This window comes from Microlunatus sp. GCM10028923 (assembly GCF_042666975.1).
Classification (GTDB): domain Bacteria; phylum Actinomycetota; class Actinomycetes; order Propionibacteriales; family Propionibacteriaceae; genus Microlunatus.
In genome coordinates this window covers 394,432-451,390 of sequence record NZ_JBHTFF010000004.1, presented here as the reverse complement: position 1 = coordinate 451,390, position 56,959 = coordinate 394,432, and the positions used below count along the sequence as shown (strand labels likewise).

Annotated in this window: 53 protein-coding genes (2 of these 53 running past the window's edge); 35 read left to right on the top strand and 18 right to left on the bottom strand. The window is 69.7% G+C overall.

Annotated features, from left to right (window positions below; all coding sequences use genetic code 11):
• The 6 genes in view from ACFQU4_RS12355 to ACFQU4_RS12330 are tightly spaced (at most 50 nt apart) and all read left to right on the top strand, a layout consistent with a single transcriptional unit that may run on beyond the window.
• On the top strand, positions 1-1,664 hold the 3' portion of the coding sequence (locus ACFQU4_RS12355; RefSeq protein WP_377491796.1) for an ABC transporter substrate-binding protein. It extends 460 nt beyond the left edge of the window; 1,664 of the gene's 2,124 nt are visible here — the last part of the coding sequence; the start codon falls outside the window, past its left edge; the stop codon is at positions 1,662-1,664.
• A 50-nt stretch (positions 1,665-1,714) separates the two neighbouring features.
• On the top strand, positions 1,715-2,698 hold the full coding sequence (locus tag ACFQU4_RS12350) for an ABC transporter permease (RefSeq protein WP_377491793.1): 984 nt from the start codon (positions 1,715-1,717) through the stop codon (positions 2,696-2,698).
• A gap of 13 nt (positions 2,699-2,711) precedes the next feature.
• Positions 2,712-3,839, top strand: a complete 1,128-nt coding sequence (locus ACFQU4_RS12345; protein WP_377491790.1) for an ABC transporter permease — start codon at positions 2,712-2,714, stop codon at positions 3,837-3,839.
• A gap of 22 nt (positions 3,840-3,861) precedes the next feature.
• The gene (locus ACFQU4_RS12340) at positions 3,862-4,995 is read left to right on the top strand and encodes an ABC transporter ATP-binding protein (RefSeq protein ID WP_377491787.1); all 1,134 of its coding nucleotides are present in this window, start codon (positions 3,862-3,864) and stop codon (positions 4,993-4,995) included.
• Positions 4,992-6,095: an ABC transporter ATP-binding protein gene (locus ACFQU4_RS12335; RefSeq protein ID WP_377491785.1), complete on the top strand. Its 1,104-nt coding sequence runs from the start codon at positions 4,992-4,994 to the stop codon at positions 6,093-6,095. Before ACFQU4_RS12340 ends, ACFQU4_RS12335 begins: the two co-directional genes overlap by 4 nt.
• A gap of 14 nt (positions 6,096-6,109) precedes the next feature.
• A complete protein-coding gene (locus ACFQU4_RS12330; RefSeq protein ID WP_377491782.1) occupies positions 6,110-6,670 on the top strand; it encodes a hypothetical protein in 561 nt (186 codons plus the stop codon).
• A 160-nt stretch (positions 6,671-6,830) separates the two neighbouring features.
• On the opposite strand, the gene ACFQU4_RS12325 is transcribed toward ACFQU4_RS12330, so the two are convergent.
• Both ACFQU4_RS12325 and ACFQU4_RS12320 read right to left on the bottom strand, forming a co-directional pair.
• A complete protein-coding gene (locus ACFQU4_RS12325; protein ID WP_377491779.1) occupies positions 6,831-7,535 on the bottom strand; it encodes a phosphonatase-like hydrolase in 705 nt (234 codons plus the stop codon).
• A 13-nt stretch (positions 7,536-7,548) separates the two neighbouring features.
• Positions 7,549-8,334: a GntR family transcriptional regulator gene (locus ACFQU4_RS12320; protein ID WP_377491776.1), complete on the bottom strand. Its 786-nt coding sequence runs from the start codon at positions 8,332-8,334 to the stop codon at positions 7,549-7,551.
• A gap of 145 nt (positions 8,335-8,479) precedes the next feature.
• On the opposite strand from ACFQU4_RS12320, the gene ACFQU4_RS12315 reads away from it, so the two are divergent.
• The 4 genes from ACFQU4_RS12315 to phnE are packed head-to-tail and all read left to right on the top strand — an operon-like array spanning position 8,480 to position 12,210.
• Positions 8,480-9,604, top strand: a complete 1,125-nt coding sequence (locus ACFQU4_RS12315; RefSeq protein WP_377491773.1) for a TIGR03364 family FAD-dependent oxidoreductase — start codon at positions 8,480-8,482, stop codon at positions 9,602-9,604.
• A gap of 18 nt (positions 9,605-9,622) precedes the next feature.
• Positions 9,623-10,594, top strand: coding sequence for a phosphate/phosphite/phosphonate ABC transporter substrate-binding protein (locus ACFQU4_RS12310; RefSeq protein WP_377491770.1), 972 nt, complete (start codon positions 9,623-9,625; stop codon positions 10,592-10,594).
• A gap of 3 nt (positions 10,595-10,597) precedes the next feature.
• The gene (locus ACFQU4_RS12305) at positions 10,598-11,368 is read left to right on the top strand and encodes a phosphonate ABC transporter ATP-binding protein (RefSeq protein WP_377491768.1); all 771 of its coding nucleotides are present in this window, start codon (positions 10,598-10,600) and stop codon (positions 11,366-11,368) included.
• Positions 11,365-12,210, top strand: a complete 846-nt coding sequence (gene phnE, locus ACFQU4_RS12300) for a phosphonate ABC transporter, permease protein PhnE (RefSeq protein ID WP_377491765.1) — start codon at positions 11,365-11,367, stop codon at positions 12,208-12,210. The genes ACFQU4_RS12305 and phnE overlap by 4 nt, the downstream gene beginning before the upstream one ends.
• A 9-nt stretch (positions 12,211-12,219) precedes the next feature.
• Here phnE and ACFQU4_RS12295 read toward each other — a convergent pair whose 3' ends face one another.
• Positions 12,220-13,515: an MFS transporter gene (locus ACFQU4_RS12295; RefSeq protein ID WP_377491762.1), complete on the bottom strand. Its 1,296-nt coding sequence runs from the start codon at positions 13,513-13,515 to the stop codon at positions 12,220-12,222.
• Positions 13,516-13,648: 133 nt separating this feature from the next.
• Between ACFQU4_RS12295 and ACFQU4_RS12290 the strand changes: the two genes are divergently transcribed.
• From ACFQU4_RS12290 to ACFQU4_RS12270, 5 genes are all read left to right on the top strand, one after another.
• A complete protein-coding gene (locus ACFQU4_RS12290) occupies positions 13,649-14,521 on the top strand; it encodes a phosphodiesterase (protein ID WP_377491759.1) in 873 nt (290 codons plus the stop codon).
• A 40-nt stretch (positions 14,522-14,561) separates the two neighbouring features.
• The gene (locus tag ACFQU4_RS12285) at positions 14,562-15,119 is read left to right on the top strand and encodes a Uma2 family endonuclease (protein WP_377491756.1); all 558 of its coding nucleotides are present in this window, start codon (positions 14,562-14,564) and stop codon (positions 15,117-15,119) included.
• Between the two features lie 70 nt (positions 15,120-15,189).
• Positions 15,190-16,770 carry a signal recognition particle protein gene (ffh, locus tag ACFQU4_RS12280; RefSeq protein WP_377491753.1) on the top strand — a complete coding sequence of 527 codons (1,581 nt, stop codon included), beginning with the start codon at positions 15,190-15,192 and terminating at the stop codon, positions 16,768-16,770.
• 5 nt (positions 16,771-16,775) lie between these two features.
• The gene (locus tag ACFQU4_RS12275) at positions 16,776-17,861 is read left to right on the top strand and encodes an amidohydrolase family protein (protein WP_377491750.1); all 1,086 of its coding nucleotides are present in this window, start codon (positions 16,776-16,778) and stop codon (positions 17,859-17,861) included.
• Positions 17,854-20,463 carry an alpha/beta fold hydrolase gene (locus ACFQU4_RS12270; RefSeq protein WP_377491747.1) on the top strand — a complete coding sequence of 870 codons (2,610 nt, stop codon included), beginning with the start codon at positions 17,854-17,856 and terminating at the stop codon, positions 20,461-20,463. Before ACFQU4_RS12275 ends, ACFQU4_RS12270 begins: the two co-directional genes overlap by 8 nt.
• A 17-nt stretch (positions 20,464-20,480) precedes the next feature.
• Here ACFQU4_RS12270 and ACFQU4_RS12265 read toward each other — a convergent pair whose 3' ends face one another.
• Both ACFQU4_RS12265 and ACFQU4_RS12260 read right to left on the bottom strand, forming a co-directional pair.
• Positions 20,481-21,251: a phytanoyl-CoA dioxygenase family protein gene (locus ACFQU4_RS12265; RefSeq protein WP_377491744.1), complete on the bottom strand. Its 771-nt coding sequence runs from the start codon at positions 21,249-21,251 to the stop codon at positions 20,481-20,483.
• A gap of 303 nt (positions 21,252-21,554) precedes the next feature.
• Positions 21,555-23,189 (bottom strand): extracellular solute-binding protein, encoded by a 1,635-nt coding sequence (locus ACFQU4_RS12260; protein WP_377491741.1) that lies wholly within the window; start codon positions 23,187-23,189, stop codon positions 21,555-21,557.
• Between the two features lie 119 nt (positions 23,190-23,308).
• On the opposite strand from ACFQU4_RS12260, the gene ACFQU4_RS12255 reads away from it, so the two are divergent.
• The 6 genes from ACFQU4_RS12255 to ACFQU4_RS12230 all read left to right on the top strand — a co-directional run bounded on the left by ACFQU4_RS12255 (position 23,309) and on the right by ACFQU4_RS12230 (position 28,872).
• Positions 23,309-24,121, top strand: coding sequence for a helix-turn-helix transcriptional regulator (locus ACFQU4_RS12255; RefSeq protein ID WP_377491738.1), 813 nt, complete (start codon positions 23,309-23,311; stop codon positions 24,119-24,121).
• Between the two features lie 271 nt (positions 24,122-24,392).
• Positions 24,393-25,448 carry an ABC transporter permease gene (locus ACFQU4_RS12250; protein WP_377491735.1) on the top strand — a complete coding sequence of 352 codons (1,056 nt, stop codon included), beginning with the start codon at positions 24,393-24,395 and terminating at the stop codon, positions 25,446-25,448.
• A gap of 3 nt (positions 25,449-25,451) precedes the next feature.
• Positions 25,452-26,417 carry a carbohydrate ABC transporter permease gene (locus ACFQU4_RS12245; RefSeq protein WP_377491732.1) on the top strand — a complete coding sequence of 322 codons (966 nt, stop codon included), beginning with the start codon at positions 25,452-25,454 and terminating at the stop codon, positions 26,415-26,417.
• A 78-nt stretch (positions 26,418-26,495) separates the two neighbouring features.
• Positions 26,496-27,533 (top strand): Gfo/Idh/MocA family protein, encoded by a 1,038-nt coding sequence (locus tag ACFQU4_RS12240; protein WP_377491729.1) that lies wholly within the window; start codon positions 26,496-26,498, stop codon positions 27,531-27,533.
• Between the two features lie 37 nt (positions 27,534-27,570).
• Complete coding sequence (locus ACFQU4_RS12235; RefSeq protein WP_377491726.1) at positions 27,571-28,419, top strand: Gfo/Idh/MocA family protein; 849 nt, start codon at positions 27,571-27,573, stop codon at positions 28,417-28,419.
• Between the two features lie 213 nt (positions 28,420-28,632).
• Positions 28,633-28,872, top strand: a complete 240-nt coding sequence (locus ACFQU4_RS12230) for a hypothetical protein (RefSeq protein WP_377491723.1) — start codon at positions 28,633-28,635, stop codon at positions 28,870-28,872.
• Here ACFQU4_RS12230 and ACFQU4_RS12225 read toward each other — a convergent pair.
• On the bottom strand, positions 28,836-29,801 hold the full coding sequence (locus ACFQU4_RS12225) for an LLM class flavin-dependent oxidoreductase (protein WP_377491720.1): 966 nt from the start codon (positions 29,799-29,801) through the stop codon (positions 28,836-28,838). The genes ACFQU4_RS12230 and ACFQU4_RS12225 overlap by 37 nt on opposite strands.
• Before the next feature lie 3 nt (positions 29,802-29,804).
• The gene (locus ACFQU4_RS12220; RefSeq protein WP_377491717.1) at positions 29,805-30,725 is read right to left on the bottom strand and encodes an alpha/beta hydrolase; all 921 of its coding nucleotides are present in this window, start codon (positions 30,723-30,725) and stop codon (positions 29,805-29,807) included.
• Between the two features lie 76 nt (positions 30,726-30,801).
• Here ACFQU4_RS12220 and ACFQU4_RS12215 point away from each other — a divergent pair, with 76 nt between their 5' ends.
• On the top strand, positions 30,802-31,407 hold the full coding sequence (locus tag ACFQU4_RS12215; protein ID WP_377491714.1) for a TetR/AcrR family transcriptional regulator: 606 nt from the start codon (positions 30,802-30,804) through the stop codon (positions 31,405-31,407).
• On the opposite strand, the gene ACFQU4_RS12210 is transcribed toward ACFQU4_RS12215, so the two are convergent.
• The 8 genes from ACFQU4_RS12210 to ACFQU4_RS12175 all read right to left on the bottom strand — a co-directional run bounded on the left by ACFQU4_RS12210 (position 31,396) and on the right by ACFQU4_RS12175 (position 41,025).
• Complete coding sequence (locus tag ACFQU4_RS12210) at positions 31,396-33,009, bottom strand: amidohydrolase family protein (RefSeq protein WP_377491711.1); 1,614 nt, start codon at positions 33,007-33,009, stop codon at positions 31,396-31,398. The two genes, ACFQU4_RS12215 and ACFQU4_RS12210, sit on opposite strands and share 12 nt — an antisense overlap.
• Positions 33,010-33,011: 2 nt before the next feature.
• Positions 33,012-33,638, bottom strand: coding sequence for an acyltransferase (locus ACFQU4_RS12205; RefSeq protein WP_377491708.1), 627 nt, complete (start codon positions 33,636-33,638; stop codon positions 33,012-33,014).
• Entirely contained in the window at positions 33,635-34,993 is a 1,359-nt protein-coding gene (locus ACFQU4_RS12200; RefSeq protein WP_377491705.1) for a hypothetical protein, read from the bottom strand. Before ACFQU4_RS12200 ends, ACFQU4_RS12205 begins: the two co-directional genes overlap by 4 nt.
• Before the next feature lies 1 nt (position 34,994).
• Complete coding sequence (locus ACFQU4_RS12195; RefSeq protein WP_377491702.1) at positions 34,995-36,626, bottom strand: hypothetical protein; 1,632 nt, start codon at positions 36,624-36,626, stop codon at positions 34,995-34,997.
• Positions 36,627-36,631: 5 nt separating this feature from the next.
• Positions 36,632-37,978 (bottom strand): hypothetical protein, encoded by a 1,347-nt coding sequence (locus ACFQU4_RS12190; protein ID WP_377491699.1) that lies wholly within the window; start codon positions 37,976-37,978, stop codon positions 36,632-36,634.
• A gap of 13 nt (positions 37,979-37,991) precedes the next feature.
• Entirely contained in the window at positions 37,992-39,044 is a 1,053-nt protein-coding gene (locus ACFQU4_RS12185; RefSeq protein ID WP_377491696.1) for a Gfo/Idh/MocA family protein, read from the bottom strand.
• Positions 39,045-39,172: 128 nt separating this feature from the next.
• Entirely contained in the window at positions 39,173-40,078 is a 906-nt protein-coding gene (locus ACFQU4_RS12180) for a helix-turn-helix domain-containing protein (protein ID WP_377491693.1), read from the bottom strand.
• 110 nt (positions 40,079-40,188) lie between these two features.
• Positions 40,189-41,025, bottom strand: coding sequence for a PIG-L deacetylase family protein (locus ACFQU4_RS12175; protein WP_377492257.1), 837 nt, complete (start codon positions 41,023-41,025; stop codon positions 40,189-40,191).
• Positions 41,026-41,064: 39 nt separating this feature from the next.
• Between ACFQU4_RS12175 and ACFQU4_RS12170 the strand changes: the two genes are divergently transcribed.
• The gene (locus ACFQU4_RS12170) at positions 41,065-42,348 is read left to right on the top strand and encodes a mandelate racemase/muconate lactonizing enzyme family protein (protein WP_377491690.1); all 1,284 of its coding nucleotides are present in this window, start codon (positions 41,065-41,067) and stop codon (positions 42,346-42,348) included.
• 3 nt (positions 42,349-42,351) lie between these two features.
• Here ACFQU4_RS12170 and ACFQU4_RS12165 read toward each other — a convergent pair whose 3' ends face one another.
• Both ACFQU4_RS12165 and ACFQU4_RS12160 read right to left on the bottom strand, forming a co-directional pair.
• Positions 42,352-43,074: a DinB family protein gene (locus ACFQU4_RS12165; protein ID WP_377491687.1), complete on the bottom strand. Its 723-nt coding sequence runs from the start codon at positions 43,072-43,074 to the stop codon at positions 42,352-42,354.
• 42 nt (positions 43,075-43,116) lie between these two features.
• A complete protein-coding gene (locus ACFQU4_RS12160; RefSeq protein ID WP_377491684.1) occupies positions 43,117-44,430 on the bottom strand; it encodes an aspartate aminotransferase family protein in 1,314 nt (437 codons plus the stop codon).
• Between the two features lie 202 nt (positions 44,431-44,632).
• On the opposite strand from ACFQU4_RS12160, the gene ACFQU4_RS12155 reads away from it, so the two are divergent.
• From ACFQU4_RS12155 to ACFQU4_RS12105, 11 genes are read left to right on the top strand one after another with little or no spacing between them, the layout of a single operon-like run.
• Positions 44,633-46,261 (top strand): ABC transporter substrate-binding protein, encoded by a 1,629-nt coding sequence (locus tag ACFQU4_RS12155; protein WP_377491681.1) that lies wholly within the window; start codon positions 44,633-44,635, stop codon positions 46,259-46,261.
• 36 nt (positions 46,262-46,297) lie between these two features.
• The gene (locus ACFQU4_RS12150) at positions 46,298-47,254 is read left to right on the top strand and encodes an ABC transporter permease (RefSeq protein ID WP_377491678.1); all 957 of its coding nucleotides are present in this window, start codon (positions 46,298-46,300) and stop codon (positions 47,252-47,254) included.
• A complete protein-coding gene (opp4C, locus tag ACFQU4_RS12145) occupies positions 47,251-48,165 on the top strand; it encodes an oligopeptide ABC transporter permease (protein WP_377491675.1) in 915 nt (304 codons plus the stop codon). The genes ACFQU4_RS12150 and opp4C overlap by 4 nt, the downstream gene beginning before the upstream one ends.
• Positions 48,162-49,253 (top strand): ABC transporter ATP-binding protein, encoded by a 1,092-nt coding sequence (locus tag ACFQU4_RS12140; RefSeq protein ID WP_377491672.1) that lies wholly within the window; start codon positions 48,162-48,164, stop codon positions 49,251-49,253. The genes opp4C and ACFQU4_RS12140 overlap by 4 nt, the downstream gene beginning before the upstream one ends.
• Entirely contained in the window at positions 49,250-50,242 is a 993-nt protein-coding gene (locus ACFQU4_RS12135) for an ABC transporter ATP-binding protein (protein ID WP_377491669.1), read from the top strand. The genes ACFQU4_RS12140 and ACFQU4_RS12135 overlap by 4 nt, the downstream gene beginning before the upstream one ends.
• 43 nt (positions 50,243-50,285) lie before the next feature.
• Positions 50,286-51,137 carry an IclR family transcriptional regulator gene (locus tag ACFQU4_RS12130; RefSeq protein WP_377491666.1) on the top strand — a complete coding sequence of 284 codons (852 nt, stop codon included), beginning with the start codon at positions 50,286-50,288 and terminating at the stop codon, positions 51,135-51,137.
• Positions 51,138-51,173: 36 nt separating this feature from the next.
• Positions 51,174-52,007 carry an amidohydrolase family protein gene (locus ACFQU4_RS12125; protein WP_377491663.1) on the top strand — a complete coding sequence of 278 codons (834 nt, stop codon included), beginning with the start codon at positions 51,174-51,176 and terminating at the stop codon, positions 52,005-52,007.
• Between the two features lie 2 nt (positions 52,008-52,009).
• Positions 52,010-53,023, top strand: a complete 1,014-nt coding sequence (locus ACFQU4_RS12120) for a Gfo/Idh/MocA family protein (protein ID WP_377491660.1) — start codon at positions 52,010-52,012, stop codon at positions 53,021-53,023.
• On the top strand, positions 53,020-53,556 hold the full coding sequence (locus ACFQU4_RS12115) for a hypothetical protein (protein ID WP_377491657.1): 537 nt from the start codon (positions 53,020-53,022) through the stop codon (positions 53,554-53,556). Before ACFQU4_RS12120 ends, ACFQU4_RS12115 begins: the two co-directional genes overlap by 4 nt.
• Positions 53,557-53,558: 2 nt before the next feature.
• Positions 53,559-54,425 carry a fumarylacetoacetate hydrolase family protein gene (locus tag ACFQU4_RS12110; RefSeq protein ID WP_377491654.1) on the top strand — a complete coding sequence of 289 codons (867 nt, stop codon included), beginning with the start codon at positions 53,559-53,561 and terminating at the stop codon, positions 54,423-54,425.
• A gap of 7 nt (positions 54,426-54,432) precedes the next feature.
• The gene (locus ACFQU4_RS12105) at positions 54,433-56,001 is read left to right on the top strand and encodes an amidohydrolase family protein (protein WP_377491651.1); all 1,569 of its coding nucleotides are present in this window, start codon (positions 54,433-54,435) and stop codon (positions 55,999-56,001) included.
• On the opposite strand, the gene ACFQU4_RS12100 is transcribed toward ACFQU4_RS12105, so the two are convergent.
• Positions 55,985-56,275, bottom strand: a complete 291-nt coding sequence (locus tag ACFQU4_RS12100) for a GNAT family N-acetyltransferase (protein ID WP_377491648.1) — start codon at positions 56,273-56,275, stop codon at positions 55,985-55,987. The genes ACFQU4_RS12105 and ACFQU4_RS12100 overlap by 17 nt on opposite strands.
• Before the next feature lie 43 nt (positions 56,276-56,318).
• Between ACFQU4_RS12100 and ACFQU4_RS12095 the strand changes: the two genes are divergently transcribed.
• Positions 56,319-56,959 carry the 5' portion of a hypothetical protein gene (locus ACFQU4_RS12095; protein ID WP_377491645.1) on the top strand. It continues 88 nt past the right edge of the window, so the window shows 641 of its 729 coding nt (coding positions 1-641); it begins with the start codon at positions 56,319-56,321; its stop codon lies off the right edge, out of view.

Below are 56,959 nucleotides of genomic sequence, written 5' to 3'. Positions count from 1 at the left end.
CGTTCTTCTTCCGCAAGGGCCTGAAGTGGTCCGACGGCGAGCCGTTCACGATCGACGACATCCTGTTCTGGTGGAACGAGTTCGTCATCGAGCAGAAGATGGCGCAGACCCCGCCCGACGAGGCCCGCTCCGGCAAGGGCACGCTGGCGAAGTTCACCAAGGTCGACGACACCACGCTGAAGATGACCTTCGACGCCCCGGCGCCGCTGACGGCGGACCGGATGGCGATGTGGGTGAACGGCAACATCGGCAAGAACGGGCCGATCTGGATCATGCCGTTCCACTACCTGAAGCAGTTCCACCCCAAGTACGGCAAGAACATCCCGGAGAACTGGGACACCGTGGGTGGCCTGATGGAGTCCAAGGGCGACTGGCACCGGAACCCGGACTGCCCGACCCTGGTCGGCTACAAGTGCAAGTCGTTCGACAACGCCAAGGGCGTCGTGCTGGAGCGGAACCCGTACTACTGGGCCGTGATGCCCAACGGTGACCAGCTGCCGTACCTCGACGAGATTCAGATCAACGCCGTCACCGACCCGGAGGCCGGCAAGCTCCAGGTGCAGCAGGGTGCGGTCGACTTCTGCAACGGCAACTACAACCAGATCGCGCTGAACGACGTTCAGGGCATCCGGGACTCCGCCGAGCGGGCGAACACCGAGATCATCCTCTGGGACAGCGGTTCGGGCACCGGCTCGATCTTCTTCCTCAACTACGACTACCACGAGAAGGATCTCCGCGAGGTGATCCGGATGCCGAAGTTCCGGCAGGCCATCTCGCACGCGTTCAACCGCGAAGCGGTCCGGAAGTCGGTCTACTTCAACACCGGCGAGCCGACCACCGGCACGCTCAGCCCGAAGGCGATCGAGTATTCGATCAACGACACGGGCAAGAAGGCCTACACCGACTGGCGGGACGCGTACGTCACGTACGACCCGGACAAGGCCAAGGCCTTGCTGGAGGAGATCGGGATCAAGGATTCCAACGGTGACGGCATGCGCGAGTTGCCGAACGGCAAGAAGCTCACGCTGCGGCTGGACACCACGGCCGACTCCTCCCAGGAGCACAAGACCAAGGACAACCAGCTGGTGTCCGACCTGAAGGCCATCGGGATCGAGATGCAGATCAACCCGATCGCCCCGCAGACGTACGACGACCGGTGGAAGACCGGCAAGCTGATGGGCCACAGCAACTGGGAGGTCGGGGACGGGCCGAACCACCTGGTGTACCCGCAGTGGCTGGTCCCGCTCGAGTACACGCGCTGGGCGCCCCTGGAGGGTCAGTGGTACCAGCAGCTCGGCACCAAGACCGCCGGCACCGAGTTGGACAAGGATCCGTGGGAGCGGACGCCGCCGCGGATGGAGCCGGAGGCCGACGGCCCGATCAAGAAGCTCTGGGATCTGTACGACCAGAGCAAGGTCGAGCCGGACGAGACCAAGCGGCACCAGTTGGTCTGGGACATGATCAAGATCCACATCTCCGACGGTCCGTTCATGATCGGATCCGTGGCGAACTACCCGCAGGTCATGATCGTCAAGAAGGACCTGCGGAACGTGCCCAAGCGTGAGAACCTGGCCCAGGGCGGCGCGGTCAACCCGTGGATCCATCCGACGCCGGCCGTCTACGACCCGGAGACCTGGTACTGGGAGGACCCGACCCAGCACTGATCTGAGCCGATGATCATGACCGGACGAGCCTGACTGGGGAGGGCATCGAAGTGTTCATCTTCGTTCTCAGGCGGCTGCTGTACGCGATATTCACGCTTGCCGTGATTTCGCTGGTCGCCTTCTTCATCATCGAGTTGGCACCGGGGTCGGCGATCACCGACGAGATCTCCCGGCTGCGAGCCCAAGGCAACAACGTCTCCGACCAAATGGTGCAAGCCATGGAGGAGCAGTACGGCCTCAACGACCCGTTCTTCGTGAAGTACGGGAAGTGGGCGCAGGGCTTCTTCACCGGGGACTTCGGCCAGTCGTTCGCGTTCCGGCAACCGGTGAGCGAACTGATCTGGAGTCGGCTGGGTCTGTCGGTGGCGCTGTCGGTCGGCGCGCTCATCGTCGCCTGGGTGATCGCGATCCCGGTGGGCGTCTACTCGGCGACCCACCGGTACAACCTGCCGGACAACGTCATCACCGTGATCCAGTTCATCGGCGTCGCGGTGCCCGAGTTCCTGCTGGCCTTGGGGGTGATGAGCGTGGCCAGCGCATCGGGCATGGAAGTCGGTGGGCTCAACTCCAACGAGTACCGCAACGCCCCGTTCAGCGGGGCGAAGTTCCTCGACATGTTGGCGCACATGTGGATGCCACTGGTCGTGATCGCGGTGGCCAGTACGGCCTGGCTGTCCCGCGTGATGCGGGCCAACCTGTTCGACGTGCTCGGCCAGCAGTACGTGCAGACGGCCCGGGCCAAGGGCGTCGCCGAACGCCTGGTGATCTGGAAGCACGCCGTACGCAACGCGCTGCACCCGCTGGTGATGACGTTCGGCACGACGCTGTCGGCGTTGATCTCCGGCGAGGCGATCATCTCGATCGTCTTCGGCCTGCCGACGACCGGCCAGGCGCTGCTGCAGTCCTTGATCGTCAAGGACACCTACGTCGCGGCGACGCTGCTGGTGCTGCTGTCGGGGCTGCTGGTGGTCGGCAACCTGATCTCCGACATCGCGCTCACGATCATTGACCCGCGGGTCAAGGCGACGGACTGAGGGGGAGCGAACCATGACGGGAACACTTCAGGTCGCCGAGTCCGAAACCGAGGACACCGGGGGACGTTCGATCTCGCCGGAGAGCAAGGTCGGCGAGATTCCGCAGTGGCGGTTGATGGTGCGCCGGTTCCGGCGCAGCAAGCTGGCCGTCGTCAGCGTGATCATCCTGCTGTTCATGTATCTGGTGGCGGCGTTCGCCCCCTTCCTCTCGCCGAACGATCCGCAGGCGGTCAACCCGGACTTCAAGTACGCGGCGCCCAGCGCGTTCACGCTCAACGGCGGTCCGGGAATCTGCCGGGTCACCCAGGAGATCGACCCGGTCAACATCTCCACCACCTATGTCACGGACTGCAACAACCCGATCCGGGTGCAGATCTTCGGCCAGGGGTGGGAATACAAGCTGTTCGGCCTGATCCAGACGGATCGGCACCTGTTCACCGTCTCGGAGGGCCGGGTGCTGGTGTTCGGGGCCGACGGCAACGGCCGGGACGTGTTCAGCCGGACCCTGCACGGATCCCAGATCTCGATGACGATCGGCCTGCTCGGCGTTGCGATCGCGACGGTGCTGGGGTCGGTGATCGGGACGATCTCCGGCTATGCCGGCGGGCTGACCGACAACATCATCCAGCGGATCATCGAGATCATCATGTCGATCCCGACACTGCCGCTGTGGGCCACCATGGCCGCGGTGCTACCGCTGGACATGCCGGTCACCCAGCGCTACTTCATGATGACGATCATCCTGTCCCTGGTGGCGTGGACCGGCCTGGCCCGGCAGGTCCGCGGCAAGGTGATGGGGTACGCCCACGCCGACTACGTCGCGGCGGCCCGCTCGGCGGGATCGTCGGGGCTGCGCATCGTCGGGACGCACCTGATGCCGAACGCGACCAGCCACATCGTCGCCGTGGCCATGCTGTCCATCCCGGCCACGATCCTGGCCGAGACCTCGCTGTCGTTCATCGGCATCGGGATGCTCGAGCCGGCGATCAGCTGGGGCGTACTGCTCAAGGACGCGTCCCGGATCGACGTCCTGCAACAGTTCCCGTGGCTGCTCGTCCCGGGTCTCGCGGTGATCATCGTGATCACCTGTTTCCAACTCCTCGGTGACGGAGTCCGTGACGCCGTCGATCCGTACAGCTGACCGAGAGAAGGCAGGAGCCAACGTGACTTCAACGGAGAACGGCAACAGCGACACGATCATCTCGGTCCGCGACCTTCGGGTGCAGTTTCCGACCACGCTCGGCGTCGTCAACGCCCTCAACGGCGTCACCTTCGACATCCCGCGCGGCAAGGTCGTCGGCATCGTGGGCGAGAGCGGCAGTGGCAAGAGCGTGACCGCGCGAGCGATCATGCAGATCCTCGAACCGCCGGGCAAGATCACGGAGGGTTCGATCGACTTCCGCCGGAGTGCCGGCGGGGAGAAGGTCTCGCAGCTGCTGGTCGGCGAGGAAGTCGACCTCGGATCGGCGGAGACGTCGTCCGGCGGGATCGAGATCACCAAGCTGCCGCCGCGCAGCTCGGCGATGCGAGCACTGCGCGGCGCCGAGATCGCGATGATCTTCCAGGAGCCGATGACCTCGCTGAACCCGGTGTACACCGTCGGGTCGCAGATCGAGGAGGCCATCCTGCTGCACCAGACGCCGGACAAGCAGGTGGCCAAGGAGCAGGCGATCGAGATGCTGCGCCAGGTCGGCATGCCGAACCCGGAGCGGATCGCGAAGTCCTATCCGCACGAGCTGTCCGGCGGCATGCGGCAGCGGGCCATGATCGCGATGGCACTGTCCTGCCATCCGTCGCTGCTGATCGCGGACGAGCCGACGACGGCGCTGGACGTGACCACCGAGGCCCAGATCCTGTCGCTGATGCGCAAGCTCAAGTCCGAGATCGGGATGTCGATCATGTTCATCACGCACAGCATGGGCGTGGTGGCCCAGCTCTGCGACGAGGTGATCGTCATGTATCTGGGCCGGGTGGTCGAACGGGCCCCGGTGGACGAGATCTTCTACAACCCGAAGCATCCGTACACCAAGGCGTTGCTGCGGTCGATCCCGCGGATCGGGTCGGCCGAGCACCAGCCGCTCGAGGTGATCAAGGGGTCCATCCCGGACCCGTACACGACCGTGTCCGGTTGTGCGTTCCATCCTCGCTGTCCGGCCTTCATCGGCGATGTCTGTACCAACGTCATCCCGGAGGAGACTCTGCTCGCCGGGCCGACCACGCATGCCGTGCGCTGCCATCTCTATTCCGACCAGGCGGCCGACACTCCCGAGCCCGCGAGCACCGGAGGTGCCCGATGACCGAAGCGGCGACCGAGCCCGCACCGGCGACCGTCGAGCCCCTGCTCGAGGTCGTCGATCTCAAGAAACACTTCCCGATCAAGGGCGGCCTGCTGCGCCGCACCATCGGCGAGGTCAAGGCCGTCGACGGGGTGAACCTGACCGTCAACCGGGGCGAGACCCTGGCCGTGGTCGGCGAGTCCGGCTGCGGCAAGAGCACCACCGGCCGGGCCATCATGCGGCTGGAGCAGCCGACCGGCGGCGAGGTGATCTTCCACGACAAGGAACTCGGCGCGGTCAACGTGGAGAGCGCCGACCGCCGCACCATGGAGCGGATCCGGCCGAAGATGCAGTTCATCTTCCAGGACCCGTTCGCCTCGCTCGACTCGCGGATGACGGTCGGCCGGGTGATCGCCGAGCCGCTGGTGATCAACAAGGTGCTGGCCGGTCAGGCGTTGCGCGACCGGGTGGCCGAACTGCTCAAGGTGGTCGGCCTGCGACCGGAGCACGCCAGCCGGTATCCGCACGCGTTCTCCGGCGGCCAGCGGCAGCGGATCGGGATCGCCCGGGCGATTGCGCTGAACCCGGAGTTGATCATCTGCGACGAGCCCGTCTCGGCGCTCGACGTGTCGGTCCAGGCGCAGGTGATCAATCTGCTGGAGGACCTGCAGGACCGGCTCAAGCTGACCTACATGTTCATCTCGCACGACCTGTCCGTGGTGGAGCACATCTCGGACCGGGTCGCGGTGATGTACGTGGGCCGGGTGGTCGAGACCGGCACCACCCGGGAGCTGTTCTACCGGCCCAAGCACCCGTACACGGAGGCGCTGCTGTCGGCGCTGCCGCAGCCGGATCCGCGGAACCGGACCGAGGCGGTGCCGCTGACCGGCGACGTGCCGAGTCCGGCCAACCCGCCGTCGGGCTGCTACTTCCACACCCGCTGCCCGTACGCGCAGGAGATCTGCTCGACCGAGACGCCGCCGCTGCGCGACATCCCGGACGAGACGGCAGGCCCGGGCGTCACCCGCCAGGCCGCCTGCCATTTCGCCGAGCAGCTCGACCTGAAGGGCGCACTGGTACCGTCGGCGGAGGCCGCCGGCGGACCCGTCGAGGCACGATGAAGGAGCACGATGTGATGACGGGTGAGTCCAAGATCAGGACCGGGCGGCCGCAGTTCACCGGGATCACCACGTACGAGGACCCCACGGGCCGGTTCGCCTTCCGGCATCCGTGGGGCTGGCACCGGTCCGAGCTGGACGGCCGGGACGGCGTGATCGTGCACCCCGAGGAAGCCGAACAGGAAACCTACTTCGCGGTGGCGGTCGCCGAGCTGGAGGTCAGCGTCGTGGCCGACGACCTGCCGGCGCTCCGGGAGGGGTTCGAAGCCGGGCTGGCCGAGTTCGCCGACCTCGAGATCGAGTCCGCGGACGACCAGAACTACAACGACATCGTCAAGATCGAACGCACCTTCACCTTCACCGAGGACGGGCAGCGGCGGAAGCGCCGGGTCTGGGCCCTGCACGCCGACAAGTGGCAGTTCCTGGTCGCCTACCAGGGCTCGACGGTGGAGGAGTTCCAGTACTGGCTGCCGATGGGCAACTACTGCTTCACCGGGTTCACCCTGCCGCAGGCGCTGTGGTACGCCACCGATCCCGAACTCCGGGGCGGCCCGCCCGAGGACACCAGCAGCAGCTAGGAGGGCGGTGTCAAACGGTGGCGGCAGCGAGCGACGCCCAGGCACGCACTGGACTGCGTTGTCGTCGGTCGACGTAGAACACCGCTACGCCTCCCTCCTCCGCCTTGTCCAGCACGCACCTGGACGCCGCTCGCCACCACCACCGTTTGACACCACCCTCCTAGGACCCGATCCCGAGCAGGGCCGGCAGGTCGGCGACGCCGGGCAGCAGGTGGGTGTGCCGGTGCCGGCCCAGCTCGGCGGCGTCGTACTCGCCGGTCAGGACGCCGATCACCAGGGCGGCCCGGGCATTGCTGCCGGCGCCGAGGTCGTTCGGGGTGTCCCCGGCCACGGCGACCTCGGCCAGATCCCGGACCCCGGTCGCCTCCATCGCCCGGAAGATCAGGTACGGCGCCGGTCGGCTGACCGGGACCTGATCACTGGTGATCACCGCATCGACCTCCTCGCCGATCCGCCAGCCGATGCCGGCCAGGATCGTCTCGGCGATCTTGGCCGAGTAGCCGGTCTGCAACGCGATCTTGACCCCGGCCTCGCGCAGCCGGGTGAGCGCCTCGGGCACCCCGGGCAGCGGCACCGGCGGCGTCTCCTGGTAGGTGGTCAGCAGTTGATCATGGAACTCGCCGTACAGCCGATCCAGCTCGGGCCGGTCCACCGGGGCGCCGAGATCGGCCAGCAGCCCGGCCAGCGCGGCCCGCTTGTCGGTTCCGGTCCAGCGGACCATGATCCGGTCCGGCGGCTGCGCGCCGACGCGTTGCGCCACCGTGTTGCGCAGCGCCGCGTACACCGCACCGCCGTCGTCGACGGTGGTCCCGGCCATGTCCAGCGCGGCCAACGTGATCATGAAGACGTGGTTCCTTTCGGTCAAGGGGGCGACCCCCTCAAGATCCGCCGACGGCTCCGCGAACGGATTCGGCGTTCTTGATCATCCGGAGGTCGGCACCGGCGCCGTTCTGGGCCGGGCGCTCGTTGTCGATGGTGAAGGTCACGCGGTCCGGCCGGTAGCGGTCGTCCGCGGACTCCAGGGGAGTGCCGTGGCTGTCGCGGGCGCAGCGGCGCTCGCGCAGCAGCGGGGCCCCGACCGGCACGTCGAGCAGTTCGGCGTCGGTCTCGTCGGCGGCGATGGCGTCGATCGTGTGGCGGGCGCGGCGCAGGTCAACGCCCTGATCGGACAGGTGGGCATAGATGGAGCCGCTGTCGGGATCCCAGTCGAACAGCAGCCGGCCGACCGGCTCGACGAAGCTGCTCCGCTCGAGCAGCGCCGGCTCGCCGTCCATGGTCCGCTGCCGGAGCACCTCCACCACGGGCGTCCCCGGCTCGAGGCCGAGGACGTCGGCGGTGATCGCGTCGGCGCCGCGGCGGGCGATCTCGATGGTGCGCTGGCCGGGTGTCCGGCCGAGTTGCCGGGCCCACGCGGTGAACGACATGAGGGTCTCGAACGGCTGGCCCAGGGCGGGTGACCGGACCACCGGCTGCTTGCCCTGGCCGCCGCCGATCATGCCCTCGTGCCGCAAGGCGCCGAGCGCCTGCCGCACGGTGCCGCGGGAGGCCCCGAACAGCTCGCAGAGCTGGGCCTCCGACGGCAGCGGCGTGCCGACCGGATAGCTGCCCCGGCTGATCCGGAGCCGCAGCTCCTCGGCCACGCGGAGATGGAGGGGTTGACTCACGCATCTGACTATACAAGTGCGTCGCCGCGTGCCGAGATCTTGCCGATGAACAGTGCAGAAAGCCTGGTTAATAGCGAGTTAACTTGTATAGACAAGAGGCTGGAATCGATTGACTCGGGCCGCCGGAACGGGCACGTTGGCTGCCATGGAGAGCAACGAGTACGGATCGGGCCACAGCGACCTGCTGATCGTCGGAGCGGGCATCGTCGGCCTCGCCCACGCTGTCGAGGGTCTCGCCCGGGGCCTCCGGGTGACCGTGCTGGAGCGCGACGACCGGGCCGTCGGCGCGTCGATCCGCAACTTCGGCCACATCTGCCTGACCGCCCAGACGGGCCGGGCCCTCGACTACGGCCAGGCCGCCCGGCAGCGGTGGATCGACCTGGCCGCACAGGCCGGGTTCTGGCTCCGCGAGTGCGGCACCGTCGTCGTCGCCCGGACCGAGGACGAGTTCGCGGTCCTGGAAGAGTTCGCCCACGTCCGTGGCGGTGATCAGGTACGGCTGCTGGACCGCGCCGAGGTCGCCGGCCGGCTCCCGCTGCTGGACCCGGCAACGGTCGGTGGCGCCTGGCTGCCGCTGGACCTCCGGGTGGACCCGCGGCAGGCCGTACCGGCCATCGCCGGCTGGCTGGCCGGCCAGGGCGTCCGGTTCCGCTGGGGTGCCCAGGTGCAGCAGGTCGCCGGCGGCGAGGTGATCAGCACCGTGGGCCGGTTCACCGCCGACCGGGTGATCATCGCCGTCGGTCATGACGTGGACCGGCTGGCTCCGGCTGCCGCGGCCGAGGTCGAGTTGCGCCGGTGCCTGCTGCAGATGCTCGAGGTCAGCCCGGACACCCCGGTGCCGGTCGAGCCCGCCGTGCTCAGCGGACTGTCCATGCTCCGGTACTCCGGCCTGGCCGGCTGTGCGGCGGCGACCGCCGTCCGGCAACGGTTCCAGGAGCAGCGGCCGGAGCTGCTCGACCACGCGGTGAACCTGATGTACACCCAGCGTCCCGACGGGAACCTGGTGATCGGCGACACCCATGCCTACGCCCGGACCCACCTCCCGTTCGACGACGAGAGCACCGCGGAGTTGATCATCGCCGAAGCCGGCCGGCTGCTCGGCACCGATCGGCTGACGGTACGTCGTCGCTGGCGCGGCGTCTATGCGTCCTCCGACCACACCGACTTCTTGATCACCGACCTCGATCCGGCCACCCGGGTCGTCTCGGTGACCTCCGGCATCGGCATGACGACGGCCTTCGGGCTGGCGGCCGATGCCCTCACGACCTAGCCACCCAGGGAGAAACTCATGATCACCACGACCCGCCCACGATCCCATCCCAGACAGCGATCCCATCCCAGACCGCGATCCCACCCGCGCCCGCTGTCCAAGATCATCGCCGCCGGAGCCCTCGTCCTCGGCCTGATGGCGACCGGCGCCTGCTCCGGCAACGCCTCGTCCGCCGGCGAGTCGCCGACCTGTCCGGGAGGCAAGATCAGGTTCGGTGTCGAGCCCTTCGAGGACCCGGCCAAGCTCGTTCCGGCCTACCAGGTGCTGGCCGGAGCCCTCGGTGAGAAGCTGAACTGCCCGGTCGAGCTCCAGGTGGTGCAGGACTACTCGGCCGAGGTGCTGGCGATGCAGAACGGCAACCTGGAACTGGCCCAGTTCGGCCCGCTCGGCTACGTCTTCGCCAGCAAGCGGGCCAAGGCCGAGCCGGTCGCCTCCTTCGCGGACGCGTCGGGCGCCCTGAGCACGTACCAGGCCGGCATCTGGGTGCCGAAGGACTCGGCGATCACGGACGTCGCCGGACTGGCCGGGCACAGCCTGGCCCTGTCCGATCCGGGCTCCACCTCCGGGGACGCGCTGCCCCGGCAGGCGCTGGCCGAGGCGGGCGTCGTCGACCAGGTGAAGGTCGACTACGCCGGCGGTCATCCGGAGGCGCTGCTGGCCTTGATCAACGGGAAGGTGGATGCCGCGGAGATCAACTCCCAGCAGCTCGCCACGGCGACCGAGGAGGGCACCTTCGACCAGTCGGCGTACCGCCGGATCTGGACCTCCGCGCCGATCCCGAACGACCCGATCACCGTCGCCGGTGATCTCGACCCGGCCTTCAAGGACGCGGTCCGGACGGCCCTGCTGGAACTGCCGCCGGACAAGGTGGCCGAGGTCGGTGCGTTCCTGGATGTGGAGCCCGGCCCGATGGTCGAGGTGACCCAGGAGACCTACCGGCCGCTGTTCGAGCTCGCCGAGACGCTCGGCCTGACCGAATCGGACGTCTGAACCATGATCGCGACGAAGGAACAGGCTCCGGTCCGGGAGCCGGCCGCGGAGCCGCCGGTGCTGCTGGTCCGCCAGCTGTACAAGACGTTCGGCGGCCGCACGGTGCTGGCCGGGTTCGACCTGGACGTCGCGGCCGGTGAGCTGGTCGCCCTGCTCGGCGCGAACGGCAGCGGCAAGTCGACCGCGTTGCGCTGCGTCGCCGGGCTGGTGAGTCCGGACGACGGTCTGATCGAGGTACGGCGACCGGACGGCGCCGCCGGGGTCGCCATGGTGTTCCAGCAGTTCCATCTGGTCCGCCGGCGCAGCGCGCTGGCCAACGTCTGCGCGGGCGCCCTCGGCCGGCTGCCGCTGCGCCGGTCCTGGGGCGTCCGGGCCTTCCCGGCCCGGATCAAGGAGGAGGCGATGGCCTGCCTGGACCGGGTCGGGCTGGCCGACCGGGCGCACACCCCGGCCGGCCGGTTGTCCGGCGGGCAGCAGCAGCGGGTCGCGATCGCCCGGGCCCTGTGCCAGCGGGCCCCGGTGCTGCTGGCCGACGAGCCGGTGTCCGCGCTCGACCCGGCCGCGGCCGAGCAGGTGATGGCGCTGCTGGGATCGCTGGCCCACGACGACCGGATGGCGGTCGCCGCGGTACTGCATCAGCCGGACCTCGCCGAACGCCATGCCGACCGGGTGATCGGCCTGCGCGGCGGCGTGATCACCTTCGACGTGCCGGCCGACCGGCTCGACCGCGGCCGGGTCGCCGGCCTCTACCTCCCGGACGGAGCCCTGTCATGACCAGCACCGTGCTGCCGCAACCGCAGACTCCCGGACCGGCCCGGCTGCCCGTACCGCCGCGGCCCCATGCCTCCGCGACCATGATCATCGGGCTGGCCGTCACGGTGGTCGTCGTCGCCGCGCACGTCCTGGCCTGGATCGACACCGAGGTCTCGATCACCGCCCTGGCCGAGGGCGGCGACGGCATGATCAGGTTCCTGGCCGAGGCGATGCCGCCCGACCTGGACTGGGCGAAGGTGGTGCTGCCGGGGTTCCAGGCCTGCCTGACCACCCTTTACATCGGGCTCCTCGGCACCACGCTGTCGATCCCGTTCGCCCTGCTGCTGGCCGTCCTCGGCTCCCGGACGACGAACCGGAACCCGGTCGTCTACCAGCTGGCCCGCGGGATCATGTCGCTGCTCCGGGCGGTGCCCGATGTCGTGTTCGCGTTGATCTTCGTCACCGCGGTCGGCCTCGGCCCGTTCCCGGGCGTGCTCGCGCTGATCGTGCACAACGCCGGCGTGATGGGCAAGCTGTGGTCGGAGGCGATGGAGGAAGCCGATCAAGGTCCGGTCGAGGCGCTCCGGGTCGCCGGCGCCGGCAGCGCCCAGATCGCCTTGCACGCGGTGCTTCCGACCGTGGTCCCGCAGTGTGTCGGGCTGCTGCTCTACCGGTTCGACGTCAACGTGCGGTCCTCGCTCGTGCTGGGCCTGGTCGGTGCCGGCGGCATCGGCTTCCTGATCAACCAGTCGATCCAGCTGTTCCAGTTCGACGCCATGTTCACCTACATCCTGCAGGTGCTGGTGTTGATCATCGTGGTCGACCTGATCAGCATCGCGGTCCGGCGCCGGTTGGCCGTCTAGCCGACGAGGTCAGGGCTGCGGGTTCTGGGCGTCGTAGGCGAGGAACCGGCGCTGCACGGCGAGCACGACCCCGAGCACGACGACGCAGGTCAGGCCGCCGATCACGGCCGCCCAGTGTTCGCCGAACCAGTTCGCCTCGGCGCCCAGGACCAGCTCGCCGAGCCGCGGCCCACCGGCCACCACCACGATGAACACGCCCTGCAGCCGGCCGCGCATCGAGTCCGGTGTCGCCGACTGCAGGATGGTCTGCCGGAACACCGAGCTGACCGCGTCGGCGGCGCCGGCCAGCGCGAGGAACCCGGCTGCGGCCAGCAGGGCCCCGACCAGCAGGCTGCCCGGCGAGGTCGGGCCGATGATCACCAGCACCACACCGAAGCCGGTCACGGCCAGCCCGAATGCGCCGATCGCCGCGCCGATCACGCGGCCCTGGTGCCGGATCCGTACCAGCGAGCCGGAGAAGATCCCGGCCAGCACGGCGCCCACCGCGAACGCGGCGGCGAGGATGCCGGTGGTGGTCGCGCCGCCGCCGAGGAAGATCACGCCGACCGCCGGATAGAGCACCCGCGGCATCGCGAAGATCATCGCGATCAGGTCGACGACGAAGGTCATCCGGACGTTCGGCCAGGTGGCCAGATAGCGCAGCCCGTCCAGCACCATGGCGATGCCGCGCCGGCCCCGGCCGACGTCGGGCAGGTCGCCGGCGCCGACGGTCGGCGGCAGGTCGGGCAGCCGCCAGAGCGCCCAGAGTGAGGCGGTGAACAGCACCGCGTCGATGGTGTAGACCTCGGCGAAGTCCCAGGTCGCGACCAGGAACGCGCCGAGCAGCGGACCGACGGTCAGGGCGATGTTCCAGAAGACGGTCTGCAGCACGTTCGCGGCCGGCAGCAGCCGCCGGTCGACCAGCCGGGGGATGATCGCCGTCCGGGCCGGGTTGTTGATCGCGAAGCCGGCCGACTGCAGGGCGACCAGCGCATACAGCAGCGGTACGGAATCCAGCTGCAGCCAGGCCTGACCGGCGAGCAGGATGACCACCAGCCAGAGCGCGAACGACGAGGCCAGGGCCACCTTGCGCCGGTCGTAGCTGTCCACCAGTGCGCCGCCGTACAGGCCGAGCACGACCAGCGGCACCAGGGCACAGATCCCGAGCACGCCGACCGCGAGCGTCGAGCCGGTGATCGCGTACACCTGCAGGCCGACCGCGGCCACCGTGAGCTGGGTGCCGAAGTTGGAGATTCCGAGCCCCCACCACAACCGCCGGAATGCCCGTGAGGTCCGCAGCGGGGTGAGGTCGAGAACCCACCCCACGACGTAGCCCTCCTCCGCTTCGCTCCCCCGAACTACGCCGCGGGGACCCCGGACGTCAGGACATGCTGACCCGAAATCTATGACACCGGTTTCCCGGGCCGTCACCCAGGATCCATGTCGCCCCGGTAGACCGATGATCATGACCGAGTACGGCAGCCAGTACCCGAGCCCCGACTACACCCTGCTGCACCTCAGCGACACCCACTTCGTCGGCGACGGCGAACTGCTCCACGACAAGATCGACTGCGATGCGCAGCTGGCCCGGCTGCTGGACCGGGTCCGGGCGTCGGCGATCAAGCCGGACGCGATCCTCCTCACCGGCGACCTGGCCGACACCGGCCGGCCCGACGCCTACCGGCGGCTGCGCGCGATGGTCGAACCGTTCGCGGCCGAGCTGGCCGCCGAACTGGTCTGGGTGATGGGCAACCACGACCGGCGGCCCACCTTCCGGGCCGGGCTGCTGGACCTGGAGCCGACCGAGGAGCCGTACGACCGGGTGCACCTGGTCGGCGGCCTGCGGATCGTCGTACTGGACTCGACCGTGCCCGGCGAGCACCACGGCGACCTGACCGACGACCAGCTGGTCTGGCTGCGGGACACCCTGTCCCGGCCGGCGCCCGACGGCACCCTGCTCGCCCTGCACCATCCGCCGATCCCCAGCCCGGTCGCCGTCGCCGGCACCATCGAGCTGCGCGAGGAGGGCTGGCTGGCCGCGCTGCTGGCGGGCACCGACGTCCGCGGCATCCTGGCCGGTCACCTGCACTATTCGACGACCAGCCTGTTCGCCGGCATCCCGATCTCGGTCGCCTCGGCCACCTGCTACACCCAGGATCTTGGCGTGGCCCGGCCGGCCGCGCGGGGCCAGGACGGTGCGCAGGCGTACAACCTGATCCACGTGTACGGCGACCGCGTGGTGCACTCCGTGGTACCGATCGAGGCGTACCCGACGGTGTCGGAATGGTTGCCCGAGCTCGAGCAGCGGGAGGGCGTCAGCGCCGCCGTCTAGTCTCCCCGCATGCTGAGGGGGAGGAATTAGCATGAGTGCCATGACGGCTCATGCGCAGGCGACCTGGCCGCTACCGGGCCGACCCATGACGTTTGCGGATCTCGATGAGTTGCCCGACGACGGCCGACGGTACGAGCTCATCGATGGGGTGCTCGTCGTGAGCCCGTCGCCGTCGTGGTTGCACCAGCGGGCCGCGTTCCGCCTCGCGCGGGTGCTCGACGACGTCTGTCCCGAAGATTTCGAAGTGTTCCCGGCTCCGTTGGATGTCGATGTCACCGACGACACGAGATTGCAGCCTGACATCCTTGTCATCCGCCGGGACCTGCTCGGTGAGCGAAAGCTGGCCGGAATGCCCGACCTGGCCGTGGAGGTGTTGTCCCCGAGCACGAGGCGATTCGACCTCGTTCTCAAGCGTTCGCGCTACGAGGCGGCCGGCTGTTTGAACTACTGGGTGTACGACCCCGATGAGCCGTCCGTCGTCGCCTGGCAGCTGACCGGTGGGAGGTACGAGGAAGTCGGCCGAGCCGAAGGCGACGAGGAATTGTCGTTGACTCGGCCGTACCCGGTGACGCTGAATCCGGCCAGGCTGACGGACTGAACTCCGCAGCGGATTGGCCGCACCGTTAGGCTGGCACGGATAGGCACCCCACCACCCTGCTAGGAAGCCCGTGTTCGACACACTGCAAGACCGACTCGCCGCGACGTTCAAGAACCTGCGCGGCAAGGGCCGGATCACCGACGCCGACATCGACACCACCGCGCGGGAGATCCGCCGGGCGCTGCTCGAGGCCGACGTGGCGCTGGCCGTGGTCAAGGACTTCATCAGCGCCATCCGGGAGCGGGCCCGGACCGCTGAACTGAGCGGTGCGCTGAACCCGGGCCAGCAGATCATCAAGATCGTCAACGAGGAACTGATCAATGTCCTCGGCGGCGAGACCAGGACGATCCGGTTCGCCAAGCGACCGCCGACCGTGATCCTGCTGGCCGGCCTGCAGGGCGCCGGCAAGACCACGCTGGCCGGCAAGCTGGCGTACTGGTTGAAGGAGCAGGGGCACTCGCCGCTCCTGGTCGCCGCCGACCTGCAGCGGCCGAACGCGGTGGACCAGCTTCAGGTGGTCGGCCAGCGGGCCGGCGTCCAGGTCTACGCGCCGGAGCCCGGTAGCGGCGTCGGGGATCCGGTCAAGGTGGCCCGGGACTCGATCGGCGAGGCGGAACGCAAGCTCTACGACGTGGTGATCGTCGACACCGCGGGCCGGCTCGGCGTCGACGCCGAGCTGATGCAGCAGGCCTCGGCGATCCGGGACGCGGTCAACCCGGACGAGACCCTGTTCGTCGTCAACGCGATGATCGGCCAGGACGCGGTCAACACGGCCAACGCGTTCGCCGACGGCGTGGGCTTCGACGGCGTCGTGCTCACCCAGCTCGACGGCGACGCCCGCGGCGGTGCGGCCCTGTCGATCGCCAAGGCCACCGGCAAGCCGATCATGTTCGCCTCCAACGGGGAGAAGGTCGGCGACTTCGACCTCTTCCACCCGGACCGGATGGCCAGCCGGATCCTCGGCATGGGCGACATGCTCACCCTGATCGAGCAGGCCGAGAAGACGTTCGACGCCGAGCAGTCGGCGAAGGCCGCGGCCAAGCTGACCAGCAAGGGCGGCGGCGAGTTCGGGCTGTCCGACTTCCTGCAGCAAATGCAGATGGTGCGCAAGATGGGCCCGCTCTCCAAGATCTTCGGCATGCTGCCGGGGATGGGCGACATGAAGGACCAGATCGCCGGGATCGACGAGCGGGAGGTCGATCGGATCGAGGCGATCATCCACTCGATGACGCCCGCCGAGCGGGACAACCCCAAGATCATCGACGGCTCGCGGCGGGCCCGGATCGCGCGCGGCTCCGGCGTCGAGGTGTCCGCCGTGAACAGCCTGGTCACCCGGTTCTTCGAGGCCCGCAAGGTGATGTCGCAGCTGGCGAACGGCAAGGGCATGCCCGGGATGCCCGGCATGCCGGGGATGCCCGGCGCCGCGAAGCGCCCGGCGGCCAAGCAGGGTAAGAAGGGCAAGAAGGGCAAGAAGGTCTCCGGCAACCCGGCCAAGCGGGCGGCCGCGGCCAAGGGACAAGATCAGCAGCAGGCGGTCGACCCGGCCGCCGCGTTCGGCGCCGGGATGGACCAGGAGCAGCTGGAACAGGCGATCAAGGACTTCCAGCTGCCGCCCGGCCTCGGCAAGATGATCAACAACCAGGGCAAGTAGGGTCCGTGCCGGATCGGCTGCATCTCACCGGCACGCTGCTCCCGTCGGAGGAGGCGTGCGAACTCTGGGTGGTCGACGGGAAGATCAGTGACGAGCCGGTCGCCGGCGCGGTCACGATCATGACCGGCGGCTGGATCCTGCCCGGCCTGGTCGATGCACATTGCCACGTCGGCCTGGATTCCGGCGGCGCCGTGGACCGGGCCACCGCCGAGGCCCAGGCGACCGCGGACCGCGACGCCGGTGCGATGCTGATCCGGGACGCCGGCTCGCCGTCGGACACCCGGTGGATCGACGACCGGGACGACCTGCCCATGATCATCCGCGCCGGCCGGCACCTGGCCCGGCCCAAGCGCTACCTGCGCGACTTCGCCGAGGAGATCGAGCCGGCCGACCTGGTCGCCGCGGTCGAGCGGCAGGCCGCGGCCGGCGACGGGTGGGTCAAGCTGGTCGGGGACTGGATCGACCGCGACCTCGGTGATCTTGCCCCGCTGTGGCCGGTCGACCTGGCGACGGCCGCCATCGCCCGGGCCCATGAGCTCGGCGTCCGGGTCACGGCGCACGTGTTCGGCGAGCAGGCGACCGCGGAGTTGATCACCGCCGGGGTGGACGGCATCGAGCACGGCACCGGCCTCACCGCGGACGGGATCGCGATCATGGCCGAGCGTCGGATCGCCCTGGTGCCGACGGTGATCCAGGTCGGCCTGTTCGAGCGGTTCGCGGCACAGGGCGAACCGAAGTTCCCCGCGTACGCGAAGCACATGCGGGCCCTGCAGGCGGGACATCGCGGCATCCTGGCCGACGCCCGGGACGCCGGGGTGCCGATCTATGCCGGCACCGACGCCGGCGGCTATCAGCGGCACGGACTGATCGGGACCGAGATCGCCCGGATGGCTGAGGTCTGCGGTGCACCGGACGCCCTGGCCGCCGGCTCCTGGGCGGCGCGGAGCTGGCTCGGCCGCCCGGACCGCCTGGTGCCGGGGGAGCGGGCCGAACTGGTCGGCTACCCGGCGGATCCGCGGGCGGACCTGACCGTGCTGACCGGCCCGCGCCACGTCGTCCTCGGCCGTACCCACTCCTTCCTCCATGGCTGATCACCGTCCACGTCGCGGGGCCGCGACCAGGATCCTGCTGGCGCTGCTGCTGACCTGCGGTCTGCTCTCCGTACCCACGGCGGCCCGGGCCGACGAGGTCGCGGAGACGCCGGTACGGATCGCCGGCACCCCCGAGCCGGCGAGCGAGCCGGCCGGGACCGACGGCGGGCCGGTCGAGCTGGACGCCTCCGTGTTCACGGCCCGGCCGGGCGAGCCGCAGCCGGCGGTCGTGCTCAGCCACGGGTTCAACGGCCACAAGGGCGACAGCGCGGAGACCGCGCGCCGGCTCGCCGCCAACGGCTACACCGTGATCACCTACACGGCCCGCGGCTTCGGCGACTCCGGCGGTCTGATCCACCTTGATCATCCGGACTTCGAGGTGGCCGACCTGACCAAGATCATCGACTACGCGGCGACGCTGCCCGAGGTCCGGAAGACCGGCGACAACGACCCGGTGATCGGTCTGGCCGGCGTCTCGTACGGCGGCGCGGTGACCCTGTTCGGCGGCGTCGATCCGCGGGTGGACGCGATCGCGCCGGCGTTCACCTGGAACAGCCTGCCGCACGCCCTGTTCCCGCAGTACGCGAGCTCCGGCACCCAGACCGCGCCGGGCCAGGTCGACCCGGTCGACGCGGCCGGGGTGTTCAAGGCCCGCTGGGCCAGCCTGTTCTTCCTCGACACCAGCCGGCCGGCCGATCCGAACATGCCGGCCGACCGGTCCCTCTGCGGCCGGTTCTCGCTCGACCTGTGCCGGGCCTACCTGGAGACCGCGCAGACCGGCCGGCCGAACGCGAAGCTGCTGGAGCTGCTCGCCGGGTCCAGCCCGCAGTCCGCCCTGGGCCGGATCAACGCGCCGACCATGATCATCGCCGGCGAGCAGGACACGCTGTTCCCGCTCGACCACGCCGACGCGAACCTGCGCGGGCTGCCCGCCGGGACACCGGCCCGGATGGTCTGGGTGGACGGCGGCCACGACGGCACCATCGCGCTCGACCCGATGACGGCGGAACTGGAGTCCTGGTTCGGCCGCCACCTGAAGGGGGAGCAGACCGACCCCGGCCCGGCGTTCGCCGTGGACATTCCGACCGGCCGGGCGAACGGGGCCGACCGGCCGACGGACCGGCTGACCGGCGCCTCCTATCCGGGCCGCGGCGCTCCGGCGATGGTGACCGGCTCGCTGACCCTGGACGGCGACGCGCAGCGGATGATCGCACCGCCCGGCGGGGTGCCGGCGGCGCTGACCAGCCTGCCCGGGCTGGGCCCACAGATCGCCGCGTTGACCGGCACCGAGGCGTACCGGATCGGGGTGTTGCCCGGCCAGTCGGTCACCTTCACCAGCGCCCCGCTGACCGAGCCGCTCACCATGGTCGGCAGCGCACGGGCCCGGATCCGGATCACCCCGTCGACCACGTCGGCGACCCTGTTCGCCTCGCTCTGGGACCTCGGCCCGGACAGCACGAGTACGGGCGCGCCGGCCCCGTCCAGCGCGGTCCTGCCCGGGCTCGCCGTCGCCCCGATCCGGCTGGAGGGTCTGAAGCCGGGCGTGCCGAGCGACGTCATGATCAACCTGCCGCCGATTGCGCACCGGTACCCGGTCAACCACCGGGCCCAGCTGGTGATCTCGAGCACCGACCAGGCCTACGCGCTGCCGGACGAGGCCGCCGACTACGAACTCGAACTGCTGGACCGGTCCCTGGTGCTGCCGACGCTGACGCCGGTCGAGGTGGAGCCGGAGCGGCGGTTCTCGGTGCCGGCCTGGCTGCCGATCGCCGTCGGGGTGCTCGCCCTGGCGGCCGCGGCGGCGATCGGGATCGGCCGGCTCCGCGGCCTGCTGCTGGCCCGCGCCGACGCCGAACGGACCGACCTGCGGAACACCCCGCTCGCCGTCGAGGGACTGACCAAGAGCTATCGGGACCGGCTGACCAAGGAGCGGGTGCTGGCCGTCCACGACGTGTCGTTCACCGCGGAGCCGGGCCAGGTGGTCGGGCTGCTCGGGCCGAACGGGGCCGGCAAGACGACCACGATCCGGATGATGATGGGACTGATCCGGCCCGACTCCGGCCGCGCGTACGTGCTCGGCCGCTCGGTCCGCCCCGGCGCTCCGGTGCTGCGGTCGGTCGGCGCCCTGGTCGAGGGCCCTGGCTTCCTGCCGCACCTGTCCGGCGAGGAGAACCTCCGCGCCTACTGGGCCGCGACCGGCCGCCCGGACGAGGAGGCCCACCTGGCCGAGGTGCTCCGGATCGCCGACCTCGGCTCCGCCGCGAAGCGCCGGGTCCGCGGCTACAGCCAGGGCATGCGGCAGCGCCTCGGGATCGCCCAGGCGATGCTCGGGCTGCCCCAGTTGTTGATCTTGGACGAACCGGTGAACGGCCTCGACCCGCCGCAGATCAAGGCGATGCGCGCCGTCCTCGCCGACTACGCCGCCGCCGGCCGCACCGTCCTGCTGTCCAGCCACCTGCTCGGCGAGGTCGAGCTGACCTGCAGCCACGTGGTGATGATGAACCGGGGCCGCGTCGTGCTCGCCGGTTCCGTCACCGAACTGACCGAACGCCACGACCACCCGCTCGAAGAGGTCTTCCTCCGCCTGATCACGCCCCACTGACCGGTGCGCGGCGCCGATCAGCGGAAGTGGAGCTGGGGATCCTGGGCGAGCCGGGAGCCGAACGCGTACCGCCGGTAGTGCTGGTAGTGGGCCTGGTAGAGGTCGCCCGACGCCGCCGGGCTGTAGGTCAGGTACAGCTGGGTCCGGCTGACGTCGGCCTGGTTCGGCCCGCTGCGGTGCGGCACCAGGGATCCGAAGATGATCACGTCGCCGGGTTGCGTCTCGACCAGTTCGGAGCCGGTGGTGTCCACACCGGCGATCTCCTCGGCGTTCATGTTGCGGAGTTCGCCCGGCGTGGTCCGCAGCCGGTGATGCTGACCGGGAAAGAGTTCCAGGCCGCCGTTCTCGGCCGTGGCCGCGTCGATGGCCACCATCACCGAGATCAGCGACTCGTACGGGAAGCCCTGCCAGAATCCGGCGTCCTGGTGCATGCCGTAGCCGGGCTGGTTCGGCAGCTTGAAGATCAACTTGTCCTTGAACAGCTTCGGCTCGTCCAGGAAGATGTCGCGCAGCGGGCTGAGGATCCGCTCGTCCTGGACCAGGTCGGTCAGCACCGGGGAGACGTCGTGGACCGGGTCGAGCTTCTCCAGCCGCAGCTCGCCGTCGACCTTCCGGTGGGCCGACCGGATGTTGTTCGGATCGACCAGCTGCGGCGTGGCCTGGAGCCGTTCGACCTCGGCCTTGAGCACCACGATCTCGGCCCGGTCCAGCACCCCGCGCAGGACCAGGTAGCCCTTCGCGTGGAAGCCGGCGAGCTCGGCATCGTCCATGACACTGACGGTGGACATGAGGTTCCTTTCGGAGTCGGCGGAGCGGACGCCGCCGAAGTTGATGTTGGACTTCACGCGAGTGTCGTGAGTCAGTAGTGCGGCACCGATATTCGGGCCCAGAAGCGGCGATCTGCTGCGTTGTCGTCGGTCGACGTATTCCCGATACGCCTCTCTCCTCCGTCTTGCAGCTCACCACTTCTGACCCCGACTATCGGCACCGCACTACTGACTCACGACACTAGGCACCGCCACCCTGATCGGCCATGCCGCTGACCCTCGTCGACCTGCACTTTTCTGCGACCGGTCCCGGCGCGAAGTCGATCACTCGACAGCGAGCGCGGCTTCCAGCTCGGACCGGATCTGATCACCGCCGCCGGACCGCCAGGCCCGTACCGAATCGGCCCAGTCGCTGATCTTCTTGCGGCCCTGGATGATGTCGTTGAAGTCGCTGTCCATCCGCCGGGTCAACTCGACGCCCTTGTGTGATTCGGTGACCGAGTACCGGTAGAGGGCCGGATTCTGGATCGCGTTGTTGTCCGCCATCGCCAGCATGTGCGCGTAGCACTTCTCCGTCACCGAGGCGTCGTTCGGGTAGTACACGGCGGCTGGGGCGGCGACCAGCGGCGTCAGCAGCAACTGCTCGCGCATGCCCCGCACGGTCTGCACCGGGTCGGAACCCTCGAGCCGGTAGTCCTCGCCCTCCTTGCCGTACACCGCGGTCAGGAACTCGGCACTGCCGAACGGGGCGGCGAGGTAGTTCCAGACCTTGAGCAGGGTCTCGACCCGGTTCTCGTTCCCCTTCGAAATGGCGCCGACGGAGTAGGCCGGCTTGTTCAGATGAAAGACGCCCTTGCCGCCGGTGAAGCCGGGCAGCGGGAGCGCGTCGAGATCGAACGGCGCGTCCGGTTGGCTCTCCCGATGGAAGCGGGACCAGGCCTGGTAGCTGCCGTTGCACAGAAGCACCCGGCCGCTGAGGAAGTGCTGACGGACCTGCTCACCGTTCAGCGCGAACGCATCCGGATGGACGACGCCCGCCTTCCAGAGCTTGATCGACGCGTTGAGGACCTCCTCCTGCTCCGGTACCTCGTAGGCGCGGGTCAGCGCCCCGCCGTCCAGGCGCCACACGTTCGGCAGGCCGAGCATCTGGCCGACGTAGCCGTACGGCACGGTCGCCAGCGCCCAGACCGAATTCCTGCTGTCGGTGACCTCTTGGCAGAACGTGAACAGCTCATCGAAGCTCCCGATCTCTCCGGCGTCGAGACCCCTTTCCTTGATCAGGTCGTTGCGCTGGAACTGCACCATGGACTGCCAGATCCCGCGCGCGGTGGGGATTCCGTAGATCGCGTTGTCGAAGACTCCCGCCCGCCAGGCCTCCGGCGGCAGGTTCGCGAGATTCGGATACTGCTTGACCGCATCGCCGGACAGGTGCTCGGTGAGGTCGACGAACTTCGCCTTCATCAGCTCGGGCAGGCGCGCGACGTTGGCCACCTCGAGCATCGCCGGAAGATCATTTCCGGCGACCATGGTGGCGAACCGGGCCACGTAGTCGACCGACGGAACCTGCTGGATCTCCAGCTCGCTGCCGAGGCTCGCATTGAGGTGCTGCCAGGCCGCGTTCTCGGCGACCGGCGGCCAGGACGGGTAGAAGATCGACAGGATCGCGCTGATCGGGGCACCGTCGCCGGGCGGCTCGGTGACGGTCGTCGGTGGGTCCGCCGGGTAGTGCCGGTAGGCATCGGCGGATCCGTTCTTTCCCTCCAGATCGGGCGTGGTGCCGCGGTACGGGAGGTGGGTCGGCAACGGGACTCGTTCGGCCACCGGTATCGGTCCTTCGGCGGTGCCGCGGGTGGTGCAGCCGGCCAGGCTCCCGCCGCCCGCGGCGAGGGCTGCCGCGGACAGGCCGAAGGTGAGTGCGGAGCGACGGCTGAACGGGGAGGAGATCACTTCGTTGTGCATGAACCATCCATTCTTCGAGGGCGACCAGGGGACGCCGCGCCCACGCTAGGCCGTAGGATCAGCCCGCTGCCATACCCAAGAACGTCATCCACCTGCACTTTTCTGCGAAGAGGTGTCCGATGCCAGATCGGGGCCCGCAGGAGGCCGTCGTGCTCCGGCGCTACGACCTGACGCCGGTACGTGATCACTTCATGTACCCGACCGATCGCTATCCCCGCTGGGTCCTGCTGGCCCCGGTCTCGGGCCGCTTCTCGTACGCGCTGTCGGCCGAGACGGACCAGTCCCGAAGCCGGCCCTTCGGCGCCGCCACCGGTCGGTGCGCCAGCGGCGAACTGATCTTGTGCCCGCCCGGTGTCAGGATCGACCGGGAGCTCCTCGAACCGTCCCGCTTCTGGTTCGCCGAGTTCGATCTGGCCGGGGGACTGGAGCCCTGGTGGCCCGCCGGAAAGGTGTCCGTCGGTGATCGACAGCGGCTGCGGGCGAACTTCCGGCTGCTCGACGAGAGCAGTGCCTGGCGGGATCCCCGCCGCCACCACACCCGCACCCACGTCCTCACCGACGTGCTGCTCACCATCGGCCGGGAACACCAGGCGTCGGCGCGTCCCGCCGACACCGTCGCCGTTCAGGGCGCGGCCCGGCTCGAGCAACTCGTGGCCGATCCCGACAGCTCCGTACAGGCCGTCGCCGACGCGCTCAACCTCAGTGCCACCCAGTTCACCCGCCGCTTCCGCGAGGCGTACGGCGTCCCGCCGATCCGCTACCTCACGGAGCTCCGGCTGGCCAAGGCCCAGCGGCTCCTGCTCGACACCGATCACACCGTCACCGCCATCGCGGAACTATGCGGCTACCGAAGCCCTTTCTATTTCTCCCGCGCCTTCAGCAAGGCCACCGGAGAGTCTCCGGCGAAGTTCCGAGCCTCCCGACGGGTCTAGCCGCAGGCCTCGCGCCTCGGTGGTCACGGGTCCAGCGGGCCGCGGCGTAACAGATCATTTACGTGGCCCACCCTTGCTATTTGCAATCGGTTGCAATAGCGTGCTGGACGAGACCTGGCGAGGCTCGCCACTTGATTTCATTCACCGGAATCACCGTGTTGACAGTCGAATCTCACCGGGGGGACACTCGGGGCCACCACCCCGCGCGGCGAGCGGGTGGAACCCGGGGCAGTGATGCCAGGGGTAGACGCTCAGGGAAGAGGGAGGTGGCATGAGCTCGCAGAGGGCCGACGCTGCAATCGGCGCCGGAAACGAAGAGCCGACCGACGCTGAGCTGCAAGCTCGCGACACGGTCGCCAGCGGCCGCGGCAAGCCCGGCGGCCGGAAGTCGGGGACCCCGCCGGAGCGGCGACTCTCCCTGTTCACCCGATTCTGGCGCGACAAGCCTTTGTTGCTGCTGGCGGTGCCGGGGGTCGTGTTGGTGGTGTTGTTCCACTACATCCCGTTGCTCGGCAATGTGATTGCGTTCAAGGATTATCAGCCGTATCTGGGGATCTGGGAGGCCCCGTGGGTGGGGCTGGAGAATTTCGAGATCATCTTCAACGGGGATCCGTACTTCCTGAACGCGTTGAAGAACACGTTGATCATCTCGCTGGTGCAGATCGTGTTCGTGTTCCCGGTGCCGATCGCGTTGGCGCTGCTGTTGAACTCGTTGCTGGGTGAGAAGATCAAGCGGGTCGTGCAGTCGATCTTGTATCTGCCGCACTTCATGTCCTGGGTGATCGTGGTCGCGATCTTCCAGCACATGCTGGGCAATGCGGGTCTGTATAACACGTGGGCCCGGCAGAATGACTTCTTCACGATGAACATCATCGGTGAGCCGTCGTTGTTCATTCCGTTGATCACGTCGCAGATCATCTGGAAGGACGCGGGGTGGGGGACGATCATCTTCCTGGCGGCGATCTCGCGGGTCGATCTGGATCTGTATGAGGCGGTCGCGGTCGACGGCGGCGGCCGGCTCCGGCAGTTGTGGCATGTGACGTTGCCGGCGATCCGTGGCGTGATCATCTTGTTGCTGATCTTGCGGTTGGGTGATGCGTTGACGGTCGGGTTCGAGCAGATCTTCCTGCAGCAGGGACCGGTCGGGCTGGAGGCGTCCGAGGTCTTGGACACCTACGTCTACAACCGGGGCATCGTCGGCGGTAACTGGGGTGCCTCAGCCGCGGTCGGATTGGTGAAGGGCCTGGTCGGCACGGCATTGGTGCTGGGTGCGAACAAGATCGCCCACATCTTCGGTGAACGCGGCGTCTACTCGACGAAGGACTGAACCATGGCTACCACAAAGTCCACCACGACGTCGTCGCCGCGGAAGCGGCGGAAGCCGGTCACGATCCCGGGCATGTCGCAGAGCGACCGGCTGCGGGCGATCAACGGGGCGAAGCCGCCGAGTATCCCGGTCCGGGCCCTGAAGGGGGTCGTGCTGCTGATCGCGTCGCTGTTGGTGATCATGCCGTTCGTGGCGGTGATCTCGACCAGCCTGGCCGATCAGGAGCAGATCAACGCCGCCGGCGGTTATGTGTTGTTCCCGACCAATCCGACCTTCGCCGCGTACGAGGCGATCTTCAGGGGCGGGGTGGTGACGCGGGCGACGATCGTGTCGATCCTGATCACGGTGGTCGGCTCCGCGTTGTCGGTGACGGTCGTGACGATGCTGGCCTACGCGCTGTCGCGGCCGGGTACGTTCGCGCACCGGCCGATCCTGCTGATGGTGCTGTTCACCATGCTGTTCTCCGCCGGCATGATCCCGAACTACCTGCTGGTGAAGCAGCTCGGTCTGATCGATTCGTACTGGGCGTTGATCCTGCCGACCATGGTGTCGGGCTTCCAGGTGATCTTGATGCGTGGCTTCTTCCTCGAGGTGCCGAAGGAGATCATCGAGGCGGCGAGGATCGATGGTGCCGGCGAGTTCCGGATCCTGACCACGATCATGGTGCCGTTGTCGAAGGCGGCGCTGGCGGTGATCGCGTTGTTCAATGCGGTGTCGTACTGGAACGCGTTCTTCAACGCCGTCCTCTACATCAACTCGACCGAGAAGTGGCCGCTGCAGCTGGTCCTGCGTACCTATGTGGTGGACAACTCCTCGATCGGGGTCGACCTGCCCGGTGATTACATCCCGCCGCAGCAGTCGCTGCAGATGGCGATCCTCGTGGTCAGCCTGGTCCCGATCTGCCTGGTCTACCCGTTCCTGCAGAAGCACTTCGCCAAGGGCGTGATCATCGGAGCCGTCAAGGGCTGATCACTCCGCACCGGAAACCCCGGGCGGGCACACAAGTCGCCGCACAATTGGGGCAGCAATGCAAAGGGGAGAGTTTCCTTGTCCGAACAGGTAAGAGTCGGCATTATCGGCCTCGGCCGAAGCGGTTGGAACATCCACGCCGCCGGCCTCCGGGACCTGACCGACCAGTTCCGGGTGGTCGCGGTCGCCGACCCGCTCCCGGAGCGCCAGCAGGAGGCGGCGAACGACTTCGGCGCGACGACGTACGCCGAGCCGGAGCAGCTGATCGCCGACGAGCAGGTCGAGCTCGTCGTCGTGGCCACGCCGTCGTTCACCCACGTACCGCTCGCCCTGGCCGCGCTCGCGGCGGGCAAGCACGTGGTGATCGAGAAGCCGATGGCGCAGTCGGTCGAGGAGATCGACCAGCTGACCGCCGCGGCCGAGCAGGCCGGCCGGATGGTCACCTGCTTCCAGAACAACCGGTTCGAGCCCTCGTTCCTCAAGATCAGGGAGATCATCGACTCCGGCCGGATCGGCGAGGTCGTGCTGGTCCGCCGCGCGATCCACCGGTTCGCCCGCCGGGCCGACTGGCAGACCCTGCGCGCGAAGGGCGGCGGCGAGCTGCCGAACACCGTGTCGCACTTCCTTGATCAACTGCTGTTGCTGGTCGGGGACAGCCCGGTGTCGGTGTTCGCCGATCTGCGCCGGACCGTGTCGGCCGGCGACGCCGAGGACCACGTCAAGCTGGTGCTGCGGCCGGAGAAGGGCCCGCTGGTCGAGGTCGAGTCCAGCGCCGCGATCGCGTACCCGCAGGATCACTGGCTGATCGCCGGAACCGCGGGTGGCATCACCGGCTCGATGTCCGAACTCAAGGTCCGCTGGTTCGACCCCGCCGCGCTGCCCGAGCTGGAGGCCGACCCGAACACCCCCGAGGGCCGCAAGTACGGCTACACCGAGACGATCGACTGGCAGGAGGAGACGATCGAGGTGCCGCCGCCGGCGCAACGTACCCAGAACTACTACCGGACGATCTACGCCACCTTGCGGGAAGGCGCCGACCTGTTCGTCACCCCGGCCAGCGTGCGCCGCCAGATCGGCGTGATCGCCGAGGCCCGCAACCAGACCGGCTTCCACTGAACTCCAGCCAACCCACTCACCGCGAATTAGGACGACCGTGAAACGCATCGGCTTCATCGGAACCGAGAACTCCCACACCGACCACTTCATCCGGCTGCTCAACGCCGAGGAGCGGCACCCCGGCTACCGCGCCGTCGCTCTCGTCGGCGGCCCGTCGGAACGCAACAACGCGCTCGCCGAGGCCGGCGACATCTCGATCATCGTCGACAACCCGGAGGACCTGATCGGCCAGGTCGACGCCGCGGTGATCTGCACCCGCGACGGGGCCCGGCACCGGGAGCAGGCCGAGCCGCTGCTCAAGGCCGGCCTGCCGGTCCTGATGGACAAGCCGTTCGCCACCACGACCGCCGACGCCGAGGCGGTCATCGTGGCGGCTCAGGCGAGCGAGACCCCGCTGGACTCGTCGTCGGCGCTGCGCTTCGTGCCGGAGATCGCCGAGTTCGCCGCGGCCGCGGACAGCCTCAAGGAGCTGCGCCGGCTCACCGTCTCCGGCCCGGCCGACCCGGACAGCGAGTACTCCGGGCTGTTCTTCTATGGCATCCACCACGTCGAGGCCGCCCTGGAGATCCTGGGCAACCCGGTGATCGGGGCGGACCAGGCCGTCGACGTGACCCGGCGCGGCGACACCACCACCGCCCGCACCTTGATCGGCGACGTCGAGGTCGAGTTCGTCTTCGTCGTGCCGGGCGCCGACTACCGGATCCCGTTCCACGCCCAGCTGATCGGGACCGGCGCGATCATCGCCAAGGAGCTGACCCTCGGCGGTGACTACAACGCGCCGCTGCTGGCCAAGTTCGTCGACGTCTGGGAGAGCCGTACGCCCATTGACGTCGAGCGCCTGCTCAGCCCGGTGAACCTCCTCGCCGCCATCAGCAAGGCGGTCTGACCGAGCAGCTCTGCTGCCGCTTCCCGCGGGCCTGGTGCCCGCGGGGAGCGGCAGTTGCGCGTTTCCGGAGGGCCGGCGGCCACACCCGGTGAAACGGCACGGGTCGCTTCGTGATTCGTGTGTTGACAGTCACACCGAACGTCATCAAGAATCGGTAACGACCGAGAGCAGCAGGGAGGGGCCCTGTGCGGGTGAGGACTGTTCGAGGTGGTTATGAACGACGATCTGGGACGACTGTCGGTGCGGGAGTTGATCATTCGACTCGCGCACACGGAGGACACGATTCGGCGGGCAGCAATCTGTGGCGACCGGGACGACTCCGAACGACAACCGATCAATGGCTCGCTGATCGAGCTGGCGAGGACGGAGCAGCGGATCATCCGCGAACTGCGACAACGTGAGCACACTGTAGACCGTCACGCCTGGCGTCGCGAGCAGCCGCTCGCAGGCTGACCGACGCCGTACCCCGCGCGAGGGATGACCTCGGACGCGAGCCGTCGAAGCTGACCTGGATCGTCCAGTAACAGATCGACGACGATGAGTTGCGCCCCGGCGCTGACGACTTCGCCCAGACCGGAGGCGCAGTCGTCGACCGTGCCGGTGATCGCGACGGACGTCAGGTCGCCCATTCCGAAGTAGTCGTAGCGGCGGTGCAGGGCCTCAGCGGCCCGGGCGCGAGCCGTCGCGGGGTTGTCGTCGACGGCGAGGTAGACCCGTTTGGCCAGGGTGAAGGAGCTCGAGTCGCGCTGGTGCCGGTTCAGCTCGGTGCGGATCGTCGCTGCCTGAGCGGCGAACTGGGCCGTGGTCGAGGAGCCGGCGCCGAGGAAGCCCTGACCGAGCCGGACCGCGCGCCGGAGTGCGTTCGGGTGACTGCCGCCGAGCCAGATCGGCGGGTGTGGCCGCTGCACGGGTTTGGGTTCCAGTGCGACCTCCGGGAGTTGCCAGAAGCGTCCGTCGAAGTCCACGCGTGGCTCGGACCAGAGCCGCTGCATGAGCCGGATCCCTTCGGTGAAGCGCGCGACGAAGCTCGCGGGCTCGACGCCGAAGGCCGAGAAGTTCCGGCGTGCGCCGCCGGCGACCAGCCCGATCTCGGTGCGACCACGGCTCAGCTGATCCAGGCTGGCGATCGCCTTGGCCAGGTGCACCGGATTGTGCAGCGAACTGACGAACATGGCACAGCCGAGCCGGAGGCGTCGGGTGCAGGCCGCGGCGAAACTCAGGACCTCGAGCGGACTCAGCATCGGCAGCGTGCCGATCACCTGTTCACCCGTCCAGGCGCTCTCGAACCCCAGCTCCTCGGCCTCGGCCAGGTAATCGCGGAGCCGGTCCGGATCGAACGAGGCGCCGGTGGCGACCTGCGGCATCGAGACGGCGAACCTCATGGCTCAGCCGCCGAGCCGTCGGCGCAGCCAGGTTCCCGCCTCGGCGATGGCGGCGTCGGCCTCGGGGATGCGCCCGGCCATCAGCTGGTACGCATGCTGCATCTCCTCACCGACCCGCAGTTCGACGTCGACACCCGCCTGCCGGGCCCGCGCGGCGAACAACTCGATGCTGTCCTTGAGGGTCTCGTGGCTGCCATAGGTCAGGAAGACCGGTGGCAGTCCGGCGAGCTCGGCGTACAGCGGGTTCGCCAGCGGATCGGTCGGCGGCCGGCCGCCGAGGAAGATCGGCCCGAAGCCGTGCACCAGGTCCCGCGAGATCGCGACGTCCTCGGTGGCGTTGCCGTCGTACGACACGCCCCGGCCTTCGAGGTCGTACCAGGGGGAGAAGGCGACGACGGCGCCGGGCACCGGCCGCTGGTCCCGGTGAAGCGACAGGGCCAGCGCCGTGGCGATGTTGCCACCGGCGGAATCACCCGCGACGGCGATCTGCTCCGGCTGGAGTCCTTGATCAAGAAGCCAGTCGTACGTGGCCCGCGCATCCTCGAGCTGGGCCGGGTACGGGTGCTGCGGCGCCAGCCGGTAGTCCGGGATCAGGGCGAGACACCCGGCCGCCTTGCCCAGGTGGCCGCCTACCTTGCGGTGGCTGTCCTTGGAACCGCTGACGAAACCGCCGCCGTGGAAGTAGATGATCACGCGGTCGGTGGCGCACCCCTGTGGGCGCGCCCAGAGAGCCGCCGAGCCACCCGCGTCGACCTCCTCGTAGTCGACCTCCGTGGGTTCCGCGGCCAGGCACGCCGTGCCGTCGAGGCCGCTCAGGTCGAGGCCCGGCTGGGCCGCCATGATCTTGGCCATCAGGCCGGCCACCGTCTTCGGTGCGCAGGCCTGGTAGGTGTCGCGCAGGCTCAGCCATTCCTTGCTCGCCATCTCGCTGCCTCTCCCTCGAGTTAGTTATCCAACTAACTTAGTCGGATCCGGGGTCGAGGTCTATGCTGTGAGTGAGATGACTGACTCGGCACAGGTTGATCAGGACGCACCGGCCGCGCGCCCCGGCAAACGGGAGCGGCTGATCGAGGCCGCCTGCGATCTGCTGTATCGGCAGGGCTTTGCGAGCACCACGCTGGCGCACATCGCGCAGGCGGCCGAGGTGCCGGTGGGCAACGTCTACTACTACTTCAAGACGAAGGACGACATCGTCGCCGCCGTCCTCGAGTTCCATGCCGAGCGGCTCGCCGCCGGTGTCGAGGAGTTGGAGCGGCGCCACCACAGCCCGCGGACCCGGCTCAAGGCGCTGGTCCGGCTGCTGGCCGGCCGCCGCGACACCATCGCGCGGCACGGCTGCCGCTATGGCACGCTCTGCGCGGAGCTGGCCAAACGTCCGGACGGGGCCGACCCCCGGTCCGCGCCACTGCTGAAGATTCCCCTCGACTGGGCCGAGCGGCAGTTCCGGGAGATGGGCCGGCGCGATGCGGGCGACCTGGCCGTCGAACTGGTGGCAGGCTTCCAGGGCAGCGCCCTGCTCAGCAGCACGTTCGGGCAACCCGACCTGATGAGCCGGCAGGCGCGCCGGCTGGAGCGCTGGATCGACGCGCTGGAACTAACGGGGTAGCCGCCGCAGCACCTGCCCCGGACGGGCCGGCGTCTGGCGGCCGTCGGTGATCACGGGGGTCCCGTTGACCAGCACGTGCCGGATGCCGTCCGGCCGCTGGGCGGGTTCCAGGAAGGTGGCGCGGTCGATCACGGTCGCCGGGTCGAACACCACGACGTCGGCGGCCAGGCCTGGTCGCAGCCGGCCGCGGTCGGCGATGCCGATCCGGTCCGCGGCGTCCCCGGTCATCCGGCGGATCGCCGAGGCGAGGTCGAGCACGCCGAGGTCGCGGACGTAGCGGCCGAGGACTCGGGCGTGCGCACCGTAGGCGCGGGGGTGCGGCTTCCGATCGATCCGGTACGGCAGCGCCGACCCGTCGGACCCGATCAGGGCGTACGGCTGGCGCAGGAAGGTCACCATGTCGGCCTCGGTCCGGTAGCGCAGCACGACCTGCACCCGGTTGCCGCCGGCCCGGCACAGGTCCAGCACCAGGTCGGGCTCCGGCCGGCCCAGCTCGGCGGCCGCCTCGGCGACGGTCAGCCCTTCCCGGGCACCGCAGAGGCCATCGGTCCGCGACAAGATCACCCGGTCCCACAGCCAGGGCACGCCGCGGCCCCAACCCCGGGCCAGCTCGGTCGACGCGCGGCGCCGGGTCCCCGGATCGGCCAGCCGCGTCGCCATCGTCGGGACGCCGCCCGCCTGCACCCAGGCCGGCAGGTACTGGGTCAGGGCCGAGGCCGACGCGTCGTACGGATAGACGTCGTAGGCCAGGTCGACCCCGTCGCGGCGGAGCCGGTCGAACACCGCGACCAGGTCCGCCGCCCCGCCCCACCGGTCCGGGTGGTTGATCGCCAGGTGCGAGTACTGCACCCGGACCCCGGTGCTGCGGCCGAGCAGCGCGGCCTCCTCGATCGAGTCGACGCCCTCGTGCCGGGCGTGGCTGGCGTACAGGGCTCCGGCCCGGGCCAGGGTGTGGCACAGCTCGACCAGTTCCGCGGTCTCGGCGAAGGTGGACGGGACGTACGTCAGTCCGGTGGACAGCCCGAACGCGCCCTGGTCCAGCAGGTCCGCCAGTAACCGCTGCTGGGTCCGGACCTGGTCGGCGTCGACCCGGTCGGCCATCCCGGCGGCCGCGATCCGGAGCGGGCCGTGGCCGACCAGCGGCGCGACGTTGATCGCGACGCCACGTTCGGCGAAGGCAGTCGCGTAGCCGTCCAGGTCGGTCCAGTCCGGATCGATCGGGTCGTCGCCGATGCCGGCCAGCAGCTCGAGTTGATCATGGCGGTGCGAGTGATCATGGCGGCGCGGTTGATCATGGTGCCGGGCCGCCAGCGGGTACGGGGAGAAGCCGCAGTTGCCGGTGACCTCGGTGGTGACGCCCTGATGGATCTTGCTCTCCGCGCGGCCGTCCAGCAGCACGCTGACGTCGGAGTGGGTGTGCACGTCGATGAAGCCGGGCGCCACGACCTGACCGGCGGCGTCGATCGGCTCCGCTCCGGCGACGCTCTCACCGGGCGGCAGCAGCGCCTCGATCCGGCCGTCCTTGATCAACAGGTCGGCGGCCCGGCCCGGGGCACCGGTGCCGTCGATCACCGCACCGCCGGAGATCAGCAGGTCGGTCATGATCAACCCGCCGGGCGGCGGTCGGCGATCCGGCGGGCCGGGACTCCGGCATAGATCCCGTACGGCTCCGTGTCGCGGGTCAGCACGCCGTTGGCGCCGAGGATGCAGCCGGTCGCGATCGAGACGCCCTGCACCACGGTCGCGTTCGCGCCCAGCCAGACGTCGTCGGCGATGGTGATCGGCGCCGAGGTGGCGGGCGCCAACGCCATCGGCTGCTGGTGTCGGGCCGGGTCGTGCTGCACCGAGGTGATCACGACGTGCGCGGCGATGTTGCAGTACGCCCCGAGCCGGACCCCGCCGCCGCCGTAGAGCGCGCAGCCGGCCGCGAAGTGGCTCTTCCGGCCGACGCTGATCACTCCGTCCGGGCCGCCGACCGACAGGTAACCGCCGGGGTAGAAGTCGACCTCGGCGGCCAGTTCGAGCCTTCCGCTGCCCTGCAGGAAGCAGTTCGGGAAGAACGAGCTGTCCGGCCCGATGATCACCTCGGTGGAACCCTGGCTGTAGAAGCCGCGGCCGAGCCGGACCCGGTCGCCGACCCGGAACAGCTCGGGATGCTCGATCTGGACGTCCGGTTCGATCACCACGCCGGTGCCGCACTCGGCGAACCGGTCCTGCAGTCGTTCGGTCACGCGTCCTCCCATTCCCGCAGTACGGTCTCGACGAGGTCCTCCCCGGTGCCCGGGCGGGTCCAGGAGGTCGGGCTGCGCCACGTCTCGTACCCGCCCTCGGCGAACGCCCGCCGGGTCGGCAGGTAGCCGAGATGATCGTTCGCGAGTCCGATGATCGCGGTCACCCGGTGCGGCGAGCGTTCCTTGAGTCGCAGTCCGTGCTCGACGAACACCTCGCCGGGCAACGCCACGAGGCCCAGGTCGCCGATCGTGATCAGCCCGATCGCGATCGGCCGTTCGGCCGGCAACGCGTCCAGCTCGAGCAGGTTGCGGGCGAACCGTTCCGCGAGCGGGGCCGGCACCGGATTCCCTGCTGCGTAACTGAACCACGCCTCCGGAACCCCGGTTCCCTGAGCCTGTCGAAGGGCCGCGATGATCTTGTCGGCCAGCTCCCGGTCGTCCTCGGTGACGGGGTAGCGGTGGGCCGTGAAGGGCAGGTTCCGCGCGTCCACCGTGACCGAGGCCGATCGCTCGACCAGCGCGGTGGCGGCGACCGCCGCTCCGGCGACGGCGCGGGCGACCAGGATCGCCCGCCGGGTGCCGGTGATCGGGACCCGGCGCCGCGGGTCGACGTTGTTGATGTCGCCCGACGCGCCGTTGCACAGCACCGCGATCACGTCGGCGCCGAGCTGGGCCCGGACCGACGCGGCGAACCGGCCGTAGTAGTCGGAACTGATCATGGTCTGGTCGTCGATCCCGACATAGTGCAGGGAGAGGTTCGCCCAGAGCGCGATCGGCCGGCCGTCGGTGTCCTCGGCCAGCAGAGCGGTGACGGTCGGGTCGGTCGGGCCGGCCGGCCGCGGCTCGCCGGGCCGGTCGCCCCAGTGGGTGATCGCGAAGCCGTCGTCGGTCAGGTAGCGCCGGTTGAAACAGATCCCGTCGACCGTGGCCGTACCGATCGCGACCGTGGCCGGCCTCAGCCGGGCGCAGGCCAGGATCGCGGACTCGGCGATCCGGCCGGGCAGCTCGGCGAGATAGTGCGGGTCGACGGCGGCGCCGGTGCCGGTGCCGGTCGGGATGGTGGCCGGACCGGTGTGGGTGTGGGTGCTGGAGATCACGATCCGGTCGGCCGGGACACCGGCCCGGTCGGCGATGATCGACTTCGCCGCGTCGGTGAGGGCCGCCGGCAGGTAGATCAGATCGCAGGTGATCAACACCGCGGGTGCGCCGTCGGCCTGGACGGCGATCGCCTTGGCCAGCAGGGGACTCTCCACGCCGGTGGCCGGCCGGGTCTCGAACAGCCCGGCCAGCTCGGTGCCGAGCGGGGGCGTGAGGTCGGTCTCGGCCGCCCCGACTCGGAGCTGGGAGTCGGTCACGTCAGCCGCCGGCCCGTTCCCGGTGCGCGACCTCGTACTCACCGCGGATCTTGTCGCCGCCGCGGGAGCGCCAGTCCGCGACCGCCGCGTCGAAGTCGGCCATCGTGGCCCGGCCCATGATCACGTTGTCCCGGACATCAGTCAGCGCGAGCAGCAGCCGGGCGCCCTCCCGATCGTTCGTCGGCGAGTAGAGCCCGAGCGTCGGATCCTTGTACGCGACCGGGATGGTCTCCTTCTGCACCGCGTACATCGCCTTCGTCTTGTCGATGTGGCCCGGGTTGTAGAGCACGTACGGGCCGCTGGACAGGTACGCGAACTCGCCGCCCGGCTGCTCGGCCGCGATCAGCTGGTTGCCGATCGGCGCGCCGAGCTTCTCGTCCCAGCTGAAGTGGGTGCCCTCCTCGCCGTACTGGCGATAGAGGTACTCGGCGGTGCCGAACGGCGTCGCCATCCAGTCCAACACTCGGAGCAGTTCCCGGACCCGGTCCTCGGAGTCCTGCTTGGAGATCCCGCACAGCCCGCTGATCCCCGGCCCGAGCCGCTTCGGCGCGACCCCGCCGCCCTCGGCCAGCGGCGCCGCCAGGAAGCCCATGTCCATCCCGGGCAGGTTCTGCCGCAGCACACCGCTGTAGCCGACGCCGCCCCAGGCGAAGAACACCACGTTGCCGGACTGGTAAAGCTGCGGCGCGTTGATCTTGCCGAACGCGTCGGGATGGATCACCCCCGCCTGCCACTGCTTGATCGTCCAGTCCAGCGCCGCACGATATTCGTCGGTCTCGTGCATCAGCCGGAACGCGCCGTCCTGCTCGGACCAGTTGTTCGGGGCCTCGAACATGGCGCAGCCGAGGTGGTGCAGCACCTGTTCGGCGTTGCCGAAGGCGTACCGGTTCGCGGCCGCGTCGGTCACTCCGCGGGCCAGCTCCTCGACGGCCGCCAGGTCTTTCGGCTGCGGGTCGAGGCCGAGCTTCTTGATCACCTCGTTGCGGGTGATCCAGGTCGGCGTGCCGACGATGTTCTGTGGCGGAATGGTGAAGATCCGGCCCTTGAAGACGGTGTTCTGCCAGGTCGCCGGCGGCAGCGCGGCCAGGAACGGGTAGTCCGCTGCGGCGTCGCCGGACAGGTGATCGGTGAGGTCGGTGAACTTGGCCTCCAGCACGTCCGGCAGCCGCGGATAGGACGGGTTCAGCCGGACCAGGTCGGGCAGTTCGTCGCCGGCGAGGGCGGTGGACAGCCGGGCGTCGTAGTCGGCGCTCGGCGTCATGTCGACCTGCAGTTCGCAGCCGAGCCGGTCGTTCAGCCCTTGCCACCAACGGTTTGCGGCCATCGGAGTCGGTCCCTGGACCGAGATGCTGATCATGGCGGTGACGGCGCCGCCGGCGGCCGGCTGCTCGGGTACGGCCTTCGGCGCGGGCCGCGGATAGCTGAGGAACCCGTCCGGTACGCCCTCCGCGCTGCCCGGCAGATCGGGCTTCACGCCGTCGTACTTCCGGTAGGTCGGCAGCTTCACCGACGCGTTGTCCCGACCGGCCGAGGTGTCGGTCGAGCCGGAGTCCGTGCAGCCCGCGAGTCCCGGCGCGGCCAGGGCGGCCAGGCCGGCCCCGGCGAGCAATCGCCGGCGGTCGAACTTCTCCATGATCATCATCCCTTCCGGAGCCGGGTCAGCTCCTCGGTGGCCGAGGCGACCAGGTCCTCGCCGGTACCCGGGGCGGTCCAGGAAATGCTGCTGCGCCAAGTCTCGTACCCGCCGTCGGCGAACGCCGCCCGGGTCGGCAGGTAGCCGAGATGATCATTGGCGAGGCCGACCACGGCAGTGATCGGGTACGGGCTGGCCGCCTTGATCGCCAGGCCGAACTCGACGAAGACCTCGCCGGGCAGTGCGACCAGGGCGACGTCGCCGATGCCGATCACGCCGACGACGCTCGGCCGGCTCTCCGGCAGCGCGGCCAGCTCGCCGAGTTCCTTGGTGTAGTAGGGGATCAGGGCCTCCGGGATCGGCATCCCCTCGACGTAGCCGTAGTCCGCCGGCAGCCGTTCGCCGGCCGTGATCCGCCGGGCCAGGGCGAGGTCGGCCTCGCCGACCGGCCACCGCCGCGCCGTGACCGGCGCGAGCCGGGCGGAGAGCAGGGGAGCCGGATCCCGCCGGCTCATCGTCGTCGCGGTCAGGGCGGCGCCGAGCACGGCGTCGGCGACCAGGACCGATCGCCGGCTGCCGTCGGCATCGACCACCCGGTCCAGGTCGATGTTGTTGATGTCACCGGAGGCGCCGTTGGTGAGGATGCCGACGACGTCGTCGCCGAGCAGGGCGGCGACCCGTTCGGCGAAGACCCCGAAGTAGTCCGACGAGATCGAGTCGGGCTCGTCCACGCCGACGTAGTGCAGCGAGAGGTTCGCCCACAGGGCGATCGGCCGACCGGCCAGGTCCTCGACCAGCAGCGCGGTGACGGTCGGATCGACCGGCCCGGCCGGCCCGACCAGGTCGTCGCGGCCGTACCCGGGGTTCATCTCGACCGTGCCGTCCGTCCGCCGGTAGCGGCGGTTGAAACAGATCCCGGTCACCGTCCCGGTGCCGGCGGCGATCCTGGCGTCGACCCGCCGGTCCAGGGCGGCGGCTGCCGCCTCGGTGATCTTGCCCGGCAGGGTGGCGAGATAGGCATGATCGTTGATCCAGGCGCCGGCGTGATCGAACGTCGCCGGACCGTAGTGGGTGTGCGTGGCGGAGATCAGCACCCGGTCGGCCGGCACCGCCAGCCGGTCCATGATCAGCTGCTTGGCCTCGTCGACCAGGTCCTCGCGCCGGAACAACAGCAGATCGCAGCTGATCAACAGCAGCACCGTCCCGCCCTGCGCGAGGGCGAGGACCCTGATCATCAGCGGACGTTCCACCCGGGCCGAGGCGCGCGGCTCGAAGCTGCCGGCCAGCTGGATGCCGACCGGCGGCGTGATGTCGGCCGTCGCCGCGCCCGCGCTCAACCCGCTCATGGTCATCGCCCGCTCATGATCATCTTGCGGCGGGAACCGGCAGCCGGTCCAGGCCGGGCGCTCGCCACGGGTCGGCGAACCCGAGCCCGGTGAGGTCGGCGACGACGCGTTCGCGTTCGGCCTGGTAGAGCCGCCAGATGACCCGCAAGCCCTGCAGGGACGTGGGTCCGTCCGTCGGGACCGGGCTCTTGCCCTCGACGCAGTCCAGGAACTGGCCGAGTTCGCGGTCCACGTACTTGCGGTGCTGATCGGTCCGGCTCAGCGTCTTGACGCCGGACCGCGTGTAGATCCGCAGCTTGCCGGCCCTGAGGTCGGCCTCCAGCATCGCCTCGGTGCCGTGGGCGTGGATGCTGTAGCCGAGCTTGGTGCCGCGGGCGCCCCAGGTGCCGAAGTGGTAGCCGAGCGCGCCGTTGGCGAACTCGAGCGAGACGTTGCTGGTGCCCTCGCCCTCCAGCCACGGGGTGCCGCGGCGGGTGCCGACATGGGTGCCGCTGACCGGGTCGCCGAGGAACCACAGCAGCAGGTCGATGTAGTGGCAGCCGTGCGAGAACAGCTGGCCGCCGCCGAGCGTCGCGGCCGAGTGGGCCCAGTGACCGTCGGCGTACTGCGTGCGTTGTTCGGTCCAGATCGAGATCTGGAAGACCTCACCGATCTGGTTCGCGTCCAGCAGCCGTTTCAGCTCGACCACCAGCGGGTGGTAGCGCATCGGGTAGGCGACCATCAGCGTCCGGTCCACCCGTTCGGCGTGCTCGATCAGGTCGAGGCACTCGGATTCGGAGAGGGCCAGCGGCTTCTCCATCAGGACGTGTTTGCCGGCGGCCAGCAGGTCGGAGCCGATCTCGTAGTGGGTGTGGTGCGGCGTGACCACCAGGGCCGCGTCGATGTCGTCCAGCACCTCGGTGTGCTTGGCGGCGGCGCGCGCTCCGGGGAACCGGGCTGCGGCGGCCTCCGCCCGCTCGAGGTCGGGATCGACGGTGGTGACGATGTCGAGGCGGTCGGCGAGCAGGTCCATCCCACTCGCGTGGGTGCCCTCCATGCCGCCGCAACCGATGATCGCCAGGCGATGTTTCATGATCAGCCTCCCCAGGCCCGTGGCCCGTACAGCAGAACAGGTGACTCACACAGTAGAACGCCACCGAGGCGAGGGCAATGGTCCGGCTTGCCGGCCCGAGGGCCGCGAGCGCCGAAACTCCTGTCACATCAGGCCAGCCAGCGGATCGGCTCCCGGTCGTCGGGTGCGGACCGCCGGAGGCGTTCGATCTGCTCGGCGATCCGGGTCCCGGTGGACGGTTCGGACTCCGGACCGAGCACGGCGGCGACCACGGCGGCCAGGAAGACCGGCCACTTGGCCGAGGCCGGCGGCGGGCCGAGCCGGACGTCCGGGCGGCCGACCCAGTCCATGATCACGTCGCTGTCGGTCATGGCGGGATCGGAGACCACCACCCGCAGCACGGCGCCGCCGGGCCGGCTGGCCTGGAGTTGATCAAGGAACTGCTCGAACTCGAGGTCGCGCCGTTCCGGGAAGCACTCGTCCCGCGCCTCGGCCGCGGCGAGCAGTGCCGGCATCGGGTCGAAGACGCCGGCGGCGGCCGGGTCCGGGGTCGCGGGCTCACCTGCTCGCAGCCAGTACGCGAACGCGCCGTCGCCGCCGTTCAGGTAGATCCCGGCGAACCGCTCGATCTCGCCGGCGAGCACCCCGCTCTCGGACCGGGCCCGGTCCCGGTGGACGACGACGCCCCAGCGCCGCCAGACCCGGCGTACGGTCGCCGCGCTGAGCCCGAGCCGCGTGGCGAGGCCGGCGGCGGACCAGCCGCCCTCGGGCGGTGCGGTCGCGGTGGCCAGCAGGACCGGCAACTCCGGTGCGGGCGGCCGTCCGGACCGCGGCGCATCCGCGAGCACGGCCGCGCCGTCGGGCGCCGCACCGTCGGCCGCGGCCTCGAACCGGCGCCGCCAGCGGGCCACCGTCTGCCGGGCGATCCCGAGCTCCGCGGCGATCGCGACGTCGGTCCGGCCCTGGTGGGCCAGCAGAATGATCTTGGCCCGGAGTCCGGCCGGGCCGCCGGCCTGCGCCGCCCGGCGCAAGGACATGATCGTTTCGGCGGACAACGGCCGCTGCTCGACTGGCACTCCCTGACCCCGATGTGAGTGGTACGCGTTGTTAGCGGACTTATTGTCGTCCCGCGCGGCCGGGGTCTTCTGATCTTGTAACCCAACCGTTACCCGGTCGGGAAGTCGGCTCGCAGATTGATCTGTGAATAGCCGACGTGCCGGGTCAGCGGGTCGGCGGCCAGGGCCGCGTCGGTGAGCGGGAGCAGGGACCGGGTCTCGTTGTAGCAGCGCACGTACGCCTCGGCGAAGTTCACCCCGGCGACCCGGCCGTGCTCGCCGTTGTTGGACTCGATCAACTTCCGTGCGAACAGCCCGTCGTAGCCCTGGGAGGCGAAGCAGTCCATCGCCGCGACCTTCTTCGCGATCACCGGCGTGATGTCGATGTAGAGGTCGTTCCGCGAGCCGTGCAGGCTGAGCGCGTCGGTGACGAAGACCGGGTAGGAGGTGAAGAACACCTGCCGGACGTTGACCTCGGCGGTGCCGTCGAGGTTCTTCAGCAGTCGCGCCGCGCGGCCGATCGCCGCCAGCGCCGCCATCGTCGCGGTGGTGTGCGTGTTCGCGGTCTGGGCAGCGTTCAGCGGGTAGTCGCAGATGATCACGTCGGGGCTCTCCCGGGCGATCAGCTCGGCGGTCTGGTCGACCAGGTCCTCGGGCACCGCGGCGAGCTCGTCGTCGTGATCGAGGGTGTGCACCCGCGTGATGCCGACGATCTCGGCGGCCCGCTCCAGCTCGGCCTTCTTGTTCGCGATGATCGCGGCGGTGTCGGCCCGGACGATCTCCGCATCCGGGTCGTCCTTGCGCCACTCCTCGGCGTACTTGTTCGGGTGGATCCGGCCGCCGTGGGTCAGGATCAGCGCGACCACCTCGTCGCCGGCCTCGGCGTGCCGGGCCAGGGTCCCGCCGCAGTTGGTGATCGTGTCGGCGGGGTGGGCGTAGATCGTCATGATCTTCACGAGTACGGATTCAACGCAGAACATCGTTTCATGTCAAGCGTTCCCTTCTCCGGGACCGGCTGGGATCATGGGCGGATGATGATCACCGAGGTCCGATCGGTGCTGCTCACCGGTCCGTGCACCGACGATCCCTGGCTCAGCGTCTTCAAGCAGTCGCGCACCGTCGCGTTGATCGAGATCGTGACCAGCGCCGGCGTGGTCGGGGTGGGGGAGACGTATGCCGGCTACTTCTTCCCGGAGAGCGTGCCGCTGATCGTCGACTACCTGCGGCCGATCCTGATCAACGCCGAGGCCTTCGACGGCGAGAGCCTCGACGTCGGTCTGCTGGCCGGCCGCCTGCGCACCTGCTGTCAGTACTGGGGCCGGACCGGCCTCGGCGCGGCCGTGATCTCCGGGATCGAGGCGGCACTGATCGATCTCCGGGGCAAGCTGCTCGACCTGCCGGCGCACCGGTTGCTGGGGTCCGACGCGGAGACGCCGGAGTGGCTGCCCGCGTACGCGACCGGCGGGCCGTCGCCCTGGCCGGCGGCGCAGCTGATCGAGAAGGTCGATTTCTATCTGGGGTTGGGATTCACGGCGTTCAAGGTGGCGTCGGGCTACCTCGACTCGGCCACCCGGGAGGAGGTGCCGGCCGGTTCTGCGGAGGCCGCGGCCGAGCTGGAGGCGTCGAAGCTGGAACTGCTCCGTGATCACGTCGGCGCCGAGGTCGGGATCCTGCTGGACGGGCACATGGGACACCGCGAGGGCCCCGACCGCTGGGACCCGGCGACCGCGCTGCTGGTGCTGGACGCCGTCGCCCCGTTCCGGCCGGTCTTCTTCGAGGAGCCGCTGGCGTACCACGACCTCGACGGTTACGCCGAGCTCGGGCGGCGGTCCGCGGTTCCGGTCGCCGGCGGCGAGCAGTTGTCCAGCTATGCGGAGTTCCTGCCGTTCCTGCAGCGGGAGGCGTTCGCGGTGGCCCAGCCGGACGCGGCCTGGCTCGGCATGATCGACTTCGTCCGGGTGGCCCGGCACCAGCAGGACCGCGGCCGCTCGGTGGCGCCGCACGCCTGGGGTGGTGGTGCGGCCGTCCTGCAGAACGTGCACGCCGCCTTCGCCTCGCCGAACACCGCGATCGTCGAACTGCCACCGGCCGCCGGACCCCTGCACACCGAACTGTGGGGCGACGCGCTCGAACTGGTGGACGGCCGGGTCCGCCGGCCGGACCAGCCCGGCCTCGGCGTCCGGCTCACCGACACGGTGAAGGAGCGGTTCCCGTTCCGGCCCGGGATGGAGGAGTTCTCCAGCGTGCCCGGAAAGCTGATGCGCAGTTGAGTCCTACGGGGCCGAGCGGCGCGCCAGCTTGTCCAGGTCGCGCACGCAGAAACTGTGGTGGGCCCACTCCTCGTTGAGTACGGTGCCGAGGCATTGCCGGACCGAGCGGCCCTTGGCGTACGGGGGCCAGCGGTCGTCGTCCGGCACCGGCGCGGGCCGGGCGAGTTGATCATCGGTGACCTCGGCCAGCCATGCGGCGAGCTCGGCAGCCTGCCGGTCGCGCACGGTGATCACGTCCTCGAGGCTCGGCCGGGCGGCCGCGTCCAGCCCCAGACCCTCCTGGTCGGGCACCGCCGGATTGGCTAGGCCGATCGCCGTGAACGGTTCGGTCAACCCGAGCACACAGCGCCGGAACCAGGAGTCGTGGACGAAGACGAGGTGGCGCAGCGTCTCGACCATCGACCACTCGCCGTCGACTTGGTGATCTTCGCTGCCTTCGGCCATGGCCCGGACCCGCTCGGTCGTCGTCGCCCAGGTGGCGGTCAGTTGTCGCCACGCCTCGCGTAGGTCGGCCGGCTCGTCGGAACGGAGCAGCAGCCGCACCGGATGCCGGCGATCGAGCTCCGCCTCGACGTACCCCATCACCTCGATGCCGTTCACCACCAGGTTGGTCACCAGGCCGTCGATCTCGGCGTCCTGCAGGACCACGCCGACCAGTCGCGCGCCGGTCAGGTCGCACTCGCGGAACTCCGCGCGGGTGAGGTCTTCGTCAACGAATCGTCTCATCCGGACAGGCTAGGCCCGACCACTGACAGCGCGGCTGCCGAGCTAGCGGGACTTGGCCAGCTCGGTGAGGGCGGACTCGGCGGCCTCCAGGGTCTGGTCGATGTCGGCCTGGGTGTGGGCACCGGAGACGTGGTTGCGCTTCAGCGAGAGCGGCAGCATCAGGACGCCCCTGTTGATCATGGCGCGGTGGAAGTCGATGTAGGCCTGGTGATCGTTGTCCAGCAACTCCCGGTAGCCGGTCGGGCGCTCCGGCGTGAAGTAGAGGTTGAACACGCCGCCGAACCCGGCCGCGTGGGCCGGCAGTCCGAGGTCGTCGACGATCCGGGTCAGGCCGGCCCGGAGTTGATCACCGAAGTCCCGGGTCCGGGTGTAGAAGTCCGGATGATCGGCGAGATGGTCCAGGGTGGCCAGTGCGGCGACGCAGCCCAGCGGGTTGCCGTTGAAGGTTCCGGCCAGCAGTACGTCGCCGCCGCGGCCGTTGAAGTGCTCCATCAGGTCGCGCCGGCCGGCCAGTCCGCCGACCGGGTAGCCGTTGGCCATGCCCTTGCCGAAGGTGGTCAGGTCCGGCGTCACGCCGCAGAGCTGCTGGTAGCCGCCGAGGGCGTGCCGGAATCCGGTGATCACCTCGTCGAAGATCAACACGGTGCCGGTCGCGGTGCACAGCTCGCGCAGTCCCTGGACGAACTCGTCGGTCGGCACCAGGGCGCCGACGTTGTGCGGGATCGGCTCCAGGATGATTCCGGCGACCTGGCCGTCGTGCTCGCCCAGCAACGACTTCACCGAGCCGAGGTCGTTGAACTCCGCGATCAGGGTCGACTCCAGCGCCTCCGGCAGGATGCCGGCGGACAGCGGGTCCAGCCCGTACGCCTTGTCCGGCGTGGAGATCACGTTCCGGGCCACCGGATCGTGCCAGCCGTGGAAGCCGCCCTGGAACTTGATGATCTTGCGTCGGCCGGTCGCCGCGCGGGCCAGCCGGATCGACTGGGCGGTCGCCTCCGAGCCGCTGACCGTCGCGATCATGCTCTCGGCACTCGGGATGATCGAACAGATGCGGTCGGCCAGGGCCACCTCGAGCTCGGTGACGCCGAGCCCGGACAGGTCGAGCCCGCCGACGGCGTCCCGGATCGCCCGGTTCACCGACTCCTCGTTGTGGCCGAGCAGGATCGCCCCGAACGCCGCGTGGTAGTCGAGATAGTCATGGCCGTCGAGGTCGGTCAGATAGGCCCCCGAGGCCGACGCGAAGGCGTACGGTTCCCCGATGTAGCGCGTTGCCGAGTTCACCCCGCCGGGAATGACCCTGGCCGCTGCTTCGGCCAACGCACGTCCCCGCGGTACGTCGGATGGCTGCCGGATCATCGAGACCTCACCTTCGCCAGTAACAGAGTCGTTACGTGGAATAGTGTTCCATACTGCTCCGTTTCTGGGACTATAGCTGAGGCGTCCGAGTCGGTTCAATCGCGCAGCAAGGACGCCTGGACGATGCTTGACCGTGTCGCCGTACGTGGAATACATTTTCATGATGTCCGGGGAGCCGGACCTCGCCGAAGTGAGGTAACCGATGAAGAGACTCACCAGGTTCGGGCTAGGCCTCTGCATTGCACTGGTCCTCGCCGTCACCGCCTGCACCGGGCCGGCCACCGAAACGCCGGGAGCACCGGGTACGGGCAGCGGATCCGCGTCCGGCGGGGGCACGGTCAACATCTATCTGTACCAGGAGCCGGCCGGCATCTTCGGCCCGCTGGCGCCGGCCAGCGGTCCCGACGGACAGGTCAACTCGTTGATCTTCCAGGGCCTGCTCGGCGCCGACCCGAATTTCGAGCTGCAGCCGATCCTGGCCGACTCGTACGAGATCAGCCCGGACGCCAAGACGTTCACCTTCAAGCTGAAGCCCGGCCTGAAGTGGAACGACGGCGAGCCGCTGACCTCGGCCGACGTGCTGTTCACCTACAACGCCGTGGCGAACCCGAAGGCGAAGAGCGCCGCGGCCAGCATGTTCAGCAGCATCGTCGGGGCCAAGGAGGTGACCGACGGCAAGGCCGACACGGTCTCCGGCATCACGGCCCCCGACGACCAGACCGTCGTGGTCAAGACGGCCGAGCCGAACTTCGGCCTGCTGGCCCAGATCGGCCCGACCTGGATCATGCCGAAGCACGTGCTCGGCGACATCCCGATCGGTGAGCTGTACGACAACGAGTTCTTCCGCAAACCTGAGGTGACCAGCGGTCCGTTCAAGTTCGTCGAGTACAAGACGAGCCAGTACGTCCACGTGGTGGCCAACGAGAACGCGACCCCGAAGCCGAAGCTGTCCGAGGTCTACCTCAAGCCGATGACGTCCGACGTGGCGACCGCCGCGCTCGGCAACGGCGAGCTCGACGTGGCCACCGTCTCGCCGCTGGACCTGGAGACGATCAAGGGCTTCGACCAGGTGGCGGTGCAGGAGAAGCTGGGCGCCGGCTTCGTCCGGCTCGGCCTGAACCAGTCCCGTGATCATTTCAAGGACGAGCGGGTCCGGCAGGCGTTCCTCTACGCGACCAACCGGGCCGATCTGGTGCAGAAGGTGCTGCTCGGCAAGGCGGTCGTGCAGAACTCCGACTTCTACACGCCGCGGGCGCCGAAGGACCTCAACGAGTACGCCTACGACCCGGCCAAGGCGAAGCAGTTGCTGGCCGACGCGGGCTGGGACTCCAGCAAGGAGATCGACCTGATGTGGGTGCCCGGTCAGCGCGACCGGGACGCCAGCGCGACGATCGTGCAGAGCCAGCTCAAGGAGGTCGGAGTCAACGTCAAGCTGCGCCAGGTGCAGCCGTCCGAGATCTCCAAGATCTACGGCGACAAGGACTTCGACATGGTCCTCTACGGCGGCGGCAACTACGCGATCAGCTCCGACAACGTCTCGGTGATCACCTCCTGCGCGAAGCACTATCCCAACGGCGGCAACATCAACTACTTCTGTGATCCGGCGCTGGACAAGATCATGAAGGAAGCCAACGGCACCGTCGACGAGACCAAGCGCAACGAGCTGTACGCGCAGGCCGCCAAGATCTCCAACGAGAAGGCCGATCTGTTCTGGCTCTACAGCCCGATGGGGCTGTGGGCGGTGAACAAGCGGGTGCAGGGGTTCCAGGCGCCGGGCTCGCAGGAGGTCCCGTTCTGGGATCCGGCCAGCTGGTCGATCAGCGGCCAGTGATCCAGGAGTGGGGATCATGACGGGGATGGGACACGCGTGGGCTCGTACCTGATTCGACGCCTGCTGATCAACCTCGGGGTGTTCTGGGTGATCAGCGTCGCGATCTTCGCGCTGACCCGGGCGACGCCGGGTGACCCGATCGCGATGATGATCCCGCCGGAACTGCTCAACTCCGGCTCGGCGGAGTACATCGCTGCCCGCCGGGCCGAGTTGGGCCTGGACCAGCCGGTGGTGCTGCAGTACCTGCGCTGGGCCGGGAACGCGCTGACCGGCGACCTCGGCTACTCGATGGTCAACGGCCGTCCGGTCACCGAGCTGCTGCTGGAGCGGCTCGGGCCGACGATCGAGCTGATGGGCGTCGGGATGATCTGCTCGATCCTGATCGCGTTCCCGCTGGGCATCATCGCGGCGGTCCGGCGGAACACGTTCGTCGACTACATCGCGACGTTCTTCAGCCTCGGCATCGTCGCCTTCCCGGTGTTCTTCATCGCGCTGGTCGCGATCTTCGTGTTCACCCTGCAGTTCCCGATCCTGCCGTCGTCCGGGATCACCGACCCGACCAACCCGACGTTGCTCAACACGTTGCGGCACCTGGTGCTGCCGGCGCTGATCCTGGGCATCGGCAACTCGGGCCGGCTGATGCGCTACGTGCGGTCCAGCCTGTTGTCGGAGCTGGACTCCGACTACGTCCGGACCGTCCGGGCCAAGGGCGCCTCGCCCCGGCTGGCCGTCCTGCACGGCCTGCGCAACTCGCTGATCCCGGTGATCACAATCCTCGCCTCCGACCTGTCCCACCTGGTCGCCGGTGCCGTCGTGATCGAGCAGATCTTCGCCTGGCCCGGCATGGGCCGGCTCGCGGTCACCGCCGTCGCGCAGAACGACTACTCGGTGATCATCGGGTTCGCGCTGGTCGGCGCCGTGATGGTGCTGGCCTCCAACCTGCTGGCCGACATCCTCTACACGGTGGTCGATCCGAGAGTGAGACTGCAATGAGTACGGTGGCCCCGCTGGCCTCGGATCGGGCCGCGGCAACCCCGACCGTCGGCGGCGGTCACCGGTCGCCGGGCCGGATGGCGTTGCGCCGGTTCCTCCGGCACCGCGCCGCCGTGGTCAGCCTGGTGGTGCTGGCGTTGATCATCCTCGCGGTGCTGTTCGCCGACGTGATCGCGCAGCACCAGCCGAACGCGACCGACCTGTCGGCGATCCGGGCCAAACCGAGCGGCGAGCACTGGCTGGGCACCGACGCGACCGGACGGGACGTGTTCGCCCGGGTGCTGCACGCCGGCCGGGTCTCGCTCGGGGTCGGGCTCGCGTCGGCCGCACTCGCCGTCGTGCTCGGTGTCGTGCTGGGCAGCCTGGCCGGCATGTTCGGCGGCTGGGTGGACGGGCTGATCATGCGGCTGGCCGACATCTTCCTGTCCTTCCCGTCGCTGGTCGTCATGATCGTCCTGGCCGGCATCCTCGGCCCGAGCGTGGTGACCATGATCATCGCGATCGGCGTGTTCCAGTGGCCGATCTGTGGCCGGCTGGTCCGCGGCAGTGCGCTCTCGGTCCGGGAGAACGAATACATCCTGGCCTCCCGGGCGACCGGTGCCCATCCGTGGTGGGTGATCACCCGGCACATCCTGCCGGCGGTGCTGCCGCCGGTCGTGGTCGCCGGCACCCTGTCGGTGGCCGGCTCGATCGGGCTGGAGGCGACGCTGTCGTTCCTCGGCCTCGGCATCCAGCCGCCGACCGCGAGCTGGGGCAACATGCTGAACGAGGCGCAGTCGCTGACCGTGATCCGCAACCAGCCGTGGCTCTGGCTGCCGCCGGGTCTCGCGGTCGCGGTCACCGTGCTCGGCGTCAACTTCATCGGCGACGGCCTGCGTGACGCCCTCGATCCGAAGCAGGGTGGACGATGAATTCACCTCAGACGACGGCCGATCTGCTCAGTGTTTCCGATCTTGCCGTGGAGTTCCGGACCGAGGACGGGACGGTGTACGCCGTCGACGGGATCTCCTTCCAGGTCAGGGCCGGTGAGCTGCTGGCCATCGTCGGCGAGTCCGGTTCCGGCAAGAGCGTGACCGCGCTCTCGCTGGTCGGCCTGCTCGACCGCAAGGCCCGGGTCACGGGTTCGATCGCGCTCGACGGCGAGGAGCTGACCGGCGCGTCGGAGCAGCGGATGCAGGCCGTCCGCGGCGGCCGGATCGGGATGATCTTCCAGGACCCGATGACGGCGCTGAACCCGGTGATGACGATCGGCGCCCAGCTGGCCGAGGCGATCCGGCTGCACGCGGGCAAGGGCGGCCGGCGCGCGATCGACAAGGCGGCCCTCCAGGAGCGCTGCCAGGGATTGCTGGAGTCGGTGGGCGTCGCCAACCCGGCCCAGCGGCTGCGCCAGTATCCGCACGAGTTCTCCGGCGGCATGCGGCAGCGGGCCATGATCGCGATGGCGATCGCCAACGACCCGGACCTGATCATCGCCGACGAACCGACCACGGCCCTGGACGTGACGATCCAGGCCCAGGTCCTTGATCAACTCCGGAAGGCGCAGCGGGAGACCGGGGCCGCCGCGATCCTGATCACGCACGACCTCGGGGTGGTGGCCGAGCTGGCCGACCGGGTGATCGTCATGTACGCGGGCCGGATCGTCGAGACCGCCGGGGTGCACGAGCTGTTCCGGCAACCGCGGCACCCGTACACGATGGGGCTGCTGGCCAGCCTGCCGACGCTCGACTCCGAACTGACCCGGCTGCATCCGATCCCGGGCAGCCCGCCCGACGTCAGCCAGCCGATCACCAGTTGCCCGTTCCAGCCGCGCTGTCCGATGGCCGTGGATCGCTGCCGGACCGAGGATCCGGGCCTGGTCGAGGTCGCCGACGGACACCTCGCGGCGTGCTTCCGTACCGACGAACTGATCGGGCGGACGCCGGAGCAGGTCTTCGTGCGGACCGTCGTCGAGGCGGAGGAGCCGGACGAACCGGCCACGGCCGCGGAGGCGTCGCGATGACCGAGTTGTTGAGGGTGCAGGGGCTGGTCAAGCACTTCCCGATCCGCAAGGGCGTGCTGCGCCGGCAGGTCGGCTGGGTGCGCGCCGTCGACGGCCTCGACTTCGGCGTGGCCGCCGGGAAGACGCTGAGCCTGGTCGGCGAGTCCGGCTGCGGCAAGTCCACGACCGGGCGGCTGCTGGCCCGGCTGATCGAGCCGACCGAGGGCCGGGTCTGGCTGGAAGCGGACGAGCTGACGGCGCTGCCGCCGGCCCGGCTGCGGGCCCGCCGGCGGGACATCCAGATCATGTTCCAGGACCCGTTCTCGTCGCTGTCGCCGCGGCTCACCGTCGCGGAAATCATCGCGGAACCCCTTCGGGTGCAGGGTTTATACCGCTCCGTCGGCGGCCGGAACCGGGTCCTCGAACTGCTGGAGCTGGTCGGGCTCCGGCCCGAGCACGCGTACCGCTATCCACACGAGTTCTCCGGCGGGCAGCGGCAGCGGATCGGGCTGGCCCGGGCCCTCGCGCTGGAGCCCAAGGTGTTGATCTTGGACGAGCCGGTCAGCGCGCTCGACGTGTCGGTGCAGGCTCAGGTGGTGAACCAGCTGCAGGACCTGCAGCAGCGGCTCGGCCTCGCCTACGTCTTCATCTCGCACAACCTTTCCGTGGTACGGCATCTGTCCGATCAGATCGCCGTGATGTACCTCGGCATGATCGTCGAGCAGGGCAGCCGGGAGCAGCTCTACCAGCGGCCGCGGCACCCGTACACGAAGGCTCTGTTGTCGGCGGTGCCGATCCCGGATCCGGACCGGCGGGACGACCGGGAACGGATCCGGCTGACCGGCGACGTGCCCAGCGTCAGCAATCCGCCGAGCGGCTGCCGGTTCCGGACCCGCTGCTGGAAGGCGCAGGACGTGTGTGCGACGACACCGCCGCCGCTGACCGAACTCACCGCGGACGGGCACCTTTCGGCCTGCCACTTCCCCGAGAACGTCGATCATGACAACTAACATGCGAACGACCGTCGATTCTCAACGTCAGGAGGGCTGAGTCGTGGCCCGTCATGCCTCATCCGCCAAGCAGCCGGCCCTGGACGACAGCCGTCCGGCCTCGGCGAATTACCACGCGAACGCGCTGGCCCGGGGCCTCGGCCTGATGGAGCAGCTCGCCGCGGCCGACCGGCCGCTGACCCTGAGCGACTTCAACAGTTCCACCAAGCTGCCCAAGAGCACGCTGGTCCGGCTGCTGTCGGTGCTGGTCGAGCTGGAGTATCTGGTACGGATCGACGAGCAGCCGTCGTTCCGGCTCGGGCACAAGGTGCAGCATCTGGCGTCGGCGTACCGGGCGTCGCTGGACATCGCCGACGTCACCGGGCACTACCTCGCCGAGGCGGCGGCCGAGACCGGGCACACCTGCAACCTCGGCGTGCTGGACGGTGATCAGGTGCTGCACCTCTGCGTCGAGGAGCCGGACCGGCCACTGCGGTTCAACGCCGCGCCGGGCTCTCGTGATCATCTGTACTGCACCGGGCTGGGCAAGGTGCTGCTCGCCGGGCTGGACGACGACGACGCGACCCGGCGGCTGCCGGCCGCGCCGTGGGAGGGCTTCACGCCGTCCACGATCACCGAGCTGCCGGACCTGCTGCGGGAGCTGAAGAAGGTCCGCACCCGCGGATACGCGATCGACGACAACGAACGCAGCACCGGCCTGCGCTGCATCGCCGCCGGGATCGAACTGGACGGCTCGGTGCTGGCCGCGGTCAGCCTGTCCGGCCCGGCCGCGGAATTCGGCCCGGCCCGGCAGAAGGAGTACGCCGGCGTCCTCAGCCGGCTCGCCGATGCGCTCCGCCATGATCAGGATTTCGTCGTCGCGATCAGCAATCTGACCGCGCAGCTGCGGGTGTGATCACCACCCCTCCGCACCACAACCGAACAGGAAGCGATGATCGACGTTCACACCCACTGTCACCTCAGCGAGCACTGGGGCCCGGAGTGGGAGACCAACTGGAAGCCCGTCTACGGTCACGACTACGAGGAGAAGTCGCCCGCCGAGTTCGATGCGGCGATGAAGGAGGCCGGCGTCGAGCTCGCGTTCACCTTCGGGTTGCGGGCGACCCGGGCCGGCGTGGACACACCGAACGAGTACGTCGAGTGGTTCTGCGCCAACACCGAGACCCCGACCCTCGGCTTCATGGCGCTCGACCTCAGCGACGACGACGTTCTTGATCAACTCAACGACGGCGTCGCGCGCGGCCTGGGCGGGATCAAGCTCTATCCGGTGCTGGCGCACTTCGATCCGCGGGACCCGAAGCACGACCCGGTCTACGCGGCGGCGGAGGCGGCCGGACTGATCATCCTCTGGCACATGGGTGCGACGCCGAGCCCGGAGGGCCGGCTCGACATCAGCCAGCCGCTGGTCGTCGACGAGGTCGCCCGGCGGCACCCGGGTCTGAAGCAGATCATCGCGCACATGGGCCACCCGTGGCAGCGCGAGACGATGGTGATCTGCCGGAAGAACCGCAACGTGTTCACCGACGTCTCGGCCAGCTGGCACCGCCCGATGGACGGCTACCTGGCGCTGGCCCGGGCCCAGGAATGGTCCGTGGTGGACAAGCTGCTGTTCGGCTCCGACTACGCACTGTGGACCCCGGCCGACGCGGTCGCCGGGCTGCGCTCGATGGCCGCGACCCGGATCGAAGGGATGCCGGAGATCAAGAAGGAAACGCTGGAGTGGCTGCTGGACGGCGATCCGCGGCCGGCACTGGGGCTGGCGTGATCATGAGCGAACCCACCAGAGTCATCGTCGTCGGCTCGGGCTTCATCGCCGGCGAACACCTGTCCGCCCTGGAACAGTTGCCGGACGCCGAGGTGGCCGGCATCGTCGATCTCGATCCCGGTCGCGCCGCCGCCGCGGCGAAGTCGGCCGGCGGGGTGCCGTGGGCTGTTGATCTTGGTACGGCGATCGCCGACTGGTCGGCCGACGCGGCGATCGTCTGCACGCCGAACCACAGCCACCCGGCGATCGGGAAGCTCCTGGCCGACGCCGGCGTGCACGCCCTGATCGAGAAGCCGCTGGCGATCACGTCGGCCGACGCGGCCGAGCTGGTCACCCTGTTCGAGGACCGCGGGCTGGTGCTGTCGGCCGCGCACACGCACCGCTACGCCCCGTACGCGCGGGCGGTCCGGCAGGCCATCGTCGACGGTGCCGTCGGCCGCCCGCTGCAGGCCCGGATCACCCTGCTCGGCGGCTGGATCTGGGGCGACTGGCGGAACTGGCAGATCGACCGCAGCCGGTCCGGCGGACACGCGCTGCACAACGGCGTCCACCTGCTCGACCTGGTCACCTGGTGGCTCGGCGACACCCCGACCCACCTGCATGCGCACGGCCGGAAGCGGGCCGCCGCCGACCTCGAGGTGCACGACTACCTGATGATCACCGTCGGCTACGCGTCCGGCGCGTCCGCCGTCTGCGAGATGAGCCGGGCCAACCAACCGCGCGGCATCGGCTACCGGGAGGTGTTCGTGCAGGGCGACGGCGGGACGCTGCGACTGCCCTGGGACAACGAGGGACTGCTGTCCTGGGGCCACGACGGGACCCGCTCGGTGCCGGCCGGGCCGAGCCCGTTCCTGGCCCAGGCCCGGACCTGGCTGGCCGCGGTCCGCGGTGATCAACTCGAGGAGGAGCCGGTGACCGGCCGGACCGGGCTGGCCGCGGTCGTCCTCGGCGACGCCGCGGAACGCTCCCTGGCGAGCGGGACCATGATCAGTCTCGAAGGTGAGGGGGCGCGATGAGCGGGTTGCTGGTGCGGACCTCTCCCGGGGTTCAGCGGGTCGCCGCGGCGGTCCTCCGCGGGGACCTGGGATTGCCCTGGTCGGTGCAGGCCGAACTGGTGCGGCGGGGCCCCGGCGACGAGACGCTGGGCGGGTTGCTGGCCGGGGCGGTGGACGCCGTCCGGTCCGTGCTCGGCCTCGGAGTGCGTACGGTCTCGGCACGATCCACCGGCCCGCTGGACGATGATCACGGGGTGCTGACCGCGACGCTGATCTTCGAGCACGAGGTCGGCGCGTCGATCGCGGTGAGCCGGATCGCCACGCCCGGACTGGACGAGGCCCGGCTCCGGGTGATGGGCAACGAGGGCGTGCTGGCGGCCGACCTGACCCGGCCGGCCGTGCTGATCGACGGCGGTGCCCGGTTGATCGGGTACGGCCCGCCGCCCGCCGAGCCGGTGCTGGAACCGGCCCACGCCGAGGCGGTGGCCGGGGTCGTCGACGCGGTCCGCCGGTCGATCACGGAGAATGCCGTCATCAACCTGGAAGGATCCTGATCATGCGATTCGTCACCTACCGCCGGGACGGCGAGCTCTACCACGGCCGACTGGCCGGTGATCATCTCGAGTCCGGGGTGATTGAACTCGGGTCGGGCGACTTGCTCGGCGTTCTGGAGGGGGAGGGGCTGGCCGCGGCCGGTCAGCGGTCCGGCCCGGAGCGGTCGGCGGCGGAGATCACGCTGACCTCGCCGCTGCTGCGGCCGCCGAAACTGCTGGCCGTCGCCGCCAACTACGCCGACCACATCAAGGAGGGCGGCGGCACCCCGATGAACCCGGCGCGGGCCACGCCGCGCCTGTTCCTCAAGCCGTCGACGGCGATCACGGGGCCGTACGACCCGATCACGCTGCCCTCGATCTCCACCCGGAACGACTGGGAGGTGGAGCTGGCGGTGGTGATCGGCGAGCGCTGCCGCGACGTGCCGCTCGACCGTGCGCTGGACGTGGTGGCCGGCTACGTGACCGCGAACGACGTGTCGGCGCGCAAGATCGAGCCCGGCTTCGAGCGGGACGAGGAGCACGCCCATCCGTTCTTCGACTGGCTGCTCGGCAAGTGGCCGGACGGGTTCGCGCCGCTCGGACCGTACCTGGTCACGGCCGACGAGGTGCCCGACCCGCAGGATCTGGAGCTGGTGCTCGAGGTCGACGGCACGGTACGGCAGCAGGGCTCGACCAAGGACATGATCTTCGGCGTCGCCGAGCTGATCGCGTTCGCGTCATCCGTGATGACCCTGGAGCCGGGCGACGTGATCGAGACCGGAACGCCGGAAGGCACCGGCGTCGCGATCGGTGTCTTCCTCAAGCCCGGCGAGGTGATGACCGCCCGGGTCGGCAACCTCGGCGAGCAGCGGACTCCGATCGAAGGCTGAGCCGGGGATGATCTTGGACGGGGTGATCGTCGGCGGCCTGGTCGTCGACGGCACGGTCGTCGACGGGGCAGCGGCGGAGCGTCGCCGGGCCGATGTCGGCTGGCGGGACGGCCGGATCGTCGCCGTCGGTGATCTTGCCGGGGCGTCGGCCGACGTACTGATCGACGCGGACGGGCTGGTCGTCGCGCCCGGGTTCGTCGACCTGCACGGGCACTCCGACCTGTCGATCCTTGATCATCCCGCCGGCACCAGCAAGATCAGGCAGGGCGTGACCACCGAGGTCGCCGGCAACTGCGGCCTCGCCGTCGCCCCGGTCGCGGCCGACGCGGTGGCCGGTGTCCGCGGGCTGCTCGGCATCGTCGAGGTGCCGGAGGTGGGCTGGGCCTGGTCCGGCGTCGGCGAGTACCTGGCCGAGGTCGAGCAGCACCGGCCGAACCTCCGGATCGCCTTGCTGGCCGGGCATCTGGCGATCCGGGCCTCGGCCGTCGGTCTTGATCAACGGCCGCCGAGCCCCGAGGAACTGGCCGCGATGTGCGGCCTGGTGCAGCAGGCGCTGGACCAGGGCGCGGTCGGGCTGTCGCTCGGCCTGATGTATCCGCCGAGTGCGTACGCGAGCGTCGAGGAGCTGACCGCGCTGGCCGGGGTGGTGGCTCGCAACGACGCACTGCTGACCGTCCACATGCGCGACTACGGCGGCGGGCTGCTGGACGCCGTTCGGGAGGCCCTGACGGTCGCCGAACGGTCCGGCTGCCGGCTGCAGATCTCCCACCTCACCGTGGCCGGCCGGCGCAACTGGGGCTCGGTGCCCGCGGCCCTGGCCGAGATCGACGCGGCCGCCGAGGCCGGGGTGGACGTCGCGGTGGACTGCTATCCGTACCTGGCCGGCAGCACCAACCTGTCCCAGCTGGCGCCGCGCTGGGCCATGGACGGGGGACAGGCGGGGCTGCACGCAAGGCTCGCCGATCCGGAGGTCCGGACCAAGATCATCGAGGAGATGACCGATCCGGCCGTCGGCTGGGACGAGATCCTGCTCGGCCTGATGCCGGGACGGCCCGAGCTGGCCGGCCGAACCGTGGCGGACGTTGCGGCCGGGACCGGGCAGTCGCCGGCCGCGGCGGCCGTCGAGCTGCTGGCCGTCGCCGACCCGTCGATCATCGCCTTCGGCCGCTCCGAAGCTGATCTTCGCGCGGTGCTGACGCACCGGCTGAGCATGATCGGCTCCGACGGCCTTGCGGTCGACCCGGACCGGCGCGATCGCGGACTGCCGCACCCGCGTTACTTCGGTGCCTACCCGGGGCTCTTCCAGCGGTACGTGCGCGAGGAATCCCTGCTCGGCCTGGAAGACGCCGTCCGCCGCTGCACCTCGGCGCCCGCCGACCGGGCCGGGCTGTCAGACCGCGGCCGGATCGTGCCCGGGCTGCTGGCCGATCTGGTGATCTTCGACCCGGACACGATCACCGAACGCTCCACGTACCTCGATCCCTGGGCCGCCCCGGAGGGCATCGCCCGGGTCCTGGTCGGCGGCCGTACCGTCGCGGTGGACGGCGTTGTCGAGCCGGTCAGCGCGCCGCTGTGATCACGCTGTAGCTCAGCACCGGAAGGCTTCGGCCGGGAATCGAGCCCGAGGCCACCTCGCCGACCCGTACCGCACCCATGGCGAGATAGAAGCCCTCCGCCAGCGGCTCCGCCTCGATCGTGAGCGTCCGGAAGCCGAGGCCGCGCGCCGTCATAATCGCGTGCTCGAAGAGCCGACGGCCCAGGCCGGTACCGATCGATGCGGGCATCAGCCAGAGGTTGCCCAGCAACCCCGCCTCGTCCGGCCGCGCCGGCCGCATCACCACCGTGTCCACCGAACCCATGATTTCTTTGGATCGGAGGGGTTATCGTCTCGGGATGATCGACGAAGCTCAAGTGAACGACGCGCTCGCGGCGGCTCGAGCGGCGCACGCCGCGGCCACCGAGGCCCTGGCCCGAGCCGAGGCCGCCGCGGAGGCGGCCGGGATCAAGATCGACAGCCCGGCTCCCGAGCTGCGGGTGCAGCGGATCAGGGTCGTCGAACCCGACGGTCGGACCCGGATGATCATCGGCAACTCGACGATGTCCCGGACCGCCCCGATCCGCGGCCGGGACGTCGAACACTCGGGCCGCCCCGCCTTCGGCGGGATCCTGTTCTGCAACGACGAGGGAACCGAGGCCGGCGGGCTGGTCTACACCGGCGGGACGGTCGACGGAGTGCCGCGACAGATGGGCTTCTGGACCGTGGACGACTTCGAGCAGAACGAGGGCTTCCGCCTCGGCGCCGCGCAGGAGGGCGAGCTCCGGACCAAGTGGATCGAGTTCGCCGACCAGCCGTTCTTCTCGGTCGCCGACTTCACCGAGGAGGTGGAAGGCAAGACCGAAGCCGAACGGGACGCCATCGCGCAGCGTTATTGGTCCGAAGGCGTCGACGGCAACGGCATTCTGCGGATGCGGCTGTCCCGCGAGACCGACGGCACGGTGGCGCTCTTGATGTGTGACGCCGAGGGAACCGAGCG

Coding starts and splice junctions, on each gene's coding strand:
- ACFQU4_RS12345 (WP_377491790.1), top strand. CDS start 2,712: ATGACGGGAACACTTCAGGTCGCCGAGTCCGAAACCGAGGACACCGGG.
- ACFQU4_RS12335 (WP_377491785.1), top strand. CDS start 4,992: ATGACCGAAGCGGCGACCGAGCCCGCACCGGCGACCGTCGAGCCCCTG.
- ACFQU4_RS12330 (WP_377491782.1), top strand. CDS start 6,110: ATGACGGGTGAGTCCAAGATCAGGACCGGGCGGCCGCAGTTCACCGGG.
- ACFQU4_RS12315 (WP_377491773.1), top strand. CDS start 8,480: ATGGAGAGCAACGAGTACGGATCGGGCCACAGCGACCTGCTGATCGTC.
- ACFQU4_RS12310 (WP_377491770.1), top strand. CDS start 9,623: ATGATCACCACGACCCGCCCACGATCCCATCCCAGACAGCGATCCCAT.
- ACFQU4_RS12305 (WP_377491768.1), top strand. CDS start 10,598: ATGATCGCGACGAAGGAACAGGCTCCGGTCCGGGAGCCGGCCGCGGAG.
- phnE (WP_377491765.1), top strand. CDS start 11,365: ATGACCAGCACCGTGCTGCCGCAACCGCAGACTCCCGGACCGGCCCGG.
- ACFQU4_RS12290 (WP_377491759.1), top strand. CDS start 13,649: ATGATCATGACCGAGTACGGCAGCCAGTACCCGAGCCCCGACTACACC.
- ACFQU4_RS12285 (WP_377491756.1), top strand. CDS start 14,562: ATGACGGCTCATGCGCAGGCGACCTGGCCGCTACCGGGCCGACCCATG.
- ACFQU4_RS12270 (WP_377491747.1), top strand. CDS start 17,854: ATGGCTGATCACCGTCCACGTCGCGGGGCCGCGACCAGGATCCTGCTG.
- ACFQU4_RS12265 (WP_377491744.1), bottom strand. CDS start 21,251: ATGTCCACCGTCAGTGTCATGGACGATGCCGAGCTCGCCGGCTTCCAC.
- ACFQU4_RS12260 (WP_377491741.1), bottom strand. CDS start 23,189: ATGCACAACGAAGTGATCTCCTCCCCGTTCAGCCGTCGCTCCGCACTC.
- ACFQU4_RS12255 (WP_377491738.1), top strand. CDS start 23,309: ATGCCAGATCGGGGCCCGCAGGAGGCCGTCGTGCTCCGGCGCTACGAC.
- ACFQU4_RS12250 (WP_377491735.1), top strand. CDS start 24,393: ATGAGCTCGCAGAGGGCCGACGCTGCAATCGGCGCCGGAAACGAAGAG.
- ACFQU4_RS12245 (WP_377491732.1), top strand. CDS start 25,452: ATGGCTACCACAAAGTCCACCACGACGTCGTCGCCGCGGAAGCGGCGG.
- ACFQU4_RS12230 (WP_377491723.1), top strand. CDS start 28,633: ATGAACGACGATCTGGGACGACTGTCGGTGCGGGAGTTGATCATTCGA.
- ACFQU4_RS12225 (WP_377491720.1), bottom strand. CDS start 29,801: ATGAGGTTCGCCGTCTCGATGCCGCAGGTCGCCACCGGCGCCTCGTTC.
- ACFQU4_RS12220 (WP_377491717.1), bottom strand. CDS start 30,725: ATGGCGAGCAAGGAATGGCTGAGCCTGCGCGACACCTACCAGGCCTGC.
- ACFQU4_RS12215 (WP_377491714.1), top strand. CDS start 30,802: ATGACTGACTCGGCACAGGTTGATCAGGACGCACCGGCCGCGCGCCCC.
- ACFQU4_RS12210 (WP_377491711.1), bottom strand. CDS start 33,009: ATGACCGACCTGCTGATCTCCGGCGGTGCGGTGATCGACGGCACCGGT.
- ACFQU4_RS12195 (WP_377491702.1), bottom strand. CDS start 36,626: ATGGAGAAGTTCGACCGCCGGCGATTGCTCGCCGGGGCCGGCCTGGCC.
- ACFQU4_RS12190 (WP_377491699.1), bottom strand. CDS start 37,978: ATGACCATGAGCGGGTTGAGCGCGGGCGCGGCGACGGCCGACATCACG.
- ACFQU4_RS12185 (WP_377491696.1), bottom strand. CDS start 39,044: ATGAAACATCGCCTGGCGATCATCGGTTGCGGCGGCATGGAGGGCACC.
- ACFQU4_RS12175 (WP_377492257.1), bottom strand. CDS start 41,025: ATGACGATCTACGCCCACCCCGCCGACACGATCACCAACTGCGGCGGG.
- ACFQU4_RS12170 (WP_377491690.1), top strand. CDS start 41,065: ATGTCAAGCGTTCCCTTCTCCGGGACCGGCTGGGATCATGGGCGGATG.
- ACFQU4_RS12165 (WP_377491687.1), bottom strand. CDS start 43,074: ATGAGACGATTCGTTGACGAAGACCTCACCCGCGCGGAGTTCCGCGAG.
- ACFQU4_RS12160 (WP_377491684.1), bottom strand. CDS start 44,430: ATGATCCGGCAGCCATCCGACGTACCGCGGGGACGTGCGTTGGCCGAA.
- ACFQU4_RS12155 (WP_377491681.1), top strand. CDS start 44,633: ATGAAGAGACTCACCAGGTTCGGGCTAGGCCTCTGCATTGCACTGGTC.
- opp4C (WP_377491675.1), top strand. CDS start 47,251: ATGAGTACGGTGGCCCCGCTGGCCTCGGATCGGGCCGCGGCAACCCCG.
- ACFQU4_RS12140 (WP_377491672.1), top strand. CDS start 48,162: ATGAATTCACCTCAGACGACGGCCGATCTGCTCAGTGTTTCCGATCTT.
- ACFQU4_RS12135 (WP_377491669.1), top strand. CDS start 49,250: ATGACCGAGTTGTTGAGGGTGCAGGGGCTGGTCAAGCACTTCCCGATC.
- ACFQU4_RS12125 (WP_377491663.1), top strand. CDS start 51,174: ATGATCGACGTTCACACCCACTGTCACCTCAGCGAGCACTGGGGCCCG.
- ACFQU4_RS12120 (WP_377491660.1), top strand. CDS start 52,010: ATGAGCGAACCCACCAGAGTCATCGTCGTCGGCTCGGGCTTCATCGCC.
- ACFQU4_RS12115 (WP_377491657.1), top strand. CDS start 53,020: ATGAGCGGGTTGCTGGTGCGGACCTCTCCCGGGGTTCAGCGGGTCGCC.
- ACFQU4_RS12110 (WP_377491654.1), top strand. CDS start 53,559: ATGCGATTCGTCACCTACCGCCGGGACGGCGAGCTCTACCACGGCCGA.
- ACFQU4_RS12105 (WP_377491651.1), top strand. CDS start 54,433: ATGATCTTGGACGGGGTGATCGTCGGCGGCCTGGTCGTCGACGGCACG.